The organism is Synechococcus sp. MIT S9451 (genome assembly GCF_047304725.1).
In the GTDB taxonomy this organism is placed as follows: Bacteria; Cyanobacteriota; Cyanobacteriia; order PCC-6307; family Cyanobiaceae; genus Synechococcus_C.
The window spans coordinates 661,843-719,247 of the sequence record NZ_CP138971.1 but is presented as its reverse complement, the minus strand read 5'-3'; the positions used below and the strand labels follow the sequence as shown (position 1 = coordinate 719,247).

The window sequence follows — 57,405 nt, the reverse complement described above, 5'->3', positions numbered from 1 at the left end:
TGACGATGAAGCGTTTGCCCCAGGCTGTGGGTAAAGCGCTATTTGTTTTGAATGGACCTCTGGTGGTGATGAGCACCCGCAAGTTGTGTGCATCTGACGAGCCCCACAAGCGCAGTTTTCTCACTTTGGGGAAGCAGCCTTACCTAGTGCCTTACAACGCCTCTTGGCCAATCGTGGTGGACCTCCCCGAGGGCGTGAAGCTGCGCTGGAGGGTGTGGAAGGCGGAGACGAAACAGCTGTTAGGAGTGATGTTGGAATGATTGTTGGTCAGAAATTGCCAATAATGTTGTCGTTATTGAAATCTTGATTGAAGGCAAGTTCAGCGTTGCTGAAGCCTTCTGAGCCGTTGGAGTGAATGGCGTAGCTGGAGAGATTCCAGTTGGAATCGAGAGTCCATTCGGACATGGCGCCACTGACGTGGGTCCAAATGAGTTTGTTGGTGCCGTTAATGGATTCAGCAGCGCGTTGACTCCAGCCTTGGTAGGAGCCTTCTCCTTTGCGTTGCCCGCCTGCTGTGATGTCATCAAAGGAACCATCGGCGAGCTTGACCCAACCCATGCCAGCGGAGTCTTTGTGGAGATGGACGTTGCCGTTGGATTCGACGGCAGTGGTGTTGCGGCCGATGAGTTTGTCGTTATTGAAATCTTGATTGAAGGCAAGTTCAGCGTTGCTGAAGCCTTCTGAGCCGTTGGAGTGAATGGCGTAGCTGGAGAGATTCCAGTTGGAATCGAGAGTCCATTCGGACATGGCGCCACTGACGTGGGTCCAAATGAGTTTGTTGGTGCCGTTAATGGATTCAGCAGCGCGTTGACTCCAGCCTTGGTAGGAGCCTTCTCCTTTGCGTTGCCCGCCTGCTGTGATGTCATCAAAGGAACCATCGGCGAGCTTGACCCAACCCATGCCAGCGGAGTCTTTGTGGAGATGGACGTTGCCGTTGGATTCGACGGCAGTGGTGTTGCGGCCGATGAGTTTGTCGTTATTGAAATCTTGATTGAAGGCAAGTTCAGCGTTGCTGAAGCCTTCTGAGCCGTTGGAGTGAATGGCGTAGCTGGAGAGATTCCAGTTGGAATCGAGAGTCCATTCGGACATGGCGCCACTGACGTGGGTCCAAATGAGTTTGTTGGTGCCGTTAATGGATTCAGCAGCGCGTTGACTCCAGCCTTGGTAGGAGCCTTCTCCTTTGCGTTGCCCGCCTGCTGTGATGTCATCAAAGGAACCATCGGCGAGCTTGACCCAACCCATGCCAGCGGAGTCTTTGTGGAGATGGACGTTGCCGTTGGATTCGACGGCAGTGGTGTTGCGGCCGATGAGTTTGTCGTTATTGAAATCTTGATTGAAGGCAAGTTCAGCGTTGCTGAAGCCTTCTGAGCCGTTGGAGTGAATGGCGTAGCTGGAGAGATTCCAGTTGGAATCGAGAGTCCATTCGGACATGGCGCCACTGACGTGGGTCCAAATGAGTTTGTTGGTGCCGTTAATGGATTCAGCAGCGCGTTGACTCCAGCCTTGGTAGGAGCCTTCTCCTTTGCGTTGCCCGCCTGCTGTGATGTCATCAAAGGAACCATCGGCGAGCTTGACCCAACCCATGCCAGCGGAGTCTTTGTGGAGATGGACGTTGCCGTTGGATTCGACGGCAGTGGTGTTGCGGCCGATGAGTTTGTCGTTATTGAAATCTTGATTGAAGGCAAGTTCAGCGTTGCTGAAGCCTTCTGAGCCGTTGGAGTGAATGGCGTAGCTGGAGAGATTCCAGTTGGAATCGAGAGTCCATTCGGACATGGCGCCACTGACGTGGGTCCAAATGAGTTTGTTGGTGCCGTTAATGGATTCAGCAGCGCGTTGACTCCAGCCTTGGTAGGAGCCTTCTCCTTTGCGTTGCCCGCCTGCTGTGATGTCATCAAAGGAACCATCGGCGAGCTTGACCCAACCCATGCCAGCGGAGTCTTTGTGGAGATGGACGTTGCCGTTGGATTCGACGGCAGTGGTGTTGCGGCCGATGAGTTTGTCGTTATTGAAATCTTGATTGAAGGCAAGTTCAGCGTTGCTGAAGCCTTCTGAGCCGTTGGAGTGGATGGCGTAGTTGGAGAGATTCCAGTTGGAATCGAGAGTCCATTCGGACATGCGTCCGTCAGTGTTGGTCCAGATGAGAGTGTTGACGCCGTTAATGGTTTCAGCGGCGCGTTGGCTCCAGCCGAAATAGGAGTTTTCCCCTTTGCGTTGCCCGCCTGCTGTGATGTCATCAAAGGAGCCATCGGCGAGCTTGACCCAGCCCATGCCGGATGAGTCTTTGTGGAGATGGACGTTGCCGTTGGATTCGATGACTTCTAAATCGGTTTCCTTGATGTTGATATTGTCAATAGCCCACTGATCCCAGTTGCTACTTGAATGGGTTTTCTGGCGCCAGCGCAGCTGGGTGCTGTCAGTTGCAAAATTCTCGGAGAGGTTGGCGGTATGGCTGCCCCAGCTACGTGTGCTATCTGTGATGGCATAAGTCTGTAGTTCCTTCCAGCTGCTGCCATCACTGGAATACTCCAGCACTATCTCTTCGCCAGCATCGACTTGTTCTCCGCCGTTGTAATCAGTGCCGTAAACAAGATCAAAGCTGATCGTGGCACCTTGATCGAGATCAATTGCCTTCGTGGTTGCTGAACGGGTGCCTGTACCCGAGAAAAACAACGAATCTGTGCGCCCTGTGAAGTTGCTGTTGATGGAGCCAAGGCTGATTGAAGACCAGAAGCTTGCGGTCTGGCCTCCTTTGAAATCGTCGTTTAACCCACCCTTCGGAGGTTTGATTGGTGCCGGTGGTGGTGAAGGTGGTTGACCATTGGAGGCCAAGGCAAAAGGATCACTATGGCCTGCCCCGTTGGCCGTCACCATGTCTCCTGCTTTCACTCCACCCATGAGCAGCAAACCTGCTACGTGGGGTGCGGCCATTGATGTGCCGCTTAGATAGGAAAGATTCCCACCGCGGTAGTACGACAGCACGCTGACGCCCGGCGCCGCAACATCCACATCGTCCCCTCCGCTGGGGTCATCCCAGTTAGAGAAACTAGGCATTCTGTATGTGTTATCGACCGCAGAAACGGTGTACACATTGGCGTGATCACCAGCACTGGCAGGTGAATAACCATCCGCATCAGCACCGCTATTTCCTGCTGCAATCGCAAATTTGATTCCCTGATCGGCGGCATTTTTGACGGCGGCATCAAGGCCCGAACTGAAGCCTCCGCCAAGGCTCATGTTGATGACAGTCTTGGTCTTGTCGAGGCCGTTGCTGTTAATGACATTGACAGCATGATTGATCGCGCTAATGATTGTGGTGTAGCTGGCACCGCCACCGCTGCTGTTGAAGACCTTTAGCGAAATCACCTCAGCGCCCGGGGCGACGCCGACGACGCCCTTACCGTTGGCGAGTGCTGCAATCGTGCCGGCAACGTGGGTGCCATGGCCGTTGCCATCGGTGAAAGCACTCTCACCACTGATCCAGCTTTTCGACCAACTGGTATTGATCTTCAGATCGCCGGTGGTATTCAGCACACCTGAATCGATCACGAAGGCATAGGTGCCATTGCCGGCATTGCCTTTAGTGGAGATGTCTTGGCCTCTCCAGACGGCCTTTACCCCATAGGGGAGGACTTCACCCGTGCTGGCCGTGCCGTTGCCGTAAACCGGCAAAGCGGAGATGGAGCTTGTTTGTTCTTGTCTTGCTTGCTCTTCGCTCTGGTCAACTCGGTTCTCGACCCAAAAACGCTCCAGACTCAGTTCTAGTGGCCTGTTGGTGTCAAACGCTTCTGTCGAGGGCTTTTGGACTGTAGGAAACGAATTCTGGAAGCCTCTGGGCTCAGCTGGACTCACCTCCACGGGAGGCATCAGCGGCATCGGACGGTCTGCTTCGACACTGCCGATTCCAGGGCTTTGGCGAAGTGTTTCGGCCTGGAACGGCGTCAGCTGAATGCTGAAGCCATTGATGGCATCAAAGTGCTGCGTTGGCCTGGCTTCGATCCCTGCTGAATTCAGTGTGGCTGCAGAGCGTTCACTCAGACTGCTGCTGTCAGCTTGATCAAAGAAAACGAAGTGCTCATGCGTAGCACCACCCTTGCTCGTTTGGCTGATCAGGTCTCCAGGAGGCTTCAGTTGCGACTGATCAAGGACATGCTGACTTTTCTGCCGATGCCAGAGCTGGCTGAGGAGATCAAACAGGTTGTCCATGGAAGCTGCCTGGGTGGTTGTCCGGTCAGCGCTTTCTCAGCACTACCAAGTTTAGCCGTTGTTTTGGTGAGGATTCCTATGGATGCTGAAGGAATCTTGTGTATTCCTTCCCATATGCACTTTTATGATTTGAAGTGACATTTTGACTCGTTTAAATTTGGCTGAATGTGACGTGAGCTCATTCACGATTCATTGTTGATTCATGTCTAACTCATAGTTTTCACCACACAGCCGGCTCAATCCTGAGTGGGTTGCGTGCATTGCCTGAGAATTGCCTGATAGCGCTCTGGAGTGGCTTGCGCTCAGATGCTTGGCTTATCTTTCGGCCTCAGCATGCTTCTCAGCGCACTTGCAGCCACTTGTGGCTCTGAAGGCTGAGGCGCCAGTGCGCATGGCTCTGGGCATAGTGAATCGCCAATTGCTGTCCTTCCGGGCTTTGCCAGCCCGGTTGCACCAACCAGCTGGCCTGGGGTGCCTGGGCGGCGGCCACATCGGCAAAGAGCAGATCGTTGGCTTCATGCACCACCACCTTGAGCTCATGGCAAGCCGCGAGCAGTTCGGCACGAGGCGGTTGATGCCGTTTGGGCGAGAGGGTGATCCAGTCGGGTGAGCCACTGATCGGATCCACGCCGCTTGTTTCGATGTGCACAGGCAGGCTGCAGGCGGCTCTTATCGATTGGGTGAGGGCATCGAGGTTGTGGTGCAGGGGCTCACCTCCGGTGATCACCACGAAGGCAGCACCGGCTTGTGCAGCCGCGGCAGCTTCCGCAGCCAGTGTTGTCACGCTCTGCTCGGGGTGTGACTCCATCGGCCAGGAGTGTTTGGTATCGCACCAGCTGCAGCCCACAGTGCAGCCGGCGAGGCGAATAAAGAAGGCGCTTCTGCCGGCATGCATCCCTTCCCCTTGGAGCGAGTGGAAAGTTTCCACCACCGGCAGGTGGTGGCTCATGGGCCGACGTTGAGTTGAGCTTGGCTTTTCTGCTGCTGACGAATTGCTTCGCTAGGGCTGCTGGGCAACCGTTGTTGTGCCGCTTCGATCAGGCCGCGGAAGAGGGGATGGGGCCGGCCTGGCCTGGACAGGAATTCCGGGTGGTACTGGCAGGCTGTGAAGAAGGGATGGCCTGGTAGTTCGATCAGCTCAACCAGTCGTCCGTCCGGTGAGGTGCCGCTGATGCGGTAGCCCGATTCGATGAAGAGGTTGCGGTAGGCGTTGTTGAACTCGTAGCGATGGCGGTGGCGTTCATACACCACTTCATCGGCATAGAGGCGTTCCGCCATTGACCCCTCGGCGATCCGGCAGGGGTAGACCCCCAGGCGCATGGTGCCACCGAGGTCCACCACGTCTTGCTGTTCGGGTAGGAGGTGGATCACGGGATGGGGACTCTCGGCATCGAGCTCGGCACTGGAGGCACCAGAGAGGCCGGCCTGATTGCGAGCCCACTCGATCACAGCTGTCTGCATTCCCAAGCAAAGGCCCAGGAAGGGCACCCTCTGCTCGCGGGCCCAGCGGATCGCGGCCACCTTGCCATCGACGCCGCGGTTGCCAAAGCCTCCTGGTACCACTACTGCATCCATGCCCTTGAGCAGAGTGTCGGCACCATCGGTTTCGATTTGCTCGGCGCAGACCCAGTGCAAATCAAGAGAGGCATCCTGCGCCAAGCAGGCATGACGCAGCGCCTCCACCACCGACAGGTAGGCGTCGTTGAGCTGCACGTATTTGCCCACCAGGGCGACCTTCACAGTGGGACCGGGGTTGCGCAGTTTGTGCACGAGCTGGGCCCAGCCGGTCATGTCGCTCTCATGATCCTGGAGCTGCAGCACATCCAGCACTTCACGGCAGAGTCCTTCCTCTTCGAGGGTGAGGGGCACGGCATAGATGCTGTCGGCATCTAGAGAGGGAATCACCGCCCGTTGCGTGACACCACAGAAGCCGCCGATTTTGCGCTTGAGATCGTCGTTGATGTCTCGGTCGCTGCGGCACACCAGCACGTCTGGTTGGATGCCGATCGAACGCAGCTCTTTCACCGAGTGCTGGGTCGGCTTGGTTTTGAGTTCTCCGGAGGTGCCGATGTACGGCAGCAGGGTGACGTGGATGTAGGCCAGGTCATGGCGGCCCACATCGCCGCGGAATTCACGGATGGCCTCCAGGAAGGGCAGCGACTCGATGTCGCCCACGGTGCCACCGATCTCGGTGATCACGACGTCGGCGTTGCTGTTGGCGGCCACCCGGTGGATGCGATCCCGGATTTCGCCAGTGATATGCGGGATCACCTGCACCGTGCCGCCGTTGTAGTCACCGCGGCGCTCTTTGTTAATCACCGACTGATAGATCGATCCTGTGGTCACGCTGTTGAGGCGTGACATGGCCGTGTCGGTGAAGCGTTCGTAATGGCCTAGGTCGAGGTCGGTTTCGGCCCCGTCTTCGGTGACGAACACCTCACCGTGTTGGAAGGGGCTCATCGTGCCCGGATCCACATTCAGATAGGGATCGAGCTTCAGGATCGAGACGCTGTACCCCCGGGCTTTGAGCAGCCGACCGAGGCTGGCGGCCACAATCCCCTTCCCGATGCTGGAAACCACTCCACCGGTGACGAAGACGAATTTGGCCATAGCTCCCTGGGCGTTTCTTCAATGTACCGAGTGCTCTCCAATGATCGAGGGCCCCAGCGCTCTTTTGAGACTTCAGCTGGTTTGATCCGACGTGATTGCGTCCGTGACTGCGTCGTTCGGATCAGCTCTCCAGCAGGCTACGCAGCATCCAGGCGGTTTTTTCATGGATTTGCAGCCGTTGGGTGAGCAGATCAGCAGTGGGTTCGTCGCCGGCCGCATCGACCAGGGGAAACAGGCTCCGTGCCGTTCTTGCGACCGCTTCATGGCCGCTCATTAATTCCTGCACCATTGCTAGGGCTGCAGGCTGCTGCTGGGCTTCCTCAATCGAGGCCAGTGTGGCCAATGTGCTGCCGCCGTGGGGTGCCACCACACCGAGGGCACGGATCCGTTCGGCGATCACATCCAGGGCGTTCCAGAGCTCGGTGTATTGCTCCATGAACATCAGATGGAGCGTGTTGAACATCGGCCCGGTCACGTTCCAGTGGAAACCATGGGTTTTGCCGTAGAGCACGTAGGTGTCAGCCAGCAGGCGCGCCAGCCCTGCGGCAATCTCTTCGCGCTGGGCTGTGGGAATACCGATGTCGATCCCAGGGGGGGTGGTCATTGCTGCAGCTCAGGATTCCAGGCCAAGGATGTATTCACGCACCTTGATGCGGCGCTGAGGCTGGCGCAGCTTGAGCAGCGCTCGAGTTTCGATCTGCCGCACCCGTTCGCGCGACAGGGCCATGCCTTCGCCGATCTCCGCCAGGGTGCGAGGAGTGTCGTCTTCCAGCCCGAAGCGGCGCCGGATCACCTCCGCCTCCCGGGCGGTCAGTTCTTCCAACAGCTCCTCAAGGTCGTTGTGCAGGGAGTCTCGGGTGAGTTGCTGCTCTGGGGTGGCATGGCCGTCTTCCAGCAGATCCCCGAGCTGGGTGTCCTGGTCCTTGCCCACTCGGGTCTCGAGCGACACCGAACGCGGTACCCGCATCAGGGTGAGGCGCACGGTTTCTTCACTCAGCCCCAGTTCGCGTGCCAGGTCGCTCATCGAGGCGATCCGTCCCTCATTGGCGGCGATCTCCTGCTGCACTTTTTTGATGCGGTTCAGCTTCTCGGTGACGTGCACCGGCAGTCGGATCGTTCGGCTCTGGGTGGCGATGGCTCGTGTGATGCCCTGGCGAATCCACCAGTAGGCGTAGGTGCTGAAGCGGAAGCCGCGGGTGGGGTCGAATTTTTCCACCGCTCGTTCCAGCCCCAGGGTGCCTTCCTGCACCAGGTCAAGCAGTTCCAGGCCTCGCTGCTGATATTTCTTGGCCACCGTCACCACCAGGCGCAGGTTGGCCTGGATCATCCGATCGCGAGCCCTGCGTCCTTCACGCAGGCGTTTCTGCAGTTCCCGGCTTTCGAGTTCGCTGTGGTCTGACCAGATGCCATAGCCCTCACGCAGCACCGTGGTCAGTTCTTCCGGCGTGAGGCCTGCGGCTTTGGCCCATTCCTGTTTGGTTGGCCAGTGACAGATGTGATTGGCTTCCCGTTGTTGCAGTTGTTCCAGCTCAAGCAGCCGTTGTACCGGGGGGTACTCACTAGCGAGAGCTCGTTCTTCCTTCAGCAGGGTTTCTCGGTGCCGCACCTGACGAGCCAGGAGCACCTCTTCCTCATTGGTAAGCAGGTCAACCCTTCCGATGTCCTGCAGATACAGGCGCAGGAGGTCGTTGCCGCTGCCAGTGCGGACGCGGGAGGGACCCGTCGATCGCGAACCGGTGGCCAAAGGGCACCCCATGAACTGCCCTCAGGGTTCAGCGATCCGGCTGCAGCAGTTCGGAATGAACGGAATCTATTCCGGTTCGCTGACCGTCCTCTCAGGCGTCATCGTCCGCGTTGGGATCTACCCAGGTGCTGGCCACATGCAGGTCTTCCAGCTGTTGGTCCGCCACTTTGGCGGGAGCGGCAGTCATGAGGCAGCGTGCCTGCTGGGTTTTGGGGAAGGCGATCGTGTCGCGGATCGATTCCTCCCCGGCCAGAAGCATCACCATGCGGTCGAGCCCGAAGGCCAGGCCGCCATGCGGCGGGGCTCCCATGTCGAGCGCTTCGATCAGGAAGCCGAACTGCTCCTCGGCTTCCGCCAGGGGCAGGCCCACGGTCTGCAGCACCTGGCGTTGCAGGGAGGAGTCGTGAATCCGCAGGGAGCCGCCCCCCAGCTCGAGGCCGTTGAGCACCAGGTCGTACGCCTGGGCCCGGGCGTTTGGCAGGGTGTCGGCCCACATCGCCTCATCGCTGCCCAGATCGGTGGTGTTGGGGGCGCAGAAGGGATGGTGCAGTGCTTCGTAGCGGTTCTCGTCGCTGTTGAATTCGAACATCGGGAAATCGACCACCCAGAGGAAATTCCACTGGTCGTTCTCTTGGTCGGCCTTGACCATCCCCAGTTCTCTGGCGAGGTATTGACGCACCCGGTCGAGGGCTTTGTTCACGGTGGCGGTGTCGCCAGCACCGAAGAGCAGCAGGGTGCCAGGTTCGGCGCCGGTGCGGCTGAGGAGCTCCTTGGTCTGTTCCTCGCTGAGGTTGTCTTTGATGGCGCCGATGGTGTCGATCTCGCCACTGTCTCGGACACGGATGAAGGCCAGGCCACCGGCACCCGCCTGCTGGGCCTCGCTGAACACATCACCTCCGGGTTTGATGCGCACGTTTGAAACGGCGTCATTGCCTTCGGGCACGGCGATGCATTTCACCGATCCACCGGCCTTGACGGCACCGCTGAACACTTTGAAGCCCATGTCCTTGACGATGTCGCTCACGTTGGTGAGCTCCATGCCGTAGCGGGTGTCGGGACGGTCGGTGCCGTAGCGCTCCATGGCGTCGTGCCAGGTCATGCGGGGGAAGGGGCGTGGCAAATCGATCCCCTTCGCGGTCTTCCAGATGGTGCAGATCAGCCGCTCGTTGAGGTCCAGGATCTGCTCTTGATCCATGAAGCTCATTTCCATATCCAGCTGGGTGAATTCCGGCTGGCGGTCAGCGCGCAGGTCTTCATCGCGGAAGCAGCGCGCCACTTGGTAGTACTTCTCGAGGCCTCCCACCATCAGCAGCTGTTTGAACAGCTGAGGAGACTGGGGCAATGCGAACCATTCACCACCGCAGACGCGGCTGGGGAGGATGTAGTCGCGGGCGCCTTCAGGGGTGGACCGGGTGAGCACGGGAGTCTCGACCTCAATGAAGCCCTCGTCCTCCAGGAAGCGGCGCGCGGTCTGGATCGTTTGGGCGCGCAGGCGCAGGTTGTCGTTCATGCGCTTGCGGCGCAGATCCAGATAGCGGTGACGCAGCCTCAGTTCCTCGCGCGTGTTCTCTTCGTCGTGGATCGAGACGGGGAATGGCAGATTGCCCTTGACGCCGTTGAGCACGGTGATGGTGCTGGCCAGTACTTCCACCGCTCCAGTGGCGAGTCGTTCGTTTAGAGATTCGTCCGGTCGGGCCCGCACCTTGCCTTTCACCTGCAGCACGGTCTCGCTGCGTAGGTGCTCCGCCACGGCAAAGGCCTCAGCACCCAAGTCGGGGTCCACGGTGATCTGAACAGTGCCGCTGCGGTCGCGCAGGTCGATGAAGATCACTCCACCGTGGTCACGTCGCCGATCCACCCAGCCGCAGAGCTGCACCTGCTCATCGATTTGCTGCTTGCGCAGGTCGCCGCATCCGTTGCTGCGCATGGAAGCTGTCGGGAGGGAATGAGAAGCGAGTTTCCCACAGGACCTGCCTGGCGATTCCTTTCAGGCCGGGCGTCGATAAAACGGCCGTTTGACCACCGTGGCGGGATGGCGTTTGCCGCGGATCTCCACTGCGAGCTTTGTGCCCGGTTTGGCGAAAGCCCGTGGCACGTAGCCGAGGCCGATTCCGGCCTCCAGGGTGGGCGACCAGCCGCCGCTACTCACTTGGCCCACTCGTTCCTCGCCATCGAAAATCGGGTAGTCGTGGCGGGGAATGGCCCGGCCCTCCAGGCGCAGGCCCACCAGCCGGCGGGTGCTGCCTTGCTCCACCTCTTGCTCGAGGGCCTCACGGCCGATGAAGTCCACCGGATTTTCTAGGTGCACCAGCCATCCCAGCCCCGCCTCCAGGGGGCTGGTGGTGGTGTCCATGTCTTGACCGTAAAGATGCATGGCTGCTTCCAGCCGCAGGCTGTCTCGGGCGCCGAGGCCGCAGGGTGTAACGCCTTCCTGCAACAGTCGGCTCCAGAGTTGACGCCCTGCCTCACGAGGCAGCAGCAGTTCAAAGCCGTCTTCGCCGGTGTAGCCGGTGCGGGCCACCAGCACATCGGTCTGCAGATCTGGCAGGGTCAGCATCCGCTGTCCGAATCGGGGCAATTCCGTAAGGCTGGAGCCGCTCAGTTGTTCGAGCACGGACTGGGCACTTGGGCCTTGCAGGGCCAACAGCACGCCATCGCCTTTGGCATCCGTGATGGTGATGCCACTTCCGCTCAGCTGCTGCTCCAGCCAGGCCTGGTCGTTCTCGGCGCAGGCAGCATTGATCACGGCCAGCAGGGTGCTGTCGCCCATGTCATAGATGATCAGATCATCGAGGATGCCGCCGGTCTGATTGAGCAGAACCGTGTAGCAAGCCTGGCCGGGACCGATGCGATGCAGATCGGTGGGCACCAGTTTTTGCAGAGCATCCTTGGGGTTGGCACCTTCCAGCCGCACCACGCCCATATGCGAGATGTCGAACATCCCCACGTTGTGGCGCACGGCCGCGTGTTCGCTGATCAGCCCAGAGAACTGCACGGCCATGTCCCATCCCGCGAAGGGCACCATGCGACCTCCCGCTTCGCGGCAGAGGTCATGAAGAGGGGTGCGCTGAAGGTCGGTCACGGGGCGCTGCAGAGATGGGCCGAATCCTATGGACTCTGGTTGGATGGGTAGCGAGAGGGAAATGGAAGCAAAGCCGCAGATTCGAGCTGAAGCGTGGTTCGCTTTTGCAAGCGTCCTTACTGTGAGCGTCCCTCTCCCCTTGCGGTGTTGTCCGAGGCCTGCTGTCACAGCTGCCATCACTGCACGGCGTCAACCAGTGGCGCCAGTGGGCCCGTGGTGGGATGGTGCCGGTTGAGACGGCTGCCGGTGCATGCCGAACTAGCGCGTGTGGCCTGGTGTCATCACTGGACGGCTCGCCCACCGTCGCTGCCGCAGTTGCAAGAGCATGAGCAGGTGTTGCCTCCTACAGGCTTGCAGTTGGAGCTTGAGGAGCGCTCCATGCCGCTCGCTTGAGCCCACCAGCCGCCAGGTTGTTGTGGATTAAAAACTCCTCATGCGTTGCGGACGTGTTGTGTCCGACACGTGTTTTTTTTGTTTCGTTGCGTAAGAATTATTCCGTCGAACGAAAGTCTCCGTCGTTTTTGCTCTCTACCAGTCCACTGCCAACGCCGGTTGAGTTGTTCGCTGATCAGCAGGAAGGCGATCAGCTCACCTACCCCACCGGAGCTCGGGTGTTTTGTGCGGGCGAACCCTCAGATTCGATCTATGCAGTGCAGCGCGGCATGGTGGAGCTCAGTGCTGCCGGTGAACCCGGCAAGATGCGCTATGGGCCCGGTGAGATTTTCAGCTACGAGGATCTTTCCGGTACGCGTCTGACCCATCGCTGCGATGCATTGGCACTGACGCCTGTGGCCGTCGTGCGCTTGCCCAGGGCTCGGTTTATCGAGCTGATTCTGCGGCACCCCACCATCGTGTTGGCCTTGCTGGAGCGTCAGCACAGCCGGTTGCGGGAGCAGCGCCTCCAGGCTCGTCATTACTACTGATCACTGAATTGATCAGTTGTTGAGCAGCATCAGCAGGCTGCGGGTGACCTTGCTCGCCAGCACGCTACTGATGCCTGAGGGGTCCAGCTGGGGAGCCAACTCCACCACATCCGCGCCCGCCAGCTGATGCTCTCGGAGCACGTCAATCAGCGCGGCGAAGTGGTGCCAATAGAAGCCACCCGGTTCGGGGGTACCAGTGCCGGGCATGATCGCGGGATCAAACCAGTCGAGATCCACCGTGAGATAGAGCGGCTTGCCGCGATGGGGTTCCAGGGCTGAACGCATCGTGGCCGCCAGCTGGCTGCCGGACTGGTCGGGTTGGTGATTGATGCGGCGTTGGCTCTGTTCCAGCTCTTGGAATTCTTCGCGGGTGCCGCTGCGGATGGCGAGTTGCAGCAGCTGGCCACTGGGGAGCACGTCCAGACAGCGTCGCATCGCACAGGCATGGCTGTGGCGTGCCCCCAGCCAGCTGTCGCGCAGATCGGCATGGGCATCGAGTTGCAGCAGCACGAGCTCCGGATGGCGTTGGGCGACGGCGGCCACGGCGCCGCTGCTGATGGAGTGTTCGCCACCCAGCATCAGTGGCTTGAGGCCTAGATCGAGCACTGTGCTTGTTGCTGCTTGCACAGCCTTGACCACAGGTTCCGGGGCGCCGAAGGGAATGTCGACGGCGCCGAGGTCGACATAGGCCAGATCCTCCAGGTCTGTCTGCAGTTGCGGGCAGTAGGTCTCGAGGCCGTTGCTCACCTCCCTTACGGCCGCCGGCCCGAAGCGGGTGCCGGGTCTGAATGAGGTTGTGCCGTCGTACGGCACACCGAACAGGCCGATGCGGCAGCCCTGCGGATCGCGGCGCGCACCCATATAGATGGCGCCATCGCGGTCAAACAGCTGGTCGAGATCCGTCGATTGGAGCTTGCCGCTCATGAGTCGAGCTCCCTTTCCACGAAGGCGGGCACGGCGTCGAAACCGCCGTTCTGCCAGCGTGGACTCCAGATTTCACAACCACCGGCCACGGCAGCGGCCCGTTCCGGCAGTGGGTGGCGATAGCGCGGGCCATCGGTGGCTGCAAAGGTCCAGCTCCACCATCCGCTGGGATACATGGGCACCCAGCCATAGAGCGGATCGGCGTGGCCGAACAGGTCTCGAATCAGTTTCACCGTGTCGATGTGCACGCGGCGGAAGGCCTCTGGCGATTCGCTCTGAGTGGCGAACACACCACCCGTCTTGAGAATCCGTTTGCAGTGGCTGAAGAAGGCCCGGTTGAACAGGCCCTCAGCTGGTCCCACGGGGTCGGAGCCATCTACCAGCACCACGTCATAGGACGCGTCATCTGCCTCAGCGGCCCAGGCGATGCCGTCGCCCACATGCAGATGGAAGCGAGGATCCGTCCAGCAGCCTCCGCCGATGCTTGGCAGGTGTTGTTGGCTCAGTTCCACCACCCGGCCATCGATTTCCACCATGTCGAGGTGCTTCACGTTGGGATGACGCAGGCATTCCCGAGCGGTGCCGCCATCACCACCGCCGATCACCAGCACCCGTTCGATTGAGGCAGCCGAGCACAAGGCCGGATGCACCAGTGATTCGTGGTAGTGACGTTCCTGACGTTCGGCTGTCATCCAGCAGCCGTCTAGGAGTAGCCCCTTGCCGTAGCGCTCGCTTTCGATCAGCGTGATCCGCTGGAAAGGGCTGGTCTCCTCTATCAGTTGCTTCGCTTTGAGGCCGTAGCGCACCCCATCGTGGTGTTCATCGATCCAGCCCCCTCCGGACTGGGATGCAGTGGTCATGACTGGTTGAGCCTTGCGATTGCTGTCTTCAGCTAAGGGCAGCGTCGGGTCCTGCCGCCACAATGTCGTCTGCCAATGCCGCTTGATTCCTGTTGGGCTGGTGCAGCATGGCTGTGAATGTTGCAGAGGTTGGCTGATGGGATTTGTTCAGAGCCTGCTGTCGGTGTTTCAGGACAAGCGGGAACTTCTGGATCTCAGCAGCTTCAACGATGAAGTGGCCTGGAACGTGGCGTGGACTCCGCTTGTGGGTGGAGGAACGAATTTCTGCACGCATCGGGCCACACGAACCAAAAGCCTGACGAGTTCCAGCCTCAGCTTCAAGACAACCCTCAGCGCGTACCTATTTTCTGCAGTGTTCCTTGCAGTTGGGTTGATCTCTGCGATTGCTTCTCTATCGACCGGAGGTGTGGACCCTGGCGCCTTCTTGATGTCTTTGCTGTTCCCGCTCTTGTTCGTGGCGATCGGGGCGTTTCTGATCTGGAGGATGCGCAGCAAGGAATGCTGTTTTGACCAGTTTTCAAGTCAGTTCATCCAGGGAACAACCGTTCACAACCTCAAGGAGGTTCATGCGATTCAGTTGATTCGTGAATATGTGCGTGGCAATAAGAGTTCCTATTACAGCTACGAACTCAATTTGGTTTGTCGCGACGGCAGCCGCTTGAATGTGACAGACCACGGCTCGCTCGCGGCGATTCGAGAGGATGCTCAGCTGCTTGGCAATTATCTCAATCGGCCTGTATGGGATGTGATTGATTTCCGTATCCCTGATGGCTTATCCGGTGGGGACGGCAAGTTTGAGGCTTTGAGAACGAACTTGTTTGAATGACTGGGATCATCGGAGGCCTCGAGGCATCACCAACCAGGGGTGATCTGGCGTTTCACGCCTTCATGGGTCATTTCGATTTCGGCTGCTGCCTGTTTGGCCTCATAGATGGCCCAGGTCTGCAGGCTGAAGACCACCAGAACAAGGATCTTGAGCACCAGCTGTAGTCCGCTTGGAACGACCACACACTACCGGTAGTGGCTCCCTTTGACTGTGTCGATTTATGCAAGTTGGTGGTGCTGTCTCCTACATGCTGCTGTCTCCTCGCGGCTTGCCTGGCGATGCCGGTTGCTCCGTGCCGGACACAATGGTGTTGAGCAGGGGTCAGGCGTCCGAGCTGTGGGCCGCGGCTGGGAACACACTTGCATGCGTTGACACCAGATCACATCACGATTTTGTCAATCTCAAGAGGGTTGAAGCTTGTTTAAAGGCCTAAATGATTATTTTTGCTTCATCAGTGGCTGAAAAGTTGGCGCTTAAGGCGAAGAATCAGATCAAAGCGGATCCGCAGGAGTAATCGAATCTTCAACCTATTTAGTCAATTTAACCCAATTTTTGCGTCTTTATTGTCTTCATGTGAATGCTTTTGGGATGGATCTTTGGCTGGTGCTCCAGTGAGCAAGGCCTCCTCTTCAAGAAGGCTGGACCGTTTAAGCGCCGAATACTGACGCTAAAGCAAGACTTTTGAGGTGTAATCCCTGTTTCCTTTCACTCGCTTCAGCAGGAATCTTGGCAAGGCTTTATTTGAGCAACAAAGTTTCTGCAGCTGGCCCAGGATTGCGAGCATTGTACTTCTTGATTCGGCAGGAGGAGTTGAATGGGCCGATGTTGCGTTTCTCTGTAGGGCAAAGCTCTTGGCCCCATTGGACGATTCGTCCAATCCCAGACTGGCTGCAGACCAATAGCTGCGCTACAAGGCCTCTGTCTGGCGTAGTCGCCCATGCCCCTTGTTCAGCGACTTGAGCAGGTCACCGACATCTCGGTCGACTTTGCCAAGTCTGGTGTTGAAACATCGCGCCTCTCTGATTTTCAGATGGAGACGATGAAAGAGACTGTTTTTGAGTTGCGTCAGGCCACTGGCGCTTATCTGGCCGTTTGCGGCAAGTATCTCTTTGAGTTAAAGGAGACTCTGCGCGGCAAGTCAAAGTCAAACCCGCGTGAATGGACGCAATTCAAGAAATCAGGCCTAGTCCCTTTCAGCGCTAAGGAGATTCAGGACCTTGCAAACTCATGGGAAAAGTGGCTGAGCACAACTGAGTTAGATGCAGATGCTTTCAACTTGATTGGTATCAGAACACTTTCGCGTGTGGCGAATGCAGATGACAAGACAAAGAAGGTTGTTGAAGGCAAGTTGCTCGCTGGTGAACGGGTGACAGAGGCTGATGTCAAGCAGTTGACCGGATGGAAGGCAAAGCTTTCCAAGCCATCTGTGATTGGGATTGATGACCTAATTTCTCAGTTTGAGCAGGTGATTTCTAAACAGTCGATCAGTCAGCTTAGGAGTCGCTGCCTACAGCTTAAAAAAACAAATCTTGAATTAGACCAACAAATCAAAGCTCTGAAAAGTCAGCTCAAGGAGAAGGCCTGAACCATGGTTGCTATTCCTTTTAATGGCGAGCCGGAGCGAGAGCTCTCCCTGCCGTTTGTATGTCAGTGTGATTTGTGTATGAAACAAAATGTCTACTCGTTGCATCTAGCCACGATCAAGAGGCAAATCCAGCTTTTCGGCGTCGAATCAGTTAGGCGGGTGGCTTGAGAAATGAAACTCTTGATGGAGACCATGCTTGCCACTTTTAAGGTCATCGGAAAGCTTTTTTATCTGCTGCTCTCGGCGATAAGAAATTTTGTCTTTGTTTATGCCGAAATTATCAATGCATTGATCCCTAAGCCTGTAGCTAAGGGGAAAGCCCACAAATAGTATTGAATGCTTAATTCGGATCTGGTGGTTAACCCAAGGCTCAGCATCCCGCGGGCTGAGTTGTCTTGGAAATTCTTCCGTTCGTCTGGTGCAGGAGGGCAAAATGTCAATAAAGTTGAAACTGCGGTTGAATTGTCTTGGAATATCTCTCAATCAGAGGCATTAGGACCATACCGAAAGCAAAGATTGTTGGAATTTTATGGTTCAAGGATTGTTGATGGTTGCTTGCGAATCTGTGTTTCTGAAGAGAGATCTCAATTTCAGAACCGTCAGATTGCCTTGAAGCGTTTGGCGGATTTGATTAGGGAGGCGATCAAGCCACCACCACCTCAGCGTAAAGAAACACGTCCAACTCGTAGTTCTAAACGCAAAAGGGTTGACGCCAAGAAAAAGCGTGGTGAAATCAAGAAAGGCAGACAGTCTCGCTACTCTTTTGATGACTGAATACACAAGCAGGTCTTCGATCAGCAAAACAGAGTTGTACAGAGCAACGATCTATATTTTCTTGATGTCAGCTTTGATCGCCTTGTTGATCGCCTGAATTGGATCTTTCTAGGTCGTGAGTCTTCTCAGAATCATCAAAGTGTGATGCGATGCTGCAGGCCAGATGTTGACTGAGACCAGATTGGGGGTCAATCCGTATTGATATCAATCTAAGGATGGTTTGTTCCCCTTCTTTCTTCTTGATCGAAATGTACGAACAGGTTGAATCAGCCCTCATGGTTTTGGAGGAAGAGCAGCGATTCAGGTTGTGATCCAGACTCGTCTCTAGCTTTTGTTCAGCAAAAAGGCTCGCCGAGAAGAATGATCCCTCTGGGTAACTCTTTCTGGGGCTGATGAATAATGATGGACTTCTTCTCCCCATCAGCTTGATAATGCTGCCGTATCGATAAAATAAGGGCATATGCTTCATCATTTTGAATCCTGCTAGTATCCGACGCTTTGTCTTCACTCTGATTACTGGATACCTGGCCATCTTTGGAATCCAGCATCTGCCTTATCAATTTGAGAATCAATGGTTGGTTCTCGTTCCTGTTCTCATTGTTGTTTATATTGTCACGGTGTGGCTTGATGGGCAGTTTTTCAAAGATCAATCTTCTGCGTCCGAGAGAAAAACGGCTGCCCCGAAGACAAGCAAGAAAAAAAGTTCTCCTTCGACGAAGGGCTTTGGCAGCTAAAAGATTTTTTGTTTCTAAAAGGTTACCCACCTCTGCATTGCTTTGTACAAGCAATATTGATTTTCACGTTTGCATCAACGTCATTTTTGTTGCTTGATGCCTGGGCGGCGTTGCCTTTGTCGCTGTTCTGTTGTGATGCATTTTTGGTTTTGATTCCTTGATTCCTTGATTCCTTGATTCCTTGATGGAAAAGATTTGATTGTTGTTGAAGACCATTTGCTCCTCCAGTCGCTTCTGCCAGGCCGTTGGCTGCTGGTGTTAACGAGCTTTGCAATCATGCTGCATTGATCAGTCAATTCGCTCGTCAATAAGCAGCCGTGCTCCTGTTTGAATTGCTAATCATTTCGGTGCAGCAGATTGGCTGGTGAGGCGAATTCTGCAATCCCTTGAATCTTGTGTGTTTGGGATTCCCTCAACATGGAGGATGATTTGAGTTGATGGCCTTAATCTCTACTCGGTGATCAATTTGGGCTAAAAAATTGATTGCCCTGAAAGTTTTGAGCCCTAACTAAGTCTGACGCCACGGCCTGTTGATCCACGTGCATCCCCACGTTTTGACTGCCTATGGCCACTTGGTTAAGCCACGGTTAACGTTGAATCAAGACGAGAGATGAGGGGGCTCTGATGGACTCCACGCCAGCAATGCCACGGCACACTCTTGGCCGCCTGGTTGGCCTGATGTCTCTCGAAGAGAGAGCGCGCAACTGTCGCTCCCGCTCCGAGGCTCAGGATTGCATTCGCAAGGCTGATGCCACGAAGCGTGAGCTTTGGGGCACGACAGAGGGCTCCATGGGTGGTCATTTCTGAGCAGCACTCAGCTTTCAGCGCAGGCTTGCGCCCGAGCTGTTGGCCGATGTTCTGAGAGTGGTGCTGCGCTAGGCAATGTTGCTTCGATTCGAGATTGTTGTCTCAGCTTTGATCTCTGCTTTGGCTTGTTGCCAGAGTCCTTCCAATTGCTTGATGCTTTGGCCCTGCAGGTTGCCTCCTAGGGCTGCTTCCACCCGAGAGAAACGGTCAAGGAATCTGTGGTTCGTGCCTGCTAGGCCTGTTTCGGGATTGAGGCCGCACCAGCGCGCCACATTCACCAAAGTGAAGAGCACGTCTCCCAGCTCGTCTTGGGCATGGCTGCTGTCGCCTGAGGCGACTGCTTCCTTCAGTTCATCGAGCTCTTCCTGCACTTTCTCCCATACGCCGGCCATGTCGTCCCATTCGAAGCCGGCTTTGGCGGCTTTTTTGGAGATTGTCATGGCTGCGGCCAGAGCGGGTTGTCCCCGCACCTTGCGGGCCAGTTGATCACTTAACGGACTTGGGGATGGCTTCTGCTTACCCGCTCGATCCGCCTGTTCTGCCGTTTTGACCGTTTCCCAGATGCGGCGCACCGCTTCGCTGTTGCTGGCTTCGCCATTGGCGAACACATGGGGGTGCCGGCGAATCAGTTTGTCGAGGATGGCGTCGGCCACGCCGTTCAGATTGAAGCGCTTGTGCTCATCGGCGATGCGGGCATGCAGCACCACCTGCAGCAGGAGGTCGCCCAGTTCCTCCCTGAGATCGACATCATCGCCGTGGCGGATTGCGTCAGCCACTTCATGGGCTTCTTCCAGCACGTAGGGCACCAGTGACTGGTGGGTTTGCTCGAGATCCCATGGGCAACCGCGATCGGGATCGCGCAAACGGGCCACCACCGCTTCCAGTTTCCGCAACGGATCAGGGTGGTTGGGAATGGCTGAGGTGTTGTCGGCCATGACGGTGGAGCACGCGATGCTTGCCGTTACCTTCTCATCGCCGCCTGTTCTGGCGGCGATGTCGGTGCCACTCCATCGGCAGGGGGTCGCCATCGAGCAGGAGATGGAGCCAGACACTGGCTTCCAGCCCCAGGACTGCTGCCATCACAGAGCCTGGGTGCTGCTGGACCAGCTGTTGCACCATTGCGCTGAGGGTGTTGAGGTCGGGGATCCCTAGCCCCGGGATGCTGCGCAGCAGCAGCCAGGCCATCAGACCAACAGCGACAAGCCACAGCACTCTCAAGCTCATACCGATCAATGGCCCGTGGGAGAACAGGGACCGATGGGGAATGAGGCGGCGGTAGGGCCACCAGATCATTCTGAGTGGCCCCCATCGATGCAGGGGTTTGGAGCGGGTGTCGAGGTCTGGTGATAACCACAAGCCCCCGATCAGGAAGCACAGTCCAGCGATGCATCCAGCCGGAATCCCCAGAACGGGCATGACCACCAACCCGAACGGAATACAGGCCAGGGCCGTGGCGCGGTCATGGTCACGGCCTTTGGCCACGGCGCTCAGGCAAAATGATCACAACGGGCGATTAGCTCAGCGGTAGAGCACCTCCCTTACAAGGAGATTGTCACTGGTTCGATCCCAGTATCGCCCACTTTCACTCGTCAGAATGGGCGAGACCATGCCAAAGAGGCCTGCGCTGATGCAGCTGCCAGCCCCTCGTTCTGTCGCTCTTGAGGCTGACCATCTCCGGGCCAAAGACCTCTGCTTCGCCTATGACGGCAAACAGGCGCTCGATCATGTGAGCTTCAGCTTGGTTCCCGGCAGCCTCACGGCACTGGTGGGTGCCAATGGTGCTGGCAAGTCGACTCTGCTTCATTTGCTTCAGGGTCAGCTCATGCCCACGGCTGGCAGCGTCTGGCTTGGCGAGCAGCCGATCCGCCGCTGTCGGCCCCGGGTGGCTCTCATGCCTCAGCGGGGCCGGATCGACTGGGCTTTTCCAATCACGGTGCGGGAGATGGTGGCACTAGGTCAGGTGCAGGCTCCCCGCAGCGTCTGCTGTGATGTTGCTGCAGCGCTGCAACGTGTTGGCTTGGAGGCGTTGGCGGGTCGCCGTCTCGATGCCCTGTCCGGCGGCCAACAACAGCGCACCCTGTTGGCCCGTGCCCTGATGCAGCCTGCTCGGGTTCTCCTGCTGGATGAACCCTGTGCCGCCATTGACCCCCCGGCTCGTCAGCAGTTGCTGCGTTTGATGCGCCAGCTTGCCGATGCGGGATACAGCCTGCTCGTGAGCAGTCACGACTGGGGCGAGGCTCTGGATGTGTACGACCGCGTGCTTGTGCTCGATCGCCGGCTGCTGGCAGACGGCACTCCGGCCGAGGTGCGGGGTGCGCTCACGGCACTCACCGATATGGGGAATCACGCCTGTGGTTGATGCGATGCCTTGGTGGGTTCTGCCGTTGCTGATGGCGCTGATGGTGGGGCTGCTCTGCCCGGCGACCGGAACGTTGCTGGTGACTCAGCGCCGATTGCTGCAGAGCAATCTGATTTCCCATGCTGTGCTGCCTGGGTTGGCGGTCGCCCTCGCCCTTGGTCTTGATCCGGCCCTCGGGGGTGTGCTCAGCGGAGTGCTCGGTGCTCTTGTGGCAGAGCGATTGCAGCGGCGCGATGGTCGCAGCCACGAAGCTGTGATCAACACTGTGCTGGCCGGTTTCCTCGGCCTGGGGGTGTTGTTGATCCCCCTGCTGAATCTGCGCCTTGATCTCGAGGCTGTTTTGTTCGGTGATCTTTTGGCCGTGGGCAGCAGCGATCTGTTGCGCACGCTGATCGCGGCTGCCTCACTGCTGCTGTTGGTGGTCTGCTCATACCGCAGCCTGGTTTACCTCGGGGTTGATCCCGATGGGGCCGCTGCCGTTGGCCTGCCTGTCCGCGGACTTCGTCTGGCGCTGGCCTTCGTGACTGCCCTGGTCGTGGTCAGCGCGATGGCGGCGGTGGGGGTGGTTTTGGTGATTGCCTTGCTCTGTGCGCCCGTGTTGCCTGGCCTGCATCGCGTTACCAGCCTGAGGGCAGCGATGTTGCGCTCTTCTCTGGTGGGGATGGCCCTGAGCGGTGCTGGCTTTGCTCTCGCCCTGTTGCTCAACCTGCCGCCAGGTCCGTTGATCGGTGTGGCCTGTCTGGGCCTTTTGCTGCCTGGATCAAGGATTCGCTGAGTTCCCAGAAACGTTTGCGCTGGGCGGCATCCCTGGCGGCCGCAGCCACAGGCTGGCGGCTGGGATGGCCGCGGAAACCACCGAGCCCATCCGGACCGTAATGCTCACCGCTTTGGGCTGAGGCCGCCGTAGCGGCATGCAATTGGGGTAGGGCTCCCATGGCTGCGCTCTGGAAGAGCGGGTCCATCAATCGATAGGCCAGGGGTTCGATCCAGGAGCCATTGGCCGCCACCGACGTGGGTTGGAGATTGGTGCGGGCCAGCCCTGGGTGCGCCGCCAAGGAACTGACGTTGCTCGCGCCTGCCCGTAGCCGTTGATCGAGCTCCAGGGCAAACATCACGTTGGCCAGTTTGCTCTGGCTATAGGCCTGCCATCGGTCATAGCGTTGCTCGCCGTTTGGATCGTCCCAGGCGATTTGGCCGAAATACTGCGCACCAGAGCTGACGGTGACCACCCTTGGATCCCGTTGCTGTTCCATCAGCGGCAGTAGGTCGATCGTGAGGGCCATCGGCCCAAGGTGGTTGGTGGCGAGTTGCAGTTCCAGGCCCTGACGACTGAGCATCCGCGGCGGTGCCATCACTCCGGCGTTATTGATCAGAAGGTCAAGGCGCCCGTAGCGGTTGTGCATCGTCTCCACGCAGCGGCTGACGCTGGTGAGATCGGCCAGGTCAAGCGCCACTAGATCGAGGGCCCCACCCTCGTTGTCCAGCAAAAGCTGCTGTTTTGCTTCCTCTCCTTTGCGCAGGTTGCGGCAGGCCATCACCACGGTGGCTCCCTTGCGCTGCAAGGCCCGTGCCGTTTCCAACCCCAGACCACTATTGGCCCCGGTGATCAGGGCAATACGGCCCTGCTGGTCGGGGATATCGGCAGCAGCCCAGCCCATGCAGTCGATCGAAAGCGACAGCCAGTCTGGCCAGCTGCGAGCGACGACTGCGGGGCGCAGTCAGTCTTCGGGGAACAGCAGAGCCGCGAGTTCGTCGGCATCCACGTCGTAGACACGGGCAAGGCTGGTCTCGATCGCACTGGTGACTTCACCGGGCAGGAAGCGCATCGAGTTCAGTGCGTCTTCTGTGATCTCATCGCTCAGCAAGATGTCCTCGCTGTCGAGCTTTTCGTCGTTGATCACCGCCATCACCCAGCTCTGATAGGCGTAGACAAGATCCGAAAACTCGAGTTCGGGATCGTTCAGATCCAGGGTCATCGGATGCGTTCAGCTCTCCACAGTTTGCCTTGTGAATTGCCGACAGGCAGCCTCGTCCGCACAGGTTGGTCTCGCTCTTTCCGTCAGGATGGAGGGATGAGCACGTCTCCTTCCACGCCGCCTGAACCGGTTCGGCTGCAGGCCACGCTGTTTGATTTCGCGGTTCTTGAGTTGATCCGCCAGCACCGTGAGAGTTTTGCGCCTCTCTGGACGGTGGACAGCTGGGCCAAGTTGTTGATCTGGCTGGCCCTGAATTGCGGCTTGTCTGGGGAGCGCGACAGCTTGGAGCATTTCGCCAGTGCCCTCGGTGCACCGCTCACCAGCCGTCTGCGCAGGGTGTTTTTCGAGCGAGATCTGGGTGATCTGGAGTTGCAAGTGCTAGCGGATCCGGCTGAACAGCAGGTGCTGGTGCTGCCCCAGGTGGCGGCTGATCCGGCGCTGCTGGAGATTGAGCGTGTGGCCAGGGCCCTTGAGCGGGTGGGTCTGCTGGATCGGGTGGTGCCGGATCGCAGCCGCTGGCAGCAGTTGGACGGTGTGGTGGCGATCCCGTGGCAGCACCTGGCCGTTGGATCCGACGCTGAGGAGGTTCGGGCATGACGCTGATCGGGCGCTACAGCAACGCTGGCTTCGAGGCGGTGGCCGATGGGGTGATGGCCTTTTTTGATCGTCGCAGTGATTTGCAGCGGCCTGGAGTGGCCTTTGGTCCTGGCGGTGCTGATGAACCGGCCAAGGTGTCGACCGACATCAGCCTCGTGGCGATCGATCGCAGCGATCCTGATGCCTTTGCTCTCTCGGAAGTGATTCTCAGGGGTGTGACGGCAGGGCTGGACCGCTACCTGCAGGAGCGGCCGCTGTTCCGTTCGGTTTGTCCCGATCAGGAGCTGTTCGTGATGCCGATTTTCAATCTGCAGCGCTATGCCCCTGGGGAGGGTTTCAAGCAGTGGCACTGCGACTGGACCATCAGTGATGAAGCCACTGAACCGGTGCATCGTGTGCTGGCCTGGATTCTCTACTGCGACACGGTTGCTGAGGCTGGTACTGAATTTCACTGGCAGGACCACCACGAGCCTGCGGAGCGGGGGAAGCTGGTGATCTTTCCGGCGGGGCCATCCCACATCCACCGCGGCCGCGTGAACGCCAGCTTCAGCAAGACGATCGCGACCGGTTGGATTAATGCCGGTTCCCGTGAGGCTTATCTCCGGCGCCTAGCCAAGGGCTGAGTGTCTGGCCAGTGGCAGTTCGCGCCCTAGCGATGCTTTGCGAGCATGGGCGGCTGTGTATGCACGCGTTTCGTGTCCGAGCTGGCCAAGACCTATGACCCGGTGGGCACCGAGGCCCGCTGGCAGCAGGCCTGGGAGGAGCAGGGAGCTTTTCACCCCGATCCCAAAGCGCCAGGTGAACCGTTCTCGGTGGTGATTCCGCCGCCGAACGTCACCGGCAGCTTGCACATGGGCCATGCCTTCAACACGGCTCTGATCGACACGATCGTGCGTTACCAGCGTTTGGCTGGGAAGAACGTGCTCTGCCTGCCGGGTACTGACCATGCCTCGATTGCGGTGCAGACCATCCTTGAGAAACAGCTCAAAGAGGAGGGCAAGACCCGTCACGATTTGGGGCGGGAGGCGTTCCTTGAGCGGGCCTGGGAGTGGAAGGCGGAGAGCGGCGGTCGGATTGTGGGCCAGTTGCGCCGTCTTGGTTATTCGGTCGACTGGCAACGCCAACGCTTCACCCTCGATGAGGGGCTGAGTGAGGCCGTGAAGGAGGCCTTTGTGCGGCTGCATGATCAGGGCCTGATCTACCGCGGTGAATACCTGGTGAACTGGTGCCCCGCCTCTGGTTCGGCGGTGAGTGACCTGGAGGTGGAGATGAAGGAGGTGGATGGTCACCTCTGGCATTTCCGATATCCATTGACGAGTGGTGAAGGCCATTTGGAGGTGGCCACCACCCGGCCCGAGACGATGCTTGGTGATACCGCGGTGGCGGTGAATCCCACCGACGACCGTTATGCCCATTTGGTCGGTCAGACCCTCACGCTTCCTTTCGTGGGTCGAGAGATCCCGATCGTGGCGGACGACCATGTTGAGAAGGACTTTGGCACCGGCTGCGTCAAGGTGACGCCCGCGCATGATCCCAACGATTTTGCGATTGGTCAGCGCCATCGTCTGCCTCAGATCACGGTGATGCGCAAGAACGGCACCATGAATCAGGAGGCTGGGCAGTTTGAGGGCCTGGACCGTTTCGAAGCTCGCAAGGCTGTGGTGGCCGGGCTTGAGCAGCTGGGTCTGCTGGTGAAGGTGGAGGATTATCGCCACAGCGTTCCCTACTCAGACCGCGGCAAAGTGCCGGTGGAGCCGCTGCTCTCCACCCAGTGGTTTGTGAAGACCGAGCCCCTCGCAGCTCGCTGCCGAGAGGCGCTGGAGAACCAGGACCCCCGTTTCATTCCTGAACGTTGGGAGAAGGTCTATCGCGACTGGCTCACCGACATCCGCGACTGGTGCATCAGTCGCCAGCTGTGGTGGGGCCATCGCATTCCCGCTTGGTTCGTGATCAGTGAGACCAACGGCAAGTACACCGACAGCACGCCCTATGTGGTGGCGCGGAACGAAGCCGAAGCCCTGGAGAAGGCCCAAGCGAAGTACGGCGAGGCTGCGGAGCTTGAGCAGGACGAGGACGTGCTCGACACCTGGTTTTCCAGCGGTCTTTGGCCGTTTTCCACGTTGGGCTGGCCGGATGCCGACAGTGCCGACCTCCAGCGCTGGTATCCGACCAGCACGCTGGTGACGGGCTTCGACATCATCTTTTTCTGGGTGGCTCGGATGACGATGATGGCCGGTGCCTTCACCGGTGAGATGCCCTTCAAGGATGTCTACATCCACGGCCTGGTGCGGGACGAGCAGAACCGCAAAATGAGCAAGAGCGCTGGCAACGGTATCGATCCGCTGCTGCTGATCGAGCGGTATGGCACCGATGCTCTGCGCTTTGCGCTCGTTCGCGAGGTGGCCGGCGCTGGACAGGACATCCGCGTCGACTACGACCGAAAGAAGGACACGTCCGCCACGGTGGAGGCCTCTCGTAATTTCGCGAACAAGCTTTGGAACGCCACCCGTTTTGCGCTGATGAATCTTGGCGGTGAGACGCCGGCCCAACTAGGGGATCCCGATCCAGCCGCACTGCAGCTTGCAGATCGCTGGATTCTCTCCCGGCTGGCGCGGGTGAACCGCGAAACGGCTGAGCGCTACGGCAGCTATGGCCTGGGAGAAGCGGCCAAGGGTCTCTATGAGTTTGCTTGGAACGATGTCTGCGACTGGTACCTGGAGTTGAGCAAACGGCGGCTCAACCCTGGTGAGAATTCCAGCGCCGAAGCGCTTGCCGACCAGCGCACGGCTCGGCAGGTACTCGCCAAGGTGATCAGCCAGATGCATCTGATGTTGCATCCGCTGATGCCGCACCTCACCGAGGAGCTCTGGCACAGCGTCACCGCGGCATCGGAGACCACGTTTTTGGCACTTCAGGCATGGCCGGCTGTGGATGAGGCAGCACTGGATGATGGCCTTGAGGCCTCGTTCACGGAATTGATTGGGGCGATTCGCGTGGTGCGCAACCTGCGGGCGGTGGCTGGCTTGAAGCCGTCGCAGTCTGTGCCGGTGCGTTTCGTGAGTGGCCGCGGCGATCTGGCAGCGATGTTGCAGCGGGGAACGGCCGATATCACCGCCCTCACCCGGGCTGAATCGGTGCAGGTGATGACGCCAGACCAGTCGGAAGCATCACCGGTGGCGAAGGCTCTGGCTGGTGTGAGCGGTGAGCTGCAGGTGTTGCTGCCGATTGAAGGCCTGGTGGACCTTGAAGCGCTAACGGCTCGCCTGGAGAAAGACATCTCCAAGGCTGAGAAGGAAATCAAGGGTTTGGCAGGTCGCCTTGGGAATCCCAACTTCGCTGATAAGGCACCGCCGGAGGTGGTGGCGGAATGCCAGGCCAATCTGGCGGAGAAGCAGGCTCAGGCGGATCTGGCCCGCAAACGCCTCGCCGATCTCAGCTGATCGTCTTCAGCAGAATCGATCTCTAGCCTGATGGGAGAGCTGAAGGCGACCGCTGAATTCCTCGCTGATTTCGGTTGAAGGGCTGAGCAAGACCTATCGGGTCGCCGACAAGCAACCTGGTCTCGCTGGCACCCTGCAGCATTTTTTGCGCCGTCGCCATCGTGAGGTGTCCGCGGTCAAGGGGGTGTCCTTTTCGATCGCTCCCGGTGAAATGGTGGGCTTTCTCGGCGCCAATGGTGCCGGCAAGACGACCACGCTCAAAATGCTGTGTGGTTTGATCCATCCCAGCGCCGGCGAGGTGTTGGTGGCTGGTCATCGACCCCAACGTCGCCATCCCGATTTTCTGCGACGCATCACGCTGGTGATGGGCCAGAAGCAACAGCTCATCTGGGACTTGCCGCCCATGGATTCGCTGCGGGTGAACGCAGCGGTGTACGGCATCCCTGATCGCGTTGCCCGCCGGCGGATCAACGAGCTCTCCGATCTGCTTGAGCTCGGCGAAGAGCTCACTCGTCCGGTGCGCAAGTTGTCGCTTGGACAGCGCATGAAGGCGGAGTTGCTGGCAGCCCTGCTGCATGAGCCGGAGGTGTTGTTTCTGGATGAACCGACTCTGGGGCTGGATGTGAACGCCCAGATGCGGGTGCGTCAGTTTCTGGCGGACTACAACCGGCGCACTGGAGCCACTGTTTTGCTCACCAGCCATTACATGGCTGACATCACGGCACTGTGCCCACGGGTGATGCTCATCCACCAGGGGCAGCTGTTCCACGATGGTGCTTTGGATCGTTTGGCCAGTCGTTTGGCGCCGGAGCGCCATGTGCGGCTTGAGTTGGAACAGCCGGCTCCAGCGGAGGCCTTCGCCGCTTTGGGGCAGCTTGACCGTCTTGAAAACTGCGAGGTCAACCTCAGGGTGGACCCTGCTTTGCTCACCAGCGTGTTGGCTCAGATCCTTGAGCGCTTTGAGGTTCGGGATCTGGAAGTGAATGATCCACCGATCGATCAGCTGATCGGTGAGTTGTTCCGTCAGGGGAGTCTCTGATGAGGATCTTCGGGCTCAACTGGCGCATCATTCGGGCGCTGTTGAGCAGTCAATACGCGCACATGCTGGAGTACCGAGCCGAGATCGCCCTCTGGGCTCTCTCTGGAGTGCTGCCCTTCATCATGCTCAGCCTCTGGAGCGGCAGTGCGGCGCGGGCCGAGCTGGGGTTGGACGGAGTCGCTCTGGACCGGTATTTCCTCAGTGCTTTTCTGGTGCGCCAGTTTTCGGTGGTGTGGGTGGTTTACGCCTTTGAGGAGGATGCGCTGTTGGGAAGGTTGTCGCCATACCTGTTGCAGCCCTTGCATCCTCTCTGGCGCTATGTGGCTGCGCATCTTGGCGAACAGCTCACGCGCTTGCCCTTTGCAGCGTTGATCGCTGCGCTGTTCTTTTTGATTCAGCCCCAGGCGTTCTGGGTGCCCTCTCTCGGAGGCTTGTTACTGGCTTGGATGGCCACTTGGATGGCGTTTGCGATCGCTTTTTTGCTCCAGAGCCTGATCGCCTCTCTCTGTTTCTGGAGTGAGAAAGCCACAGCTCTGGAGCGCTTGTTGTTTCTTCCTTTCCTGTTCTTTTCAGGGCTGCTCGCTCCGCTGACGGCCTTTCCCCCAGCTGTTCGGGCGTGGGTGCAGTGGACCCCTTTCCCCTATCTGATTGATTTTCCTGCTCGGGTGCTCTCGGGGGATTCGGTCAATTTGGCTGGGGGTTTTGCAGCACAGCTGGGCTGGGTGCTGCTGCTGCTGCCGTTGGTGTTGTTGCTGTGGCGAGCCGGCGTGCGGCGCTACAGCGCCATGGGGGCTTGAGATGGGGCGTTACTGGCGCACCTTGCGACGTTTCTGGGGAACGGCTTTGGCAACCCAGCTGGAGTATCAGGCGAATGCGCTGATCGAACTGTTGGCGGTGGCCTTGAGCCTGGGCGGCAGCCTGCTGCTGTTATCCCTCTTTTTTGGCCCAGGCCGTGAGCTTGGTGGATGGAGCTGGAACCAGGCCCTGATGGTGCAGGGGTTTTACACCGTGTTTGATGGCATGAGCAGTGCCTGGCTGCGGCCCAATCTCGGCTCGATCGTGACCCATGTGCGTGAGGGCACTCTGGATTTCGTGCTGCTCAAGCCGATCGACAGTCAGTTTTGGGTGTCGCTGCGGACGTTTGCTCCCGCGGGCTTGTCGGAAGTGGTTCTTGGGCTGGGCCTGGCGGGCTGGGGAGCGCACCAATCCGGTGTTGTGTTCACGCCAGCTGTGTTGGTCACTGTGCTGGTGATGTTGGTGGTTGGTGGTGTGATTCTCTATTCCCTGTGGTTCCTGATCGCAGCCACAAGCATCTGGTTCGTGAAGACCTGGAATGCCACGGAAGTACTGCGCGCTCTGTTGGCCTCGGGCCGTTATCCGATCGAGGCCTACCCCGCACCGCTGCGGCTCCTGTTCACCTTGGTGCTGCCGGTGGCGTTTCTCACCACCGTCCCGGCGGAGGTGTTGTTGGGCCGGGCCTCACTGCCGTTGTTGGCCTTAGGGATCATTTTGGCCGCTGGATTCTTCACCGCTGCACGTGGTTTCTGGATGTTTGCTTTGCGTCACTACACCTCAGCATCGAGTTAGCCGGAATGGAGCTCGTTGCTCTTTTGAAGGGAGGGTTGGCTGGGTGCTTGATGCTGGCTTCATGCTGTTTGGCTTGATCCCGTCTGATCGCCTCGATTCAGTGACTGAGTGATTGCGTTTGAATCGGAGCCCGGTGCTGGATACAACGTTGTGCAATTAAAGGCAAAATCGGCACCGCTGCGCTGAACAACGGCAGCAATATCGAGAAAGATCGATTGCTGAATATCAAGCCAGTCTTTCCATATCGTAGTTTTTGTGAAGCAGTAAACCATCATGTTGATCGACGATGCATCCCATTCGTTGAAGTTGACGAGTATTGACTGGCTTTGGTCGATATCTGGATGCTGTTGCAAGAGGCTGCGAACTTCTTGGGTGATGCCATTAATTGCTCCAAGATCTTCATAGCGAAGACTGATGTTCGCGAGAATCCTGCGGTTGTACATTTCGCCAGGATTTTGAATTGGATTGGTTGCAAATAAAGAGTTCGGAATGTAAAGAGGTCGGCGATCAAAGGTGCGAATTCGTGTGTAGTACCAGCCAATCTTTTCAACTGTTCCTTCCAGATTGTTGGCGTTGATCCAGTCGCCTTCCCTGAAGGGCCGATTAAAAAACAGCATGAAGCCAGAGAGGAAGTTCTGGCTGATCTGCTGGGTAGCAAAGGAAAAGCCGATGCCAGCGCCGCCGAGCATCGTGGCAATGGCTCCAGAGGGAACCCCAAAGTTCACCATCAGGGCTGCAGTGGCGATCACAAGTACCACAATTGTGTAAAGCCTGCTCATCACATTGATCAGCATTGACTCATCTTGCTGATCTTCGATTTGGATCCAGCGCCGCATCGATGCCGACAGCAGTACGGTCTGGCCAACATTCATCACGGCCCAGGTGATGCTGGCGATTACCAGGGTTGTGGAGATCCGGTTGACTTCAGCTTGAACCAGCAGCCCCAGCCCGAGGTCTTCATTGAGCTGATGAATGATCCAGCTCGCATACAGCGAGACCCCAAGCCCAAACAGAACAGGACGTCTGAGTGCTGCCGCGAGGTGGCTGCCCATATTGCGCCCATGGCGGCTCAATAGTTGCAGTAAGAGCCAGGCTGCCAGCAGCGCCAGGGTCCCCACCAACAGACCGGTGTTGGTCTGCAGGAATTCTAATTTGAATTTCTGGGCCGAATGGAGATCTGGAATGAGACCGAAGCGTTGCGGTCGCGAATTTAGTCCATCTCGTCTTCAGTTCTTGGCTCAAGATTCGGCTCTGCTTGCAGTTGTGGTCGCAGGCTTGTCTGGTTGCTTGGTGGCCATTCCATGGGGTACACCTGACGCTGGGGGAAGGGGATGGTGATCTCCTTTTCTTCAAAACGTTTCCAGATCGCCTGACGCAGTTCGCTACCAACGTTGAAGGACTGAAGCGGATTGGCCACCCAGAACAGCAGGCGATAGTTCACGGCGGAATCGGCGAAGTCGGTGACGAAGGCCTGGGGTGGTGGATAGCTCAGCACTTGCTGGTGGTTTGTGGCGATGGCTTCTAGCAACTCCACCACCTGCTCTGGGTCATGGTCATAGGCAGCGCCCACGTTGACGGAGTCGCGTCTTGAGGTCTCCGTGGCCGTGTATGAGATCGCCTCTTCGGTGAAGAAGTTTTGGTTGGGGATCAGTAGCTCCGCCCCATCCCGGCCGCGGCGGAGCTGGGTGGCTCGCAGCCCGAGATTGCGCACGGTGCAAGGATCACCGTTGATCATCAGGATCTCTCCGGGCCTGACCGAGCCTTCAAACAGCAACCAGATGCTGCTGATGAAATTAGAGATGATTTCTTTGATGCCGAAACCGATGCCGACCGATAAGCCGCCGGCGATGGCGATGAAGGCGTTGCCGTCGATGCCCACGTAGTAGGCCACGGCCAGAAGGCCGACGCCGATCACGCTGTAGCGGAAGATGAGCTCTAGGCCTTTGCGGTTTTGGCTCTTCACCCCGAAGACCTTTCCACTGATCCAGGCCAAGAACGATGCGGGTCTGGAGGCCACCGTGAGGATGATGTAGACGGCAACAATCGCTGTGTAGATCTTGCCCAAGCTCAGTTCAACGCCAAAAAGATTGGCGACGGGGATGCGTGAAAGGTTTTCGAGGCTGCCCATCAGCCTGATGAACGAGAGGATGGAGAGAATCACATAAACAGGCTTGAGAAACGTGCTCTCCAGCTCCTCGACCGGGAATGTGTTGTTGAAGTGCAGCAGCAGCGTTTTCAGAGGAGTGAACAGATTCCATCCGAGCCAAAGCAGGGCGAAATAGCGAATCAGACCACTGGGTTGGAGCAGCAGGGAGAAGACCAGGCTGAGTAGCAGCAGCAGCAACGGGCCGACGAGGCTCTGCAGGTTTGGATGGTTGCGCAGGGGCTCGAGGTGGCGATCTCTGAATCGATGCATGGTGATCGGCAGACCGATCACCACTACCAGCTGCAGAAGCACAGATCCCCGCTGCAGATACACCAGCCAGCTGAGCAGTTCTTCGCCGATCGCCCCCGGTGTGACCGCGCCGAGCCAAGGCAGCGCGCTCATGGCTTTGCTCCTGCTAAGGCTTGCTCCAGCGCCATGGATGCCTCCTTGGTATTGAGCGTTCCGAAGATCACGTTGTTGAGCACGTTGCCCACTTCCGTCATCCGCCGGGGATCGGAACTGATGGCACTCAGTAATGCATTGCCGTGATGGGTGCTGGGTTTGTCGGTGAGTCCGAGCTCTAATTGAGCGGGATCGAGATGGCGTTCTGTCGCCAACTGGCGCTGCACGATCGGCATCACTTTGGGATTGATGGGAAAGGAGGTGCGGTATTTCAGCGACAATGTTTTCTGAGCCCAGGGTTCAACCATGAAGGCCAGCAGTCGCAGGCTGTCGGCGCGTTGGCGAGAGCTTGAATTGCGTCCGAGCGCCCACACCTGCATACGCGTGATTGGTGTTGCTTTGCCAACCGGGCCCCTGGGCAGTGTGGTCACTCCCAGGTTCTCTTTCAGGGCTGTGCGCAGCTGAGGTAACTGGGAGCTCCAGCAGGTGATCCAGTCGAGTTGACCCTTGATCAGTTGCTCCCTCAGATCCACCTGGTTGTTGAGGAACAGCACGTTTTGCTGAAAGCTGGCGTTCTGAAGCCAGCCCAGCCAGGCGTTCAAGCGACGCTTGTTCTCAATGCTGGGACTGCCACGATCCAACATCATCTGCAGAGCTGCTGTGGCCTCGAAGCCCCCCAGGGTCCAGTACAGATCTTCCAGGTGCATGGCCAGGCCAAACACCTTGCCTTTGCCACTGGCTTTGGCCAGTGCATCGAGGCTTTCGGGCGGCTCTGGCAGTCGGCGTTTGTCGTAACAGGCGAGCTGCACATACTGGCTCACGGGTAAGCCGGCGATTTGCCCTTCCGCTGTGGTGATTCGATTCAGGGCCAGCGATGAGATCTGGGTCCGTTCTTCAGCTGACAGCGAGATCGGATCGGTGAGTTTGTTGTGCAGCAGGGCTAGGGCGGAGTTGCCGTTGGTGATGATCAGATCCGGCCCCAGTCCACTGTTCGTCTGGCGGGCGATCTCCCGTTGCAGGTTGGCTTCCGAAAAGCTGCTGGGATGGAGATGCAGGCCGGGATCAAACTCCTGCACAAGCGCCTGCACTTGCTTGATCACCCGGCGACTGCGCACCGTCTCGTCCACATTCAGGCCGCCTGGATCGGAGGTACTCCTCGCCACTCGCAGCACCCTTGGCAGGGAGGGCCCTGTTTGGCTGCAGGCACTGAGTAGGGCCGCCAGCATGCTGCTCAGGCCAATGAAGCTCCAGTGACATCGACGGGCTGCCATCGCGCTAACGATGTATTGCCTGCAGTCTTGCCATCTCGAGGCAAAGCGAGCGGAGTTGGATAGAAAGCTTGCCTTTTCCGAATCATCCACCGGTGATCGGCTGATCGGTCAGCATGGCCGCGGCATGACGCTGTGGGCTTTTGGCTGATTTCCTTTCACTGCTGACGCCCGCACTGGATGTTCTGCGCACCCCCCTCGGCGGAGTGCTGTTCATCCCGCTGTATGCCCTGTGGGTCACCCTGTTGCTGCCAGGTGTCTGGGCTTCGATGCTGGCGGGTGCGCTTTACGGCACCTGGTGGGGGAGCGTGCTGGTGTTTGTGGGTGCCTGCTTGGGAGCAGAAGCGACCTTTTTGCTTGGACGCCATTGGCTGCGGGACTGGGCCCAGAAGCGGTTAGCCAGCATCCCGAAGTTGCAGGCTGTTGAGCGTGGTGTGAGCCGTGAGGGGCTCAAGCTCGTTTTGCTCACCCGGCTCTCGCCGGCATTTCCTTTCTCTTTGCTGAATTTGGCCTATGGGCTCAGCGATGTGAGCCTGCGCGACTACAGCTTGGGTTTGCTCGGCATCCTTCCCGGAACCGTGCTGTTCTGTGCCCTGGGTGCGCTGGCTGGTGACGTGGCCCGCTTCGGTGATGTGCTGGCTGGCGAGGCTTCTCCCGGTGCTTGGGCGCTTCGGGTGGTGGGAGTCGTGGCCACGATTGCTGCAGTTTGGTTGGTGGGTCGTGCTGCTCAACGGGCCTTGCAGGCTGAGGGCACGCAGCCTTAAGCGGTTGGCAGATGCCAGTCGCGCAGCGCGGCGATCACAACAAACCAGCTCAGTCGCAGTTTGGCCAGCGTCCCCTTTCTGGCAGACAGCTCTGCGTATTTGGCTTGGCCGCAGTCAGTCTTGATCCAGGGGTGGGTTGGAGCGTGATTCATGACGCTTTGCTCGAAGTGGGGTTATAGCGAAGAATCTGTGTAGGGATCACGCTGATGTTGATCGTCACCTCTTCCAGTCCATACTCATCCTGGGCTTGATGACGGATTCTTTGTTGCATCTCATCAAGGCCGATCTGGCCCACTAGTTTTTCGGGAACATTGAGCACGATGTCAATCGTTGCAGAGTTGTCCAAGACGCGCACATTGCTATAAAGCAATTTAATTCGCTGCAGGGTATAAGCATCTTTGCCTGAATATTTACCCTGCTGGATTAGACCGGCTTTGAAGTTTGAGAATTGGCTGTTGATCTGCTGACGCACACTGAAGTCATGCAGTGATGAAGAGAGGGGGATGCAGAGCAGGCCGAGCAAGCCAAGCCAAACCAGTAGGTGCCGCCAGGCTGTTTTGACTGAGCCATAGCGCTGGAACATGAACACCGCCAGGCTGGCTACAGTAATGCCGATCAAGTTGGCGAGAAAGAGAAGCAAAGATCCTTCTGCAACTTGATTCGTGAGGCCCGTGATGGTGCCGCGACCGAACACTGCGGTGAGTTCGGATCCAAGGCTCAGACCGATGCCACAGACACATAGAGGTGGAACAAGGGCCACGGCGATTGCTACGCCGGCAATCGAGTTTGATAACCGATCACGACTAATGGTGAAGGCCCCTGCGATAGCAGCAGCAACGGCAATCACCAGATCAATCAGGTTCGGTGCGGTGCGGGCCGTCATCTCATTGTTTACCTCGCTAGCCCCAAATAACCCGGCCAGAATCCATGCGGTACCCACCACTGTGGCCACGCCGATGATGACCGTAATGGCCGAGCGTTTGATCAGACGGTCGTCCGAAACGGTGAGGCCAAAGGCCAAGCTGAGGATTGGTTCCATTAACGGCGCCACGATCATCGCGCCGATCACCACTGCGGTGCTGTTGGCGATCAGCCCGAGGGTGGCAATAACGGCTGAGCAGATCAGCAGTATGAAAAAGCCCAGGGAGGGTTTTGAGGAGGCAATTCGGGCCCGGTAAAGCTCATCGCGGGGGACTCGGCTTTCCAGGTTCAGTTGCCATTCCCCGGAGATGTTTTGCAGTACACGTCGGAGCAGGGTGCCCATCGGGTCAAGAGATTGGGTTGGATTGAGCTGGATTCAGCAGGGTCTGCAGTGCGGATTCATCAAGAATCGAGAGCCCAAGCGTTTTGGCTTTTTCCAATTTGCTTCCGGCCTCTTCTCCTGCCACCACGTAACTGGTCTTTTTGCTCACAGATCCGCTCACTTTGCCACCGGCGGCTTCGATCAGCTCCTTGGCCTGTGATCGCGTCAGGGTGGGCAGAGTTCCCGTCAGGACGAAGCTGCGACCAGTGAGATGACGGTTGGCCTTGGAGGCTTCGGTCCGGGCTCGCTCCTCATCATTGAGGGCCAAGCTGAAACCCAGACTGCGCAAGGCATCCAACAACTCCAGGTTGGCGGGATTGGAAAACCATTGCTGCAGGCTTTGGGCAATTTCAGCACCAATGCCGAACACCGCCGTGATGCTTTCGGGTGCGGAGCAAGCGGCAGTTTGGAGGGCGGCAGCGTTCGGGAAGCTGGCGCAAAGCGCTTTGGCGTTCACTTCACCCACATGGTGGATGCCAAGTCCATAGAGCTGACGTGCCCACCCCTGGTTGTGGGAGCGTTCCAGTGCATGGATCAGATTGTCAGCACTTTTCTGACCCATGCGTTCCAGGCTGCCCAGTAAGGCTGCATCCAGGCGATACAGGTCGGCGATCGATTGCACCAAACCTCTGTCCACCAGTTGTTCAATTAATTTGCTGCCGAGGCCGTCCACATCGAGTGCACCTTTGCTGACCCAGTGGCGTAGGGCACCGCGCAGGATGGCCGGACAACTGCTGTTGACGCAGCGGGTGGCGGCTTCGCCTTGCTCGCGCACCAGTTCGGACCCGCATTCAGGGCAGGTGTGTGGGAGTTCCAGGCGTTGGGCATTCTGCGGTCGGAGTTCCGGCAGCACCCGCACCACTTCGGGAATGATCTCGCCGGCCTTGCGCACCACAATCGTGTCGCCGCCATGGAGATTCAACTCCTCCAGACGGTCGGCGTTGTGCAACGTGGCACGGCTGACGCTAGTGCCAGCCAGTGGCACTGGTTCGAATTCAGCAACGGGAGTGATGACACCGGTGCGGCCCACCTGACAGGCCAGGCGGAGCAAGCGGCTGGGGGCTTCTTCGGCCGGGTATTTGAGCGCGATGGCCCAGCGGGGGGCTTTCTGGGTGAAGCCGGCTGAATCCTGGAGCCGGAGATCATTGAGCTTCACCACCACGCCATCGGTGGCGTAGTCCAACTGGCGGCGGCCGCTGTCCCAGCTGGTGAAAAATGCCTCCACGGCTCCAAGGTCAGCAAGGAGCTCTGCATTGGGATTCACCTTGAAGCCGGCATCCCTCAGCCAGTGCAGAGAATCCCACTGACTGACGGGGCGTGGCCCCTCCCAATCGTCTGGGAGGTGGAGGGTGTAGGCGAAGAAATCGAGGCGGCGGGCTGAGACCACCTTCGGATCCAACTGGCGCAGGGTGCCGGCGCAGGCGTTGCGGGGGTTGGCAAACAGGGCTTCGCCGCGTTGCTGGCGTTCGGTGTTGATCGCGGCAAAGATGCCATCCGGAATGAAGGCTTCGCCACGCACCTCCAGCCAGGCCGGGGGCGTCTCTAGCTGCAAGCGGAGTGGTATCGATCCGATCGTGCGCACGTTGGCGGTGATCTCTTCGCCTTGCTCGCCATCGCCGCGGGTTGCTGCTTGCACCAACACGCCGTTTTCATAACTGAGAGCGAGTGCGTTGCCATCGATCTTTAGTTCTCCCACCATCGCAAGAGCTGGTGGTGGCTGATCCGGTGGGGGCTCGCGGTCGAGCACCCGCAGCAGGCGGGTGTACCAGGCCCTCAGCTCTTCATTGTTGAAAGCGTTATCAAGGCTGAGCAGGCCGATGCGATGTCGCACACTGCTGAATCCCTCGGCTGGAGTCCCACCCACCCGTTGGCTGGGGCTGTCGGCTGTGACCAGGCTCGGATTCGTGGCCTCAAGATCCAGCAACTCCCTGTAGAGCCGGTCGTAGACCGGATCCTCCATCACGGGTGCATCCAGAACGTAATAGGCGTGAGCGGCGGTGTTGAGCAGGTTGCGAAGTTCCCTGGCTCGTTCCGCGGATGCTGCCGTCATCGTTCAGTGAGGTGGTCGATGTTCAGCTGTTCACCTGATTAATCCTGGCGATGCGCCAGGAGTCATCCATCTTTGTGAAGGTGAAGTCGAGGGGCAGCTCTTCGTCGTTGTCTGATTTGAGCTTCACGGTGAGGATGATGTCACCTTCCTGCATGCGTGGACGGCCTGACTTGAGGTTGCGGAAGCGGTTCAGTTTCAGCCCCGCCAGGAAGCGGATGAACTGCTGACGATTGACATGTTGGCGATAGCTCTTGGTGGTGAGCAGATAGGCAGCATCAATCCGTCCTGCCGCCACTTGGGTGAAGAACTGCTTGATCAACGGATTGATGCCGCGGGCGCTGAGCACCAGCTTCACAGCGGTGATTGTCCAGTACAGAAGCAGGGCTCCGGCTCCGGCCAGCAAGGCCTTGCTTCCGATGTCCCGAACCAGAGCCACATCCATTGACGCTGCACGCTTGAGATTGCGAATAAGTCTGACTGACGGCTGCCCACGACGGTCAGACTGCTCGCGTTTGATCGCTGCGCTGCTTCGCTTCTGCCATGCCCCTGGAGCCGTTGTTGCCCCTCTTTCATCGGCTCAACCGGGAGCACTTCGATGGTGCGCTGGTCAATGGTGTGCAGCCTCTGCTGTCGGTGCGTTGGAGTGATGGCCGGATGTGTCGCACGGCAGGGATGTATCGGCGTGGGCCCGGTGTGGCCCCACCGCTGGGACGGGAGATCGTGTTGTCGCGACCGCTGCTGGATCCTCTGCCCCGGTCCGCCACCGAAAGCACGCTCTGTCACGAGATGATTCACGCCTGGGTGGATCTGGTGCTCAGGGTTGAGGAAAGCCATGGCCCCAACTTTCGTGCGCGCATGGCCCAGATCAACCGTACTCAGAGTCGCTTTGAGGTGAGTGTGCGGCATCGCTTTCCTGTACCGGTCAAGCCGGCTCGCTGGATGGCGATCTGCCCTTGTTGTGGCCGTGCGGTCCCTTACCGTCGCAGAGTCCGTAACGCGGCCTGTCGCCCTTGCTGTGAACGGCATCATGGCGGGGTCTGGCATGCCAGCTGCCTGCTGCGCTTCGAGCCGATCGTTCCGTCTGTCTCCGACGTTGATGGCTGAAATGAATCAGTTCCTTTTGGTCCTGCAGGTGTGTGGGATGTCGATCGCGTTGATTGGTTGCAGGCGTGAACGTTGGCTGGCTCGCCGTCGTCGTTAACGTCATCGGTATGGAGTCCAGACGCCAGCCCTATCCGCGCCAGTCAAGGCCGCGCCGTGATGATCAGCTCGATCGCCGGCTGGATCAGTGGCTCGAGACCGGTCGGCAACTTGTTGATGGTGTGGCAGGCACCCGTCCTGGTCGCCGTAGTGGAGTGGCTGGGCGTGCCGGTCGCTCCTCTGGGGCCAGCCTCGACGCTGTCGGTCGCTGGGTGGGAGACAAGATTGATTGGCTGCTTGATGAAGAGGATGACTGGCGTGAGCCCTGGGAGCCAGAGCCGGCGGCTCGAACCGTTCGCGACCGTTCCTCCGCTCGTGTCGATGCCATCGCTGGGGACAGCCGTGCCGTCAGCACTGGCGGTAAACGGCGTCTGCGGGCGATTTCCAGGCGTCAGCCCCCTCTCATCGCTGCTGCGAATGAGCCTGCAGCTGTGACGTCGCCTGCTTCGACCTCGCCCGTTTCGTCTGGCCGGCCTGTTCAGAACAGTGACGATGCCTGGCCGGATGATGACAGCTTCCGAGTGGAGCGCTGGCAGCGTTCTCAGGCAAGAGTTCAGTCTCAGCCTTCCCCGGCTGCGTCGGATGCTGTGGCTTCGCCGTCATCACCCCAGCGACCGGTGGCTGGCCGTCGTGCCTTGCCCCGCTCCAGTCGCCGGCGGTCCTGAACCAGTTCAGACGCTGGTGTTCAGCGCAGCCTGAAAGCGGCAGCCCCGGCGGCTGAGCTGGGTGTTGACATCCTCGACGAGTTCAGCAGGAAGATCTTGCGCCATCTGCTCAGGGGTGGTGGTGATCGAGGCCGAACCTTCGCTCAGTGCCTCCAGCAGAGCCACCCATTGCTTCACGTGTTGGGAACGGCTGATGCGTTTGTAACCCTGGCTTTGCAGCAGGGTGGAGCAGATTTTTGTGTTCCAAACGGCATTGCGTGCTTGCAGGCTGGATCCTGTGGCTGTTGCGGCGCCTGCCTCTACCGCGGTCGTTGTCGGTCGGCCGTGGCGATCGCGCCAGCCGAGGCGATCCAAGGCCCGTCCGCAGTGGGTTGAGGAGATGCCGAACAACTGTCCCAATTCGGTGAGGCTCAGCCAGGTGGGGGTTGCCATAGGAAACGCCGAATGACTGCACCCATGATCCGGAAAGCACATTAAGGCGCAACTTGTCAAGGGCGAATTGGGACAAACCTCCCGATTTGTTTATGAAATGAGGTGAAGCGGTTGGCGAGGTGCAGGGCCGAGCCATTGTTCAAGCCGTGGGCTGAACACCTCGCGAATCACAGTCAGTTCGCGGCCTTGGCGGAAGAAGCGGTAGTGCCGACTCCAGAAGGGTCCTTGCTGCGCGAAGCCCTCCTCCAGCCATGGGCTTTGCACCAGAGCCAAACCATCGACCTCCCGAAACAGTTCCGAACGCCCTTGGGTGAGGCTGAGCCAGATCGGCAGGTTGCGGTCGCGTAGATGCTGTTCGGCTTCGGTTTGGTTCCACCAGCTTTCTGCCCAGGCCAGGGTTTGTCCGCCGCAGTCAAGCCAGACCTGACGACGCAGGAGGGGTGGCTCTAGCTCTCTGACCTCTCGCGGCAGCTGGGATGGTTGGCTACCGGGCGATTCCGGTTCCGGTTCCATCGCCACCAGTCGCACGGCCACCGGGTGGCCGGTCAGCAGTCGCAGATGGCGCGTAGGGCTGCCATCTCCCAGCAGCATTAAGCGCCAAGGACCGGGTAGAGGGCTTGGGCCCTCGCCACGAAGCACTGCGGCCGTTGCTGCTTCCCACAGGGGTGTTGGCGAGGGAAGAAGGGTGCTGGGTTGGTTCAGAACGCTCCTCCCACGCTCAGGTTGCGAACGTCGCCATCGCGTTCAATCACGGCTCCATTGGTTTGGACCGACCGCAGCTGCCAGCCGCTGTTGCCGATCGCTTCGCCCGGGGATGCCGACAGCGAGAGTTGATCGAGTTGGAAGATTGCTGAGCCCTGGCCTCCGCCGGCATGCACGACGCCCACCAGGAGTGGTTCGGCGGGTGCCATCAGCAGCGCTGCGTCTTCCTCAGGACTGGGAATGGCGTTGGGGATGGGCAGAGTGCCCGCCAAAGGAATGGTGAGGGGTTGGAGTTCGGCGCTTGCGATGGTTGGCACAGCATCAGCGTTGGCTGCATTCGCGGGTGCTGGGGCGGTGTCAGCCTTTGATGCCTGATTCGCTTGCGTGTTGACAGGCAAGTGGCGCAGTCGCTCGATCATCTGGAGGTCGCGTTCACGGTTGAGCGCCTGTAGGGATCGCTGCCAGTTGTGGGCCAGCCAGAGGCTGCTACTCAGCCCAACCCCTGCCATCACGGTTGCGCTGATCAGCAGTCCATTGCGCTTCTGCTGTTGGCGTGTTGTTCCGTTCTCGTTGCGTCGTGGTGGCTGGTCGGGATCGACCGCCACTCGCACGGCATGGAGGGTGCTGTCCGATTTCATGAACACCTGGTCCATCACCTGTTCGGCGCGCAGGTTCCAGAAGGCCCTGGATCGGGTGATGCAAGAGGCCATGGAGGATCGACCAGGGCTTCAACGCTATCGAGAGTTTGCGCTTGGGGCGAGTTGCGGATCGGTTGATTGGCTGCGTCGTTGCTGCAGCTCCAGCCATACGAGCAGGGCAGTGAGGTCGGCCTGACTCACCCCAGGGATTTGACTGGCCTGGCCGAGGGTGAGGGGGCGCACGGCCGCAAGCTTTTCGCGAGCTTCCCTGGAGAGGGTGCCGATGGCGGCGTAATCGATCGCGTCTGGCAATTTGCGTTGGCGTTGGCGTTTCACCTGATCGATCTGCTGCTGCTGGCGTTGGAGATAACCGCTGTATTTGATGTCGATCTCGGCCCCTTCCCGCACCGGCAAGGGCAGAGCAACGTCGGCCAGGCCATGGCGCACCAGATCAGCGGCATGCATCCCCGGTCGGCGCAGGAGATCTGCCAAGGTGATGGATCCTTTGATTGGGGCGCCGGTTTCCGCCTCTACAGCAGGGGCGACCGGATCGCTCACCTTGAGGCGCTGGGTCTCTAGACGTTGCTTTTCAGCCTCCATCGCCTCGAGCTTCTCTTCAAACAGTTGCCAGCGGCGGTCGTCGATGAGTCCCAGTTCTCGACCCAGGGGGGTCAGGCGCCGGTCGGCGTTATCGCCCCGAAGCACCAGCCGGTACTCACTGCGGCTGGTCAGCACCCGGTAGGGCTCGCGTAGGTCTTTGCTCACCAGGTCGTCAATCATCGTGCCGATGTAACTGCCTTCGCGGGGGAAGTGCACCGCCTCCTGGCCACGGATACGGCGGGCGGCATTCAGACCTGCCACCAGGCCCTGGGCGGCCGCTTCCTCATAACCGGTGGTGCCGTTGAGCTGGCCGGCGCTGAATAACCCCCCCACCCGTTTGGTCTCCAGAGACGGCAGCAGCTGGGTGGCGGGCAGGTAGTCGTAATCCACCGAGTAGGCAGGGCGCAGCATCACGCACTGCTCAAGCCCGGGCAGGCTGCGTAGCAGCTGCAGCTGGATCGGTTCAGGCAGGCCGGTGGAGAAGCCTTGCACGTAGATCTCGGGGGTATCGCGTCCTTCCGGTTCCAAAAAGATCTGGTGGCTGTCTTTGTCGGCGAAGCGCACGATCTTGTCTTCGATCGAGGGGCAGTATCGGGGCCCTTTGCTGTCGATCACGCCGCCGTAGATCGCCGTGAGATGGAGATTGTCTCTGATCAGTTGGTGGGTGGTGGCGGTGGTGCGGGTGAGATGACAGCTCATCTGCTCACCGCTGGCCCAGGCGGCGGGATCAAAGGAGAAAAAGCGGTCGGCAGCGTCACTGGGTTGCTCTTCCAGTTGATCAAGGGCGATGCTGCGCCGGTCCACGCGGGCAGGGGTGCCGGTCTTGAGTCGGTCGGTGTGAAAGCCAAGCTGCTGCAGAGCTTCAGTGAGACCTTCGGCGGCCTGTTCCCCGGCCCGGCCTGCAGCCATGGACTGATGGCCCACCCAGATGCGGCCACCCAAGAAGGTGCCAGCTGTGAGCACGACGGCCTTGGCGTTGTAAACGCTGCCGAAATAGGTGCAAACCCCTGTGATTTGGGCGACTGGCCCCTGGCTGGGATCCCAGCTTTCACCGCCACCGGTGGGGTCGCCCTCAATGTTCAGACCGGTGACCATCGCCTCGCGCAGGGCCAGGTTGGGGGTGTGTTGCAGCAGCTGCAGCATCTGGCGTGAGTACTGCCGCTTGTCGGTTTGAGCGCGCAGGGCCCACACGGCTGGGCCGCGGCTGGCGTTGAGGATGCGCTTCTGGATGGCTGTGGCATCGGCGAGGCGGCCGATCACCCCTCCGAGGGCATCCACTTCATGCACCAGCTGGCTTTTGGCCGGTCCGCCCACGGCCGGATTGCAGGGTTGCCAGGCGATGCGGTCGAGATTGAGGGTGAACAGTGCCGTGTTTAGACCCAGCCTCGCTGCAGTGAGCGCCGCCTCACAGCCGGCATGCCCGCCTCCCACGACGATCACGTCGAAGACTTCAGTGGGGGCTGGACTGTTGGTCATGTCCCCATTATCGGAATTGGGGTGCCGCTTCAGTGTTGTTCTGGTGTCTCTGAGCGCTGAGTGCTTGGCAGGTGATTGCTGGTTTGGCGGCTGCGATGCAGTGTTCGTTCAGACTTAGTGCGGGGAAGGCACCGTTGCGTTTAACAGCTGTCACCAGATCACAACGATGTCTTGCTGTTCAGCTGTTGCAAGGGTGGCTGAGGCTGGCGTGAGCGATGGCAGGCGCTTGGTGTCAGGCAACGTGTGGCTGCTGTTGTGTTGGCTGGTGAGCTCAATGGCCTCATACGTGTTGCTTGTGCCGAGGCTCTGATCAGAATTGATGATTGACTTGGCCTGATGCTGGGCTTGTTCTTCAGGTTGTGATCTTGTCTTGCTGGTTTCTGGTTGGATGCTTTTGGCTTGATTGATGCTATGGATTGCCATATTGGCGAGGAGAATCAAGGGCGATAGGGCGGATTTTATTAGCAGAAAAACTGGCGAATTTTCTTCTCTGACTGTCTCCAGTTCTAGATCAAGATTTGGATCATCGTTCGCGGTTTCACTGGTTTGATTTGAAGGGATGGCGCAGCCTTCCTGTTGGCATGTGTTTAGATTTGGAAGTGTCATCATGAAAATATCGACCTGGGCTGCTGATGATTCATCTCCAATCTGAAGGCTGGTTGTTAGCTTCACCCGTGCCTCTGCCTCCGCTTCATTGCCCCTGTTGAGATCGATCCAGACAGCTTGGGGCATATTCCAGTTGTCTGCTGTGAAATGAAGAACGCCTGCTGAAAGATTGACCGATGCATCATCAATCTGGAGCTTGACGATGGCGTCCTGTTTCGGGTTTTTTAAGAGGGAGATGAAGAGGGGAAGCTGATTGGTTTTGCCCGGAGGCATCGTTTTTTGCCAATTGTTATCTGTGAATTTCGGCAGTGTTAGCCGAATGCCATTGCTGCGCTCGATTGAATCAAGCCCATTGGAGAGCATGCGTTGCGTGAAGCCGCCTTCCCCGCTGTTGAATGCATTTACAGCGTTCTGATCAGAAGTGATCGAACTGATGGATGGAAGTGCGTTGATCCTGCCGAGATCATTCGAGGCGACGAGGAACGAGTCGGACGCTGTTAACAGGCTTGAAAAGTTATCCGATCCGGTGATGCTATCAGCCATTAGAGAGCCAATTAAGTGATCAAAGCCATCACTCCAATTTTCGCTATGACTAGTTTCTGACGTTGCTGTGTCTGTGGAGTTGCTACCTGAAGAGCCACTACCTGAGGAGCCACTCTTGGACGAGCTTGGAGTATCAGCTGCGCCAGTGATGTCAATCTCAAAATTCTGGGAAGATGTCAGGCTGCCGTCGCTTACAAAAAGTGTAAAAGACTCCGTTGCTGTCTGACCGGCGACAAGATTATTGACAGCTGTTTTGTTGGGTGTGTAGCTGTATTCACCTGTTGAGGAATTAACACTGAGCTGACCATAAGATCCTGTGAGTGAATTGCTTGCATAGCTCTTCCAATTATTGCTGCTAATACTTGTGGTGTTGCTTGAGCTGATTCCATATTCAAGTACAGCTGACTCATCAGGATCGGATGCTGTTAATTGACCTGAAAGCTTCGTGCTAGTGATTGCATTAGAGTTTGCTTGATCAAGTACTGCACCTTTGTCAATCGTATTCAGTGTCGGCGCATCATTGACCCCAGTGACCTGAATGGCCACTTCGGCAGTATCGTCATTCGTGAGGTCGGTCAGGGTGTATGTGAAATTGTCGGTCTCTCTATCGCCAGCGTCTAACTTGTCGGCATTGTTGGCTGTGAAACGATAGGATCCATCGAGATTGACTAATAATGTGCCATAGGTACCTGTGAGTGCTGTTCCCACGCTGTTGAGCTGGAAATCACTACTACTGATTTCCGCTCCTGTTCGTACGCTTTTGATATAAAGCTTGTCGCCATCAACATCGGTGTCATTCTTTAGGATTCCCTGGAAATCTTCAAATAACTTTGAGGAATCTTCGTTGACATTCGCTGTGTCATTAATGGCTGTTGGTGCATCATTCACTCCGGTAATCGTGATTGTGATTTCGCCGGTGTCGATGCCTTCATCAGTGCTTTGACTGTCTGTTATTTTGTATGTGAAAGTTTCGGTTGCTGTTTCGCCTTCGAGTAATTTTTGAGCTGCTGTTTCTTGAGCAGTATAGCTGTATGTGCCATTCGATTCGATGGTCATTTGACCATAGATTCCTGTTAAGGTGGCGCCTGGTGAAAATGCAACATTTGATTCCTGCTCGCTACCGCTTCGAAATGATGTGATGGAAAGAGAGTGACTCTCTGGGTCGGTGTCATTGGCTAGCAAGTTGGTGTGTGTTGACACTGTTGAGCCGGCGTTAACGCTGGCAGTGTCATTGACTGATGAGGGGGCATCATTTCGACCACCCACAATGATTTTCGATTCGATGGCTGTTGAGCTGCCATCCCCATCATTGACAACCCATTGAATGGTTCTTGCACCGATTACAGGATCGGCATCATTGGTGTTGGTGTAAGTGACTGTTTGCAGGGCACTGATGTAATTCGCTTTTGTGGTTGAGCCACTTAGTGTTAGTACGCCTGTGGAGGAATTCCAGCTGCCAGATACTCCAAAGTTATTTGTGAACGCAAGTTGATCTTCTGTGCTGACGTAGGTGCTGTTCGAGATCGAGATCGTTGCATTTTCAATATTTTCATCATCAATATCTCGAATGTCGAGGCTACCGTCGATTACAATGACGTTTCCTTGCCCTTCAATATATTTTTTCGTTTTGATCGCGTCGACAAGGAAGGGATTGTCATTAATGCCTGTAATTGTGATGGTGAGCTCTGTTGAGTCCGTTAGCTTTCCATCGCTGAGTCTGTACGAAAAAATTTCGCTCGCTGTTTCGCCACCTGCGAGTGCGTCTGCTGCTGTCTTGTTGGCGGTATAGCTGAATGATCCGTCGGTTTGCAGGGTTAGTTGCCCAAAATCGCCATCTAGGGCTGTATTGAACTGTCCGATTCGAGGTGAGCTTGCATTCAGTGCACCAGCATGGAAGTCGCTGATGGCCAAGTTGTCACCATCTTCATCGGTGTCATTGTTAAGGATGAGTCCCGATGCTGCGGTGATGCTGAGTGTTTCATTTTCGTTGACTGAGCCGCTATCTGCTTCTGCAACTGGTGCATTATTGACGTCGATGACGTTGATGCTTATGTTGGCTGTTGTTGATCTTGTGCCGTCTGTTGCAGAGATCTCGAGAACGTGTAGATCGCTTGTTTCGTGATCCAGTGACTTGCCTGAGGCAAGTGAAATCTTTCCCGTTGCTGCTTCAATCGTAAATAGTTCCATATCATTTCCATCGCTAATTGAATAGGTGATTTGATCACCGTCTTTGTCTGTGTCGTTTCCCGAATTGGCGTCGGCAAGATCAAGTAATTCTGTGCCACTACTGGCGCTTTCCAAAACATCTTCACTTTGATCGCTAATCGATGGTGGATTGTCATTGTCTGTGGTTTTGACGGTGGTGGTGGCTGTTTCGCTGCCGGTGAATCCACCTGTATTGGATGCAGTCGCGGTGAGTGTGGTGGTGCTATCGCCATCCTCAAGGCTGTCATCGACCCCGGTGACGGTGATGGTTTGAGCTGTATTCCATTTATCTGCGGTGAATGTCAGCGACGAGGTGCTGAGTGAATGCTCGGTGCTGTCGACACCGCTGAGGGCGATGGTGACATTGGCCGTGGGTTGGGCATCAAGGACGACGGTGAATGTGGAGGTGCCGCCGGCTTCTGTAGTGAGGAGATTGCCGGAGCCATCGGTGGTGCCTGTTTTGGCAATGGTGATGCCGCCGCTGTCGTTGTTCGTTGTTTTGACGGTGGTGGTGGCTGTTTCGCTACCTGCGTAGCCGCCTGTGTTGGAGGCGGTGGCCGTGAGTGTGGTGGTGCTATCGCCATCAATGAGGCTGTCATCAACTCCGGTGACAGTGATGGTTTGGGGCGTATTCCAGTTCGAGCTTGTGAATGTCAGCGACGAGGCGCTAAGAGACTGCTCGGTGCTATCAGCACCAGAGAGGGTGACGGTGACATCAGCCGTTGGTTTGGCATCGAGAACAACGGTGAATGTGGAGGTGCCGCCAGCTTCTGTGGTGAGCAGATTGCCGGAGCCATCGGTGGTGCCTGTTTTGGCAATGGTGATGCCAGCACTTTCGTTGTCGGTGTTTTTGACAGTGGTGGTGGCTGTTTCGCTGCCGGCATAACCGCCTGTGTTGGAGGCGGTAGCGGTGAGCGTGGTGGTGATGTCGCCATCAACGATGGTGTCATTGGCACCAGTGACGGTGACGGTTTGCGCTGTATTCCAGTTGCTGGTTGTGAATGTCAGCGACGAGGCGCTGAGTGAGTGTTCAGTGCTGTCAGTGCCTGTGAGGCTGACGGTGACATCAGCCGTTGGTTTGGCGTCCAGAACGACGGTGAATGTGGAGGTGGAGCCGGCTTCTGTGGTGAGGAGATTGCCGGAGCCATCGGTGGTTCCGGTTTTGGCAATGGTGATGCCGGTGCTGTCGTTGTCTGTGTTTTTGACGGTGGTGGTGGCTGTTTCAGTGCCGGCGTAGCCGCCTGTGTTGGAGGCGGTGGCGGTGAGTGTGGTGGTGATGTCGCCATCGTCGAGGCTGTCGTCGACGCCGGTGACGGTGATGGTTTGAGCTGTATTCCAGTTGTCTGCGGTGAATGTCAGCGATGAGGCGCTGAGTGAATGCTCTGTGTTGTCAGCACCAGTGAGGTTGACGGTGACATTGGCCGTCGGTTTGGCATCGAGAACAACGGTGAATGTGGAGGAGGAGCCGGCTTCTGTGGTGAGCAGATTGCCGGAGCCGTCGGTGCTTCCGGTTTGGGCAATGGTGATGCCAGCACTGTCGTTGTCCGTGTTTTTAACGGTTGTCGAGACAGCCTTTGATCCCGAAAACCCACCTGTGTTGGAAGCAGTCGCGGTGAGTGTGGTGATGATGTCGCCATCGTCGAGGCTGTCGTCGACGCCGGTGACGGTGATGGTTTGAGCTGTATTCCAGTTGGCGGTCGTGAACGTCAGCGTTGAGGTGCTGAGTGAATGCTCGGTGCTGTCGGCACCGGTAAGGGAGACGGTGACATTGGCTGTTGGCTCATTATCAAGAACAATGGTGAATGTGGAGGACCCACCAGCTTCTGTGGTGAGGAGATTGCCGGAGCCATCGGTGGTTCCGGTTTGGGCAATGGTGAGGCCAGAGCTGTCGTTATCGGATGTCTTGAGAGTGGTGGTGGCTGTTTCGCTGCCGGCGTAGCCGCCTGTATTGGAGGCGGTGGCGGTGAGTGTGGTGGTGATGTCACCATCGTCGAGGCTGTCGTCAACGCCAGTGACGGTGACGGTTTGGGCTGTATCCCAGTTGCTGGTTGTGAATGTCAGCGACGAGGTGCTGAGTGAATGCTCGGTGCTGTCAGCACCGGTGAGGCTGACGGTGACATTGGCTGTGGGTTTGGCATCGAGAACAACGGTGAATGTGGAGGTGGAGCCCGCTTCTGTGGTGAGCAGATTGCCGGAGCCATCGGTGCTGCCTGTTTGGGCAATGGTGATGCCGGCACTTTCGTTGTCGGTGTTTTTGACGGTGGTGGTGGCTGTTTCAGTGCCGGCGTAGCCGCCTGTGTTGGAGGCGGTGGCGGTGAGTGTGGTGGTGATGTCGCCATCAACGATGGCGTCATTGGCACCAGTGACGGTGACGGTTTGGGGAGTATTCCAGTTGCTGGTTGTGAATGTCAGCGAAGAGCTGCTGAGGGAGTGCTCGGTGCTGTCGGCACCGGTGAGGCTGACGGTGACATTGGCTGTGGGTTTGGCATCGAGAACGACGGTGAATGTGGAGGTGCCGCCAGCTTCTGTGGTGAGGAGATTGCCGGAGCCGTCTGTGGTGCCTGTTTTGGCAATGGTGATGCCGGCGCTGTCGTTATCGGTGTTTTTGACGGTGGTGGTGGCCGTTTCCGTGCCGGCATAACCACCTGTATTGGAGGCGTTGGCGGTGAGTGTGGTGGTGATGTCGCCATCGTCGAGGCTGTCGTCAACGCCGGTGACAGTGACGGTTTGGGCTGTATCCCAGTTGCTGGTTGTGAATGTCAGCGACGAGGTGCTGAGAGATTGTTCTGTGCTGTCGGCGCCCGAGAGCGTGACGGTGACATTGGCCGTGGGCTGGGCATCAAGGACGACGGTGAATGTGGATGTGGAGCCCGCTTCTGTGGTGAGGAGATTGCCGGAGCCATCGGTGGTGCCTGTTTTGGCAATGGTGATGCCGGCGCTGTCGTTATCGGTGTTTTTGACGGTGGTGGTGGCTGTTTCGCTGCCGGCATAACCACCTGTATTGGAGGCAGTGGCGGTGAGTGTGGTGGTGATGTCGCCATCGTCGAGGCTGTCGTCGACGCCGGTGACGGTGATGGTTTGAGCTGTATTCCAGTTGCTGGTTGTGAATGTCAGCGATGAGGCGCTGAGGGAATGCTCGGTGCTGTCGTTACCGGTGAGGTTGACGGTGACATTGGCTGTGGGTTGGGCATCAAGGACGACGGTGAATGTGGAGGTGCCGCCAGCTTCTGTGGTGAGGAGATTGCCAGAGCCATCGGTGGTGCCGGTTTGGGCAATGGTGATACCGGCGGTGTCGTTATCGGATGTTTTGAGCGTGGTGGTGGCTGTTTCAGTGCCGGCGTAGCCGCCTGTGTTGGAGGCGGTAGCGGTGAGCGTGGTGGTGATGTCGCCATCGTCGAGGCTGTCGTCAACGCCGGTGACAGTGATGGTTTGAGCTGTATCCCAGTTGCTGGTTGTGAATGTCAGCGACGAGGTGCTGAGTGAATGCTCTGTGCTGTCAGCACCGGTGAGGTTGACGATGACATTGGCCGTGGGCTGGGCATCAAGGACGACGGTGAATGTGGATGTGGAGCCCGCTTCTGTGGTGAGGAGATTGCCGGAGCCATCGGTGCTGCCGGTCTGGGCAATGGTGATGCCACTGGCAGCAAAAACCCTTGCATGTCCAGAATTTTTGCCTGTGGCACCCTTGTGAAATTGGGCTCCAATGGCAACACTTTGTCCGTCGCCGCTGAGGCTTATCCCACTGCCACCAACAGCACCACTCGCACGGTCGCCTGCTGCTGCTCCATCAAGGTTTGAACCAATTTTTGACCAGGTGTTGCTGCTACTCTGATAGTCATAGATTTTGATTCGGCCGGAGTTGTTGCCAGCTGCACCATCGGCGTACTGAGCACCTATTGCTAATCGTTGTCCGTTTGCAGATAGGCTGACGGATCCACCAAACTGTTGGCCGCTTGCGTTACCATCGATATCTGCTCCCAGCTGTACTTTGCTAGAACCACTAATGTCATAGACGCGAACATGACCTTTATTATTTCCATGCGCCCAGGCTCCAATCGCAATGATATTTCCGTCGTCTGATAGCGAGATAGCAGTGCCAGACTTGTCTCCCTTTACTGCCCCGATAATGTTGAATTTTAAAGACCAACTGCTGCCAGTTTTGTCGTAAACCCTGACTCGACCCTTGTCGTTTCCGCTGCTGTCAAAGCCATTTGAACCGATTGCGACTCGGCTGCCATCTTCTGATATGGCGACCGAGGTGCCTGCATATTCTTTCTTTTGAGTGCCTTCAATATTGCTGCCAACCCGATCCCAGGCTGTCCCATTCCAAGTATAAACGCCTGCAAATCCTTTGCCACTAAACTTTTTTACGGAACCAAATATGACCGAGTCGCCATCGCCAGAGAGTTCCAAGGATGATCCTGCTCGTCCTTTCGCAAGGCCTGAAATCGTGCTGCCAAGCTTGTTCCATGTGCTACCTGTTAATTCATAAATAGAGACAGCCCCTGACAGGTTTCCTCCGTTGTCATCTCTTGGTGCGCCAATGGCGAGTCTTGTGCCATCATTTGAGAGGCTTACTTCGGCACCAAAAAAGTCACCTTTGTCATCACCATTGATAATCCCGATCTGTTCCCATTCGTTGTCACTGTTTAATCTATAAGTAGCAACACTTCCTTGCTGTTTCTTGAATGTGCGATCATTCCAGCTCCCAATCGCTAATGTGCTGCCATCGCTCGATAAGCTGACTGATTCCCCGCATCTTGCACCTGTTTTTCTGCCTTCGATTTCGTCGTCAATTTGAATCCATTCTAAATCACCTTGCCAGGTATGGAGTTGACTATTTTCAATTAGTTCAGAAAGCTGGCGAGTACCTCTATCTTGATTGGACGTCTTAATTGCTTCTTTGTTGATGCTGTTTTGGCTTGCGAAGACCTCGGCTCCGGTGGCCTCTTTGAAGAGGTCAATGAATTCTTGATTGCGGCCGATCTGGCAGCACCACAGCACTACGGTGCTGATCTGCCAATGGGCTAGTTCGCTGGCATGGCGCAACAAGGCGGCTTGATCGATCCACTGGTGAGCCAGCTGAATCCCTTGGCTGTTGCCATGTGCCAGGAGGTGGAGTTCTTTGGCTGGTGTGCCTTCTTGGTGTCGTTCTTTGAGCGCCTCTGTGATCGTGGCTAGAGGGTTGGCTGTCGCCTCAAGTTGAATCGTGACCGTTGCTGCTTCAGGCCGAAGGGCTGGAAGCTCAAGGTCAGGGGCGACGACAATGATTGTCGGGTGGCTCTGTTGCTCTTGATGGCCTTGCGAATTGGCCGCTGAGGACCTGTCCTCAGCGGCTTTGATGGATGGAGTTGCTTTGGTGCTGTAAAGAGGCAACTCTCAGAAGATTCTCAGGCGTATTCTTTTCGGTTTCCAGCCCTCTTGCATGGATTGGAGAGCCCAATCGTGCGCGATTTGGCTTTAAGTCGGCTTATTTGGCATCTGCAGGGTCATGGTCCTGGATCGTTTGTTGAGGCTGCTCGCCGTAGGCCTCGCTGTAGCGGCGTGTGAAATGGCTTTGGCTTTGAAAGCCATAGTGCTGCGCCACCTGTTTGATTCCCTTGAGACCCAGTTGATTGCGTTTGTTTGGCTTTAGCAGCAGCTCGCGCACGCCGTCGAGGCGGACGGCACGCTGCACCTCCAGTGGTGTGCGGTTGAAATGCTCCTTGCATCCCTTGAAGAGGGATGTTCGCGATTGGTACAACAGCTCACTGAGGTCCTCGACCGTGATGCTTTGGCAAGGGTTGGTATGGCACCAATGCAGCACTTCGATCGCAGCTGTGTGGCGGGCTTGGCGCTTTTTGATGGCTCTTGTTTCAGCCTCTTCGTTTTCAAAGCAGTTGATCACTGCACTGAGTAATCGCTCGGCTGTGCTTGGGTCGGTTGTTTTTCCCTCTTCCTTGATCAAGGTCTCGATTTGATCGCGAAGTTGGTTCGCATGATCTGCCCGCAATTCGAGCTGATTGCTGTTTTGCCACCGTTCCAGAGTGAGTGAGCCCCTTTGTTGGGGATGACGCTTTAGGAGCTCGTCTTTGGCGATGACCAACGTGCACAGCCGGCTGGCTGCAGGCAGGCGTAGATCGAAATCGCTGAGCTGGATGTTGTAGCCCATCAGCCCCGGCCAAGGCATCACCACGCCTTGAGCGCGATAGGCATCGTGCGGGAGTGGGTTGTTCAGCGGTATGGCCAGGGTCCAGGCTTGTGGCTTGCGTTGGCCGCTGAGAAACAAGCTTTGGTTGGTTGCGAGCAGGGTGCAGCGAAAAGCGCCGAAGCTGAAAATCTGCAGTTTCCCTAGTAGCCGGCCCTTGCTTAATTGCAGGGCGGCGAGGTTGGGTGAAAGGGGCTGAAACAGCTCCTTCAGCTCAGCGCAGCTCAGGAAAGGGGCCTCCAAAACCTTCACCGTGAGCCATCAAGGAATCAGAACTTCAAGGTACTTTTATGGCCCTTGCGTCACTTTGGCGATGTGTTTTTGTTCACGCGTCAGCGATTGATAGCTTTGCGGCGGTTGCTGGGGCTCAGTGTGGCTTCGAAGATTCGAATGGCGACCTGGCGGAGCCGATGTTTCCCCCTCGGCAGGATGCGGGTGGTTTTATGCAGAAGCTTGAGCCAACTGGCCACGTAATTGCGATGGGCTTGAGGGCTGAGGAACCAACGGGCCAGGTATGACGAGCCAACGCCCAAGAGCAGGATGCGGCCAATCCACATGCTCCAACCTCAGGCTTAAGCCGCCAGGTTGCGGAAGCGGGTGAACTGCGGTTCGAACAGCAGCTTCACCGTGCCAACGGGGCCGTTGCGGTGTTTGGTCACGATCACCTCAGTGATGCCTCGGTCTGGAGTTTCCGGGTTGTAGTACTCGTCGCGATAGATCATCAGCACCAGGTCGGCGTCTTGCTCAATCGAGCCTGATTCGCGCAGATCACTGAGCATCGGGCGCTTGTTCGTGCGTGATTCCACGCCCCGGCTGAGCTGGGAGAGGGCGATCACTGGCACGTTCAGTTCGCGGGCCATGCCTTTGAGGGCCCTTGTGATTCTCGAGATTTCCTGCACGCGGTTGTCTGGGCTGGAGCCCTCCATCAGCTGGAGGTAGTCGATCACCACCAGACCCAGCTCTTTGCCTTGTTCAGCCATCAGTCGCCGGCAGAGCGAGCGCATTTCCAGAACGCCGGAGTTGGGTTTGTCGTCGATGAAGATCGGCAGCTGGCCAAGGGTGTTGATGCCTTGGCCGAGCAGCGGCCATTCCTCTTGCTGCAGGCGGCCGGTGCGTAATCGGCCTGCTTCAATCCCTACCTCCATCGACAAGAGCCTGTAGGTGAGCTGCTCCTTGCTCATCTCCAGGCTGAACACGCAGACCGGCAGGTCGTGGAGCTGGGCCACGTTTTTGGCCAGGTTGAGCACGATGGATGTTTTGCCCATGGCAGGGCGGCCGGCCACGATGATCAGATCGCTGCGCTGCAGGCCCTGGGTCATGGCATCCAGGTCGTAAAAGTTGACCGGGATCCCTGCCACGGAGGTGCCGAGGGAACGGCTCTCGATTTCGTTGAAGGTGCTGGTGAGGATCTCAGCCGTTGGGGTGAGGCCCTTGGAGGGCTTCTCCTGGCTGATGGCGAAGATCGTTTGTTCTGCCTTGTCGAGCACCTGTTCCATCGGCAGGCTTTGGTCGAAGCCCAGCTGAATCACTTCATTGCCGGAGCGGATCAGTTGGCGTCGCAGGAACTTATCCATGACGAGGCGTGCCACCTGCTCGATCGAGGCGGTGGAGGCCACCCGCTCCACCAGCTCAACCAAGCGGGCGCTGCCCCCCACCTTGTCGAGTGCCCCCGTGTCGGCCAGCCATGCCGTCATGGCCGTGAGGTCGGTGGGTTTGCCCTGGCTGTGGAGCATCACCGCCGTGCGGAAGATCTCCCGGTGGGCATTCAGATAAAAGGCCTCGGGTTGCAGCACATCGGCCACGCGGCCGATGGCATCCGGGTCAAGCAGGATTCCACCCAAGACTGCTTCCTCTGCCTCAACGTTTTGAGGTGGTACGGAGTCGGGCAGGGCCTCGAAATTGGGCTCATCGCGTTGGCGTGATTTGCCGAAGCCACGGCGACCGCCTTCGGTGGACTCGCCGCCGGGTTCAGACAAGGGGGCGGTCACCATGGCGGTTGGCCAATCAAAAGCGAAAACCCACTCTGGCGCACTTGAGAGCATGCAACAGAGTGGGATGTGACGGCCTGATGTGATTCAGACCTCGGTGAGGCTCAGTAGCTGACCACTTCCAGGTTGATCTCAGCGGTGACTTCGCTGTGCAGCTTCACCTGCACTTTGTAGTTACCAGTGCGATGAATGTCGGGCACGGTGATGTCGCGACGATCCACTTCCTTCTTGGTGGCGGTTTCAATCGCTTCGGCCACGTCACCGTTGGTGACCGTTCCGAACAGCACATCGTCATCACCGGTCTGCTTCTTAACGGTGAAGCGGCCGATGGTGTCAAGGGCGGTGCGGAAGGCCACGGCGTCTTGCTTGAGGGCAGCCTGACGCTCGGCCTCCTTGGCGCGACGGTGCTCCACCTGCTTCATCACGGCAGGCGTCACGGGTACGGCCTTGCCGAAGGGAAGGAGGAAGTTGCGGGCATAGCCGGGAGCTACTTCCACCATGTCTCCGTCCCGGCCGAGGCTGAGAACGTCCTCATTCAGAACGACTTGTACGCGCTTGGCCATGGGATCGATCCGTTACAGCGTCTATTGAGCGATCGGCAACTTTACGACGTGACCGGCAGGCGAATTTGGCTGGCCAGTCCGAGCGTTCGCATCAGTCGGATGTGTTCCCAGGTGAGGTCAATCTGCCCGGGCTGAAGACCGTGACGGGCGGAATGGGGAAAGGCGTGATGGTTGTTGTGCCAGCCCTCGCCGAAGGTCAAGGCGGCGACCCATTTGTTATTGCGGGACGCGTCACCGCTCTCATAGGCCACGCTGCCCCAGCAGTGGGTGGCGGAATTGACCAGCCAGGTGACGTGATACACGACCACCAGGCGCAGGGGAACTCCCCAGAGCACGAGGGCCCAGCCGCCGCCGCCACTGATGCTGCCAATCCAGAACAGCAGCATCGCCAGGGGCAGTTGCAGCAGCAGGAAATTGGTGTTGAGCCAGCGGTAATAGGGATCGCTGCTGAGGTCGCCACTCAGGCGTGGCACCGCTTGCATGGCCGCAATCGGCTGGAACATCCATCCCATGTGACTCCACCAGAAGCCGCGGTGACTGTTGTGGTGATCAGCATCCGTATCAGAAAACTTGTGGTGGTGGCGATGCAGGCCAACCCAGTCGATGGGGCCGTGCTGACAGCTGAGGGCGCCGCAGGTGGCGAAAAACCGCTCCAGCCAGGTTGGGACCCGGAAGGATCGATGTGACAGCAGACGGTGATAGCCAAGCGTCACGCCTAGGCAGGCGGTGATCCAGTAGAGAATCACCAAGCAGGTGACGGCTTGCCAGCTCCAGAAGCGGGGCAGCAAGGCCACAATCGACAGGGCGTGGATCGCGATCATGAATCCGATCGTTCCCCAGCGCTTTGCCTGATCAGGCTCAACGGCTTTGTGCCCCTTGCGGGGCTGTTGTAAGCGCTCTGCAAGCTTCAAAGCTTCGTGCGAAGCTGTAGGCCTGCTCGGAGGAGATGGCGTCGTGATCACACAGGATGTCATTGCTGATCCGATTGCTTTCTCCAAACTATAGGCGATAAGGATCCGTATCAAGTGACTGCTTCCAGTTCTGGGTCTGATTGTGTGACCAAGGGTTACCGGGAGCGACTGGAAGAAGGTCGCCGAGCCATGGCCCACCTTGTGCACGTCTGGCATGAGCGCAACGGCTGGTCCCACAAGGTGCTGCCAGCGTTGGCTGAGGCTCTTGATCTGGGCCGGGTGCACAACTCCCAGATCTCAAATCTGCGCAACGGCAAGTTGGCAGCGCCAGGCCCCGAGGTGTTTTTGGCTCTTGGTCAGGCCAATGCCGTGCTCTTGGAAGGGCTCGATCCGATTCGTGAGCACCTTCAGGAGGTGCATCCCGAGTTGTTGCAAGTGCTGGCTGATGGTCATGCTCCCTTGGTGAACGGCACTGGTCAGCCTCTCGGTGCCGGTGCTTTGTTCGAGATTTTTGTAGGGCTGGCGCCATTGCCGCCTGGCTTTGATTGGCGGATTGACGCCGAGGAGGCCTCGGCTCTCAGCGCAGCTCTGGCTGACCAGCTCTGCGCTGCTCGAAGCTGGCGTTTCTGCCGCGATCAAGTGATGGCCGCTTACCCGGTGAGTAAGAGCCAGCGACGGGAACGCTT

General features: G+C 58.0%; 52 protein-coding genes and 1 tRNA gene (2 of these 53 cut by a window edge). 20 read left to right on the top strand and 33 right to left on the bottom strand.

The features are described 5' to 3' along the window. Nucleotides 1–260 carry the 3' end of an ecotin family protein gene (locus tag SIB72_RS03800; protein WP_413744649.1) on the top strand. It extends 307 nt beyond the left edge of the window, so 260 of the gene's 567 nt are visible here — the last part of the coding sequence; its start codon lies beyond the left edge, outside the window; its stop codon occupies nt 258–260. 7 nt (nt 261–267) lie between these two features. On the opposite strand, the gene SIB72_RS03795 is transcribed toward SIB72_RS03800, so the two are convergent. The 7 genes from SIB72_RS03795 to gcvT form a co-directional block, all read right to left on the bottom strand. Next, nucleotides 268–4,203 (bottom strand): S8 family serine peptidase, encoded by a 3,936-nt coding sequence (locus SIB72_RS03795; RefSeq protein WP_413744648.1) that lies wholly within the window; start codon nt 4,201–4,203, stop codon nt 268–270. A 340-nt stretch (nt 4,204–4,543) separates the two neighbouring features. Beyond that, nucleotides 4,544–5,152 carry a 7-carboxy-7-deazaguanine synthase QueE gene (locus tag SIB72_RS03790; protein WP_413744647.1) on the bottom strand — a complete coding sequence of 203 codons (609 nt, stop codon included), beginning with the start codon at nt 5,150–5,152 and terminating at the stop codon, nt 4,544–4,546. Further along, entirely contained in the window at nt 5,149–6,813 is a 1,665-nt protein-coding gene (locus SIB72_RS03785) for a CTP synthase (RefSeq protein ID WP_115119160.1), read from the bottom strand. The genes SIB72_RS03790 and SIB72_RS03785 overlap by 4 nt, the downstream gene beginning before the upstream one ends. Nucleotides 6,814–6,934: 121 nt before the next feature. After that, complete coding sequence (locus tag SIB72_RS03780) at nt 6,935–7,417, bottom strand: Dps family protein (RefSeq protein ID WP_413744646.1); 483 nt, start codon at nt 7,415–7,417, stop codon at nt 6,935–6,937. Between the two features lie 9 nt (nt 7,418–7,426). Beyond that, nucleotides 7,427–8,569 carry an RNA polymerase sigma factor, RpoD/SigA family gene (locus SIB72_RS03775; protein ID WP_371410853.1) on the bottom strand — a complete coding sequence of 381 codons (1,143 nt, stop codon included), beginning with the start codon at nt 8,567–8,569 and terminating at the stop codon, nt 7,427–7,429. A gap of 79 nt (nt 8,570–8,648) precedes the next feature. Continuing rightward, complete coding sequence (aspS, locus tag SIB72_RS03770) at nt 8,649–10,484, bottom strand: aspartate--tRNA ligase (protein WP_413744645.1); 1,836 nt, start codon at nt 10,482–10,484, stop codon at nt 8,649–8,651. A 60-nt stretch (nt 10,485–10,544) separates the two neighbouring features. Further along, the gene (gcvT, locus tag SIB72_RS03765; protein WP_413744644.1) at nt 10,545–11,639 is read right to left on the bottom strand and encodes a glycine cleavage system aminomethyltransferase GcvT; all 1,095 of its coding nucleotides are present in this window, start codon (nt 11,637–11,639) and stop codon (nt 10,545–10,547) included. 93 nt (nt 11,640–11,732) lie between these two features. Between gcvT and SIB72_RS03760 the strand changes: the two genes are divergently transcribed. Beyond that, nucleotides 11,733–12,032, top strand: coding sequence for a hypothetical protein (locus SIB72_RS03760; protein WP_244281495.1), 300 nt, complete (start codon nt 11,733–11,735; stop codon nt 12,030–12,032). Nucleotides 12,033–12,196: 164 nt separating this feature from the next. Further along, on the top strand, nt 12,197–12,562 hold the full coding sequence (locus SIB72_RS03755) for a Crp/Fnr family transcriptional regulator (protein ID WP_413744643.1): 366 nt from the start codon (nt 12,197–12,199) through the stop codon (nt 12,560–12,562). A gap of 12 nt (nt 12,563–12,574) precedes the next feature. Here SIB72_RS03755 and speB read toward each other — a convergent pair whose 3' ends face one another. Both speB and speE read right to left on the bottom strand, forming a co-directional pair. Next, nucleotides 12,575–13,486, bottom strand: coding sequence for an agmatinase (gene speB / locus SIB72_RS03750; RefSeq protein WP_413744642.1), 912 nt, complete (start codon nt 13,484–13,486; stop codon nt 12,575–12,577). Beyond that, nucleotides 13,483–14,346 (bottom strand): polyamine aminopropyltransferase, encoded by an 864-nt coding sequence (speE, locus tag SIB72_RS03745; protein ID WP_413744641.1) that lies wholly within the window; start codon nt 14,344–14,346, stop codon nt 13,483–13,485. The genes speB and speE overlap by 4 nt, the downstream gene beginning before the upstream one ends. Nucleotides 14,347–14,482: 136 nt before the next feature. Between speE and SIB72_RS03740 the strand changes: the two genes are divergently transcribed. Beyond that, on the top strand, nt 14,483–15,172 hold the full coding sequence (locus tag SIB72_RS03740) for a hypothetical protein (RefSeq protein WP_413744640.1): 690 nt from the start codon (nt 14,483–14,485) through the stop codon (nt 15,170–15,172). Between the two features lie 26 nt (nt 15,173–15,198). On the opposite strand, the gene SIB72_RS03735 is transcribed toward SIB72_RS03740, so the two are convergent. Beyond that, complete coding sequence (locus SIB72_RS03735; RefSeq protein ID WP_170953800.1) at nt 15,199–15,354, bottom strand: hypothetical protein; 156 nt, start codon at nt 15,352–15,354, stop codon at nt 15,199–15,201. Nucleotides 15,355–16,109: 755 nt separating this feature from the next. Here SIB72_RS03735 and SIB72_RS03730 point away from each other — a divergent pair. Beyond that, entirely contained in the window at nt 16,110–16,757 is a 648-nt protein-coding gene (locus tag SIB72_RS03730) for a hypothetical protein (RefSeq protein WP_413744639.1), read from the top strand. A 336-nt stretch (nt 16,758–17,093) separates the two neighbouring features. Beyond that, on the top strand, nt 17,094–17,531 hold the full coding sequence (gene arfB / locus SIB72_RS03725) for an alternative ribosome rescue aminoacyl-tRNA hydrolase ArfB (protein ID WP_413744638.1): 438 nt from the start codon (nt 17,094–17,096) through the stop codon (nt 17,529–17,531). Nucleotides 17,532–17,866: 335 nt separating this feature from the next. On the opposite strand, the gene SIB72_RS03720 is transcribed toward arfB, so the two are convergent. Both SIB72_RS03720 and SIB72_RS03715 read right to left on the bottom strand, forming a co-directional pair. Then, a complete protein-coding gene (locus tag SIB72_RS03720) occupies nt 17,867–18,295 on the bottom strand; it encodes a hypothetical protein (protein ID WP_413744637.1) in 429 nt (142 codons plus the stop codon). Then, complete coding sequence (locus SIB72_RS03715) at nt 18,288–18,539, bottom strand: hypothetical protein (RefSeq protein ID WP_413744636.1); 252 nt, start codon at nt 18,537–18,539, stop codon at nt 18,288–18,290. The genes SIB72_RS03720 and SIB72_RS03715 overlap by 8 nt, the downstream gene beginning before the upstream one ends. 368 nt (nt 18,540–18,907) lie before the next feature. On the opposite strand from SIB72_RS03715, the gene SIB72_RS03710 reads away from it, so the two are divergent. After that, complete coding sequence (locus SIB72_RS03710; protein WP_413744635.1) at nt 18,908–19,072, top strand: hypothetical protein; 165 nt, start codon at nt 18,908–18,910, stop codon at nt 19,070–19,072. Between the two features lie 68 nt (nt 19,073–19,140). Here the strand turns inward: SIB72_RS03710 and mazG are convergent, their stop codons facing one another. Both mazG and SIB72_RS03700 read right to left on the bottom strand, forming a co-directional pair. Beyond that, a complete protein-coding gene (gene mazG / locus SIB72_RS03705) occupies nt 19,141–20,007 on the bottom strand; it encodes a nucleoside triphosphate pyrophosphohydrolase (RefSeq protein WP_413745033.1) in 867 nt (288 codons plus the stop codon). A 34-nt stretch (nt 20,008–20,041) separates the two neighbouring features. Then, the gene (locus SIB72_RS03700) at nt 20,042–20,554 is read right to left on the bottom strand and encodes a metal-binding protein (protein ID WP_413744634.1); all 513 of its coding nucleotides are present in this window, start codon (nt 20,552–20,554) and stop codon (nt 20,042–20,044) included. A 25-nt stretch (nt 20,555–20,579) separates the two neighbouring features. On the opposite strand from SIB72_RS03700, the gene SIB72_RS03695 reads away from it, so the two are divergent. The 3 genes from SIB72_RS03695 to SIB72_RS03685 all read left to right on the top strand — a co-directional run bounded on the left by SIB72_RS03695 (nt 20,580) and on the right by SIB72_RS03685 (nt 22,206). After that, nucleotides 20,580–20,651 (top strand) — tRNA-Val (locus SIB72_RS03695). Nucleotides 20,652–20,699: 48 nt separating this feature from the next. Further along, nucleotides 20,700–21,431, top strand: a complete 732-nt coding sequence (locus SIB72_RS03690; RefSeq protein ID WP_413744633.1) for a metal ABC transporter ATP-binding protein — start codon at nt 20,700–20,702, stop codon at nt 21,429–21,431. A 4-nt stretch (nt 21,432–21,435) separates the two neighbouring features. Then, entirely contained in the window at nt 21,436–22,206 is a 771-nt protein-coding gene (locus tag SIB72_RS03685) for a metal ABC transporter permease (protein ID WP_413744632.1), read from the top strand. Here SIB72_RS03685 and SIB72_RS03680 read toward each other — a convergent pair. Beyond that, nucleotides 22,133–23,089, bottom strand: a complete 957-nt coding sequence (locus SIB72_RS03680) for an oxidoreductase (RefSeq protein ID WP_413744631.1) — start codon at nt 23,087–23,089, stop codon at nt 22,133–22,135. The genes SIB72_RS03685 and SIB72_RS03680 overlap by 74 nt on opposite strands. 60 nt (nt 23,090–23,149) lie before the next feature. Then, nucleotides 23,150–23,407: a hypothetical protein gene (locus SIB72_RS03675; protein WP_115019772.1), complete on the bottom strand. Its 258-nt coding sequence runs from the start codon at nt 23,405–23,407 to the stop codon at nt 23,150–23,152. 96 nt (nt 23,408–23,503) lie between these two features. Between SIB72_RS03675 and SIB72_RS03670 the strand changes: the two genes are divergently transcribed. The 6 genes from SIB72_RS03670 to SIB72_RS03645 all read left to right on the top strand — a co-directional run bounded on the left by SIB72_RS03670 (nt 23,504) and on the right by SIB72_RS03645 (nt 30,070). Further along, the gene (locus SIB72_RS03670; protein ID WP_115119398.1) at nt 23,504–24,004 is read left to right on the top strand and encodes a protein phosphatase; all 501 of its coding nucleotides are present in this window, start codon (nt 23,504–23,506) and stop codon (nt 24,002–24,004) included. Continuing rightward, the gene (locus tag SIB72_RS03665; protein ID WP_115119146.1) at nt 24,001–24,627 is read left to right on the top strand and encodes a 2OG-Fe(II) oxygenase; all 627 of its coding nucleotides are present in this window, start codon (nt 24,001–24,003) and stop codon (nt 24,625–24,627) included. The genes SIB72_RS03670 and SIB72_RS03665 overlap by 4 nt, the downstream gene beginning before the upstream one ends. A gap of 72 nt (nt 24,628–24,699) precedes the next feature. Further along, nucleotides 24,700–27,444 carry a valine--tRNA ligase gene (locus SIB72_RS03660; RefSeq protein WP_413744630.1) on the top strand — a complete coding sequence of 915 codons (2,745 nt, stop codon included), beginning with the start codon at nt 24,700–24,702 and terminating at the stop codon, nt 27,442–27,444. A gap of 64 nt (nt 27,445–27,508) precedes the next feature. Then, complete coding sequence (locus tag SIB72_RS03655; RefSeq protein ID WP_413745032.1) at nt 27,509–28,483, top strand: ATP-binding cassette domain-containing protein; 975 nt, start codon at nt 27,509–27,511, stop codon at nt 28,481–28,483. Then, entirely contained in the window at nt 28,483–29,280 is a 798-nt protein-coding gene (locus SIB72_RS03650) for an ABC transporter permease (RefSeq protein ID WP_413744629.1), read from the top strand. Before SIB72_RS03655 ends, SIB72_RS03650 begins: the two co-directional genes overlap by 1 nt. A gap of 1 nt (nt 29,281) precedes the next feature. Continuing rightward, nucleotides 29,282–30,070, top strand: coding sequence for an ABC transporter permease (locus tag SIB72_RS03645; protein ID WP_115119142.1), 789 nt, complete (start codon nt 29,282–29,284; stop codon nt 30,068–30,070). A gap of 59 nt (nt 30,071–30,129) precedes the next feature. Here SIB72_RS03645 and SIB72_RS03640 read toward each other — a convergent pair whose 3' ends face one another. The 3 genes from SIB72_RS03640 to SIB72_RS03630 form a co-directional block, all read right to left on the bottom strand. Continuing rightward, complete coding sequence (locus tag SIB72_RS03640) at nt 30,130–30,942, bottom strand: mechanosensitive ion channel family protein (protein ID WP_371410852.1); 813 nt, start codon at nt 30,940–30,942, stop codon at nt 30,130–30,132. A 338-nt stretch (nt 30,943–31,280) separates the two neighbouring features. After that, the gene (locus SIB72_RS03635) at nt 31,281–32,618 is read right to left on the bottom strand and encodes a mechanosensitive ion channel family protein (RefSeq protein ID WP_115119141.1); all 1,338 of its coding nucleotides are present in this window, start codon (nt 32,616–32,618) and stop codon (nt 31,281–31,283) included. Next, entirely contained in the window at nt 32,615–33,889 is a 1,275-nt protein-coding gene (locus tag SIB72_RS03630; protein ID WP_115119140.1) for an extracellular solute-binding protein, read from the bottom strand. Before SIB72_RS03630 ends, SIB72_RS03635 begins: the two co-directional genes overlap by 4 nt. Before the next feature lie 140 nt (nt 33,890–34,029). Here SIB72_RS03630 and SIB72_RS03625 point away from each other — a divergent pair, with 140 nt between their 5' ends. After that, complete coding sequence (locus SIB72_RS03625; RefSeq protein WP_115119139.1) at nt 34,030–34,650, top strand: TVP38/TMEM64 family protein; 621 nt, start codon at nt 34,030–34,032, stop codon at nt 34,648–34,650. Here the strand turns inward: SIB72_RS03625 and SIB72_RS03620 are convergent. The 4 genes from SIB72_RS03620 to SIB72_RS03605 are packed head-to-tail and all read right to left on the bottom strand — an operon-like array spanning nt 34,647 to nt 38,445. Continuing rightward, complete coding sequence (locus tag SIB72_RS03620) at nt 34,647–34,802, bottom strand: hypothetical protein (protein WP_170953796.1); 156 nt, start codon at nt 34,800–34,802, stop codon at nt 34,647–34,649. The genes SIB72_RS03625 and SIB72_RS03620 overlap by 4 nt on opposite strands. Further along, nucleotides 34,799–35,914, bottom strand: a complete 1,116-nt coding sequence (locus SIB72_RS03615) for a TIGR00341 family protein (RefSeq protein WP_413744628.1) — start codon at nt 35,912–35,914, stop codon at nt 34,799–34,801. The genes SIB72_RS03620 and SIB72_RS03615 overlap by 4 nt, the downstream gene beginning before the upstream one ends. Before the next feature lie 4 nt (nt 35,915–35,918). Further along, nucleotides 35,919–38,003 (bottom strand): NAD-dependent DNA ligase LigA, encoded by a 2,085-nt coding sequence (gene ligA, locus SIB72_RS03610; RefSeq protein ID WP_413744627.1) that lies wholly within the window; start codon nt 38,001–38,003, stop codon nt 35,919–35,921. Nucleotides 38,004–38,025: 22 nt separating this feature from the next. Next, nucleotides 38,026–38,445 (bottom strand): hypothetical protein, encoded by a 420-nt coding sequence (locus SIB72_RS03605; RefSeq protein WP_115119136.1) that lies wholly within the window; start codon nt 38,443–38,445, stop codon nt 38,026–38,028. 98 nt (nt 38,446–38,543) lie between these two features. On the opposite strand from SIB72_RS03605, the gene SIB72_RS03600 reads away from it, so the two are divergent. Beyond that, nucleotides 38,544–39,107 carry a SprT family zinc-dependent metalloprotease gene (locus SIB72_RS03600; protein WP_115119135.1) on the top strand — a complete coding sequence of 188 codons (564 nt, stop codon included), beginning with the start codon at nt 38,544–38,546 and terminating at the stop codon, nt 39,105–39,107. A 65-nt stretch (nt 39,108–39,172) separates the two neighbouring features. Next, on the top strand, nt 39,173–39,868 hold the full coding sequence (locus tag SIB72_RS03595; RefSeq protein ID WP_413744626.1) for an RNA helicase: 696 nt from the start codon (nt 39,173–39,175) through the stop codon (nt 39,866–39,868). Between the two features lie 6 nt (nt 39,869–39,874). On the opposite strand, the gene SIB72_RS03590 is transcribed toward SIB72_RS03595, so the two are convergent. The 10 genes from SIB72_RS03590 to SIB72_RS03545 form a co-directional block, all read right to left on the bottom strand. Further along, entirely contained in the window at nt 39,875–40,300 is a 426-nt protein-coding gene (locus SIB72_RS03590) for a hypothetical protein (protein ID WP_413744625.1), read from the bottom strand. Between the two features lie 90 nt (nt 40,301–40,390). Continuing rightward, complete coding sequence (locus tag SIB72_RS03585) at nt 40,391–40,963, bottom strand: chorismate lyase (RefSeq protein WP_170953810.1); 573 nt, start codon at nt 40,961–40,963, stop codon at nt 40,391–40,393. Nucleotides 40,964–40,998: 35 nt separating this feature from the next. Then, nucleotides 40,999–41,712 (bottom strand): hypothetical protein, encoded by a 714-nt coding sequence (locus SIB72_RS03580; protein ID WP_413744624.1) that lies wholly within the window; start codon nt 41,710–41,712, stop codon nt 40,999–41,001. A gap of 24 nt (nt 41,713–41,736) precedes the next feature. Beyond that, nucleotides 41,737–43,716, bottom strand: a complete 1,980-nt coding sequence (mnmG, locus tag SIB72_RS03575) for a tRNA uridine-5-carboxymethylaminomethyl(34) synthesis enzyme MnmG (RefSeq protein ID WP_413744623.1) — start codon at nt 43,714–43,716, stop codon at nt 41,737–41,739. Between the two features lie 150 nt (nt 43,717–43,866). Further along, entirely contained in the window at nt 43,867–52,446 is an 8,580-nt protein-coding gene (locus SIB72_RS03570) for a VCBS domain-containing protein (protein ID WP_413744622.1), read from the bottom strand. A gap of 94 nt (nt 52,447–52,540) precedes the next feature. Continuing rightward, nucleotides 52,541–53,509 carry a helix-turn-helix transcriptional regulator gene (locus SIB72_RS03565; RefSeq protein ID WP_413744621.1) on the bottom strand — a complete coding sequence of 323 codons (969 nt, stop codon included), beginning with the start codon at nt 53,507–53,509 and terminating at the stop codon, nt 52,541–52,543. 80 nt (nt 53,510–53,589) lie between these two features. After that, nucleotides 53,590–53,814: a hypothetical protein gene (locus SIB72_RS03560; protein ID WP_413744620.1), complete on the bottom strand. Its 225-nt coding sequence runs from the start codon at nt 53,812–53,814 to the stop codon at nt 53,590–53,592. A gap of 15 nt (nt 53,815–53,829) precedes the next feature. Further along, nucleotides 53,830–55,248 (bottom strand): replicative DNA helicase, encoded by a 1,419-nt coding sequence (dnaB, locus tag SIB72_RS03555; protein WP_115120233.1) that lies wholly within the window; start codon nt 55,246–55,248, stop codon nt 53,830–53,832. Nucleotides 55,249–55,349: 101 nt separating this feature from the next. Continuing rightward, entirely contained in the window at nt 55,350–55,808 is a 459-nt protein-coding gene (gene rplI / locus SIB72_RS03550; RefSeq protein WP_115120188.1) for a 50S ribosomal protein L9, read from the bottom strand. A 41-nt stretch (nt 55,809–55,849) separates the two neighbouring features. Next, the gene (locus tag SIB72_RS03545) at nt 55,850–56,782 is read right to left on the bottom strand and encodes an acyl-CoA desaturase (RefSeq protein ID WP_413744619.1); all 933 of its coding nucleotides are present in this window, start codon (nt 56,780–56,782) and stop codon (nt 55,850–55,852) included. A 51-nt stretch (nt 56,783–56,833) separates the two neighbouring features. On the opposite strand from SIB72_RS03545, the gene SIB72_RS03540 reads away from it, so the two are divergent. Further along, nucleotides 56,834–57,405: the 5' portion of a hypothetical protein gene (locus SIB72_RS03540; protein ID WP_413744618.1), read on the top strand. Its footprint extends 190 nt past the window's final position; the window shows 572 of its 762 coding nt (coding positions 1–572); its start codon is at nt 56,834–56,836; the stop codon falls past the right edge of the window.

Coding starts and splice junctions, on each gene's coding strand:
- SIB72_RS03795 (WP_413744648.1), bottom strand. CDS start 4,203: ATGGACAACCTGTTTGATCTCCTCAGCCAGCTCTGGCATCGGCAGAAA.
- SIB72_RS03790 (WP_413744647.1), bottom strand. CDS start 5,152: ATGAGCCACCACCTGCCGGTGGTGGAAACTTTCCACTCGCTCCAAGGG.
- SIB72_RS03785 (WP_115119160.1), bottom strand. CDS start 6,813: ATGGCCAAATTCGTCTTCGTCACCGGTGGAGTGGTTTCCAGCATCGGG.
- SIB72_RS03780 (WP_413744646.1), bottom strand. CDS start 7,417: ATGACCACCCCCCCTGGGATCGACATCGGTATTCCCACAGCCCAGCGC.
- SIB72_RS03775 (WP_371410853.1), bottom strand. CDS start 8,569: ATGGGGTGCCCTTTGGCCACCGGTTCGCGATCGACGGGTCCCTCCCGC.
- aspS (WP_413744645.1), bottom strand. CDS start 10,484: ATGCGCAGCAACGGATGCGGCGACCTGCGCAAGCAGCAAATCGATGAG.
- speB (WP_413744642.1), bottom strand. CDS start 13,486: ATGAGCGGCAAGCTCCAATCGACGGATCTCGACCAGCTGTTTGACCGC.
- speE (WP_413744641.1), bottom strand. CDS start 14,346: ATGACCACTGCATCCCAGTCCGGAGGGGGCTGGATCGATGAACACCAC.
- SIB72_RS03740 (WP_413744640.1), top strand. CDS start 14,483: ATGGGATTTGTTCAGAGCCTGCTGTCGGTGTTTCAGGACAAGCGGGAA.
- SIB72_RS03730 (WP_413744639.1), top strand. CDS start 16,110: ATGCCCCTTGTTCAGCGACTTGAGCAGGTCACCGACATCTCGGTCGAC.
- arfB (WP_413744638.1), top strand. CDS start 17,094: ATGCTTAATTCGGATCTGGTGGTTAACCCAAGGCTCAGCATCCCGCGG.
- SIB72_RS03710 (WP_413744635.1), top strand. CDS start 18,908: ATGCCACGGCACACTCTTGGCCGCCTGGTTGGCCTGATGTCTCTCGAA.
- mazG (WP_413745033.1), bottom strand. CDS start 20,007: ATGGCCGACAACACCTCAGCCATTCCCAACCACCCTGATCCGTTGCGG.
- SIB72_RS03690 (WP_413744633.1), top strand. CDS start 20,700: ATGCAGCTGCCAGCCCCTCGTTCTGTCGCTCTTGAGGCTGACCATCTC.
- SIB72_RS03685 (WP_413744632.1), top strand. CDS start 21,436: ATGCCTTGGTGGGTTCTGCCGTTGCTGATGGCGCTGATGGTGGGGCTG.
- SIB72_RS03680 (WP_413744631.1), bottom strand. CDS start 23,089: ATGGGCTGGGCTGCTGCCGATATCCCCGACCAGCAGGGCCGTATTGCC.
- SIB72_RS03675 (WP_115019772.1), bottom strand. CDS start 23,407: ATGACCCTGGATCTGAACGATCCCGAACTCGAGTTTTCGGATCTTGTC.
- SIB72_RS03670 (WP_115119398.1), top strand. CDS start 23,504: ATGAGCACGTCTCCTTCCACGCCGCCTGAACCGGTTCGGCTGCAGGCC.
- SIB72_RS03665 (WP_115119146.1), top strand. CDS start 24,001: ATGACGCTGATCGGGCGCTACAGCAACGCTGGCTTCGAGGCGGTGGCC.
- SIB72_RS03650 (WP_413744629.1), top strand. CDS start 28,483: ATGAGGATCTTCGGGCTCAACTGGCGCATCATTCGGGCGCTGTTGAGC.
- SIB72_RS03645 (WP_115119142.1), top strand. CDS start 29,282: ATGGGGCGTTACTGGCGCACCTTGCGACGTTTCTGGGGAACGGCTTTG.
- SIB72_RS03640 (WP_371410852.1), bottom strand. CDS start 30,942: ATGAATGTTGGCCAGACCGTACTGCTGTCGGCATCGATGCGGCGCTGG.
- SIB72_RS03635 (WP_115119141.1), bottom strand. CDS start 32,618: ATGAGCGCGCTGCCTTGGCTCGGCGCGGTCACACCGGGGGCGATCGGC.
- SIB72_RS03630 (WP_115119140.1), bottom strand. CDS start 33,889: ATGGCAGCCCGTCGATGTCACTGGAGCTTCATTGGCCTGAGCAGCATG.
- SIB72_RS03620 (WP_170953796.1), bottom strand. CDS start 34,802: ATGAATCACGCTCCAACCCACCCCTGGATCAAGACTGACTGCGGCCAA.
- SIB72_RS03615 (WP_413744628.1), bottom strand. CDS start 35,914: ATGGGCACCCTGCTCCGACGTGTACTGCAAAACATCTCCGGGGAATGG.
- ligA (WP_413744627.1), bottom strand. CDS start 38,003: ATGACGGCAGCATCCGCGGAACGAGCCAGGGAACTTCGCAACCTGCTC.
- SIB72_RS03605 (WP_115119136.1), bottom strand. CDS start 38,445: ATGGATGTGGCTCTGGTTCGGGACATCGGAAGCAAGGCCTTGCTGGCC.
- SIB72_RS03600 (WP_115119135.1), top strand. CDS start 38,544: ATGCCCCTGGAGCCGTTGTTGCCCCTCTTTCATCGGCTCAACCGGGAG.
- SIB72_RS03590 (WP_413744625.1), bottom strand. CDS start 40,300: ATGGCAACCCCCACCTGGCTGAGCCTCACCGAATTGGGACAGTTGTTC.
- SIB72_RS03580 (WP_413744624.1), bottom strand. CDS start 41,712: ATGGCCTCTTGCATCACCCGATCCAGGGCCTTCTGGAACCTGCGCGCC.
- mnmG (WP_413744623.1), bottom strand. CDS start 43,716: ATGACCAACAGTCCAGCCCCCACTGAAGTCTTCGACGTGATCGTCGTG.
- SIB72_RS03560 (WP_413744620.1), bottom strand. CDS start 53,814: ATGTGGATTGGCCGCATCCTGCTCTTGGGCGTTGGCTCGTCATACCTG.
- dnaB (WP_115120233.1), bottom strand. CDS start 55,248: ATGGTGACCGCCCCCTTGTCTGAACCCGGCGGCGAGTCCACCGAAGGC.
- rplI (WP_115120188.1), bottom strand. CDS start 55,808: ATGGCCAAGCGCGTACAAGTCGTTCTGAATGAGGACGTTCTCAGCCTC.
- SIB72_RS03545 (WP_413744619.1), bottom strand. CDS start 56,782: ATGACATCCTGTGTGATCACGACGCCATCTCCTCCGAGCAGGCCTACA.